50 protein-coding genes and 1 pseudogene (2 of these 51 only partly in view) are annotated in these 57258 nt (G+C 73.8%); 37 read left to right on the forward strand and 14 right to left on the reverse strand.

Translation table 11 applies throughout. From position 1 onward, the window contains the following. The 3 genes from ABEA77_RS11700 to ABEA77_RS11710 all read left to right on the forward strand — a co-directional run. A protein-coding gene (locus ABEA77_RS11700) for an ATP-binding cassette domain-containing protein (RefSeq protein WP_345645011.1) crosses the window boundary here: on the forward strand, positions 1-763 show its 3' portion. Its footprint begins 98 nt before the window's first position; the window shows 763 of its 861 coding nt (coding positions 99-861); its start codon lies off the left edge, out of view; it ends in the stop codon at positions 761-763. Between the two features lie 227 nt (positions 764-990). Beyond that, positions 991-2157 (forward strand): ROK family glucokinase, encoded by a 1167-nt coding sequence (locus ABEA77_RS11705; RefSeq protein WP_345645014.1) that lies wholly within the window; start codon positions 991-993, stop codon positions 2155-2157. Beyond that, a complete protein-coding gene (locus ABEA77_RS11710; RefSeq protein WP_345645017.1) occupies positions 2154-2741 on the forward strand; it encodes a hypothetical protein in 588 nt (195 codons plus the stop codon). The genes ABEA77_RS11705 and ABEA77_RS11710 overlap by 4 nt, the downstream gene beginning before the upstream one ends. Before the next feature lie 13 nt (positions 2742-2754). Here ABEA77_RS11710 and ABEA77_RS11715 read toward each other — a convergent pair whose 3' ends face one another. Beyond that, positions 2755-3405: a TetR/AcrR family transcriptional regulator gene (locus ABEA77_RS11715; protein WP_345645020.1), complete on the reverse strand. Its 651-nt coding sequence runs from the start codon at positions 3403-3405 to the stop codon at positions 2755-2757. A gap of 153 nt (positions 3406-3558) precedes the next feature. On the opposite strand from ABEA77_RS11715, the gene ABEA77_RS11720 reads away from it, so the two are divergent. The 16 genes from ABEA77_RS11720 (at position 3559) to hydA (ending at position 21397) form a co-directional block, all read left to right on the forward strand. Continuing rightward, complete coding sequence (locus ABEA77_RS11720) at positions 3559-4590, forward strand: medium chain dehydrogenase/reductase family protein (RefSeq protein ID WP_345645023.1); 1032 nt, start codon at positions 3559-3561, stop codon at positions 4588-4590. A gap of 758 nt (positions 4591-5348) precedes the next feature. After that, on the forward strand, positions 5349-6842 hold the full coding sequence (gene pcaC, locus ABEA77_RS11725) for a 4-carboxymuconolactone decarboxylase (RefSeq protein WP_425588262.1): 1494 nt from the start codon (positions 5349-5351) through the stop codon (positions 6840-6842). 107 nt (positions 6843-6949) lie between these two features. Continuing rightward, positions 6950-7582, forward strand: coding sequence for an MBL fold metallo-hydrolase (locus ABEA77_RS11730; protein WP_345645233.1), 633 nt, complete (start codon positions 6950-6952; stop codon positions 7580-7582). Positions 7583-7726: 144 nt separating this feature from the next. Next, a complete protein-coding gene (locus ABEA77_RS11735) occupies positions 7727-8506 on the forward strand; it encodes an exodeoxyribonuclease III (protein WP_345645029.1) in 780 nt (259 codons plus the stop codon). A 146-nt stretch (positions 8507-8652) separates the two neighbouring features. Continuing rightward, the gene (locus ABEA77_RS11740; RefSeq protein ID WP_345645032.1) at positions 8653-9360 is read left to right on the forward strand and encodes a GntR family transcriptional regulator; all 708 of its coding nucleotides are present in this window, start codon (positions 8653-8655) and stop codon (positions 9358-9360) included. 166 nt (positions 9361-9526) lie between these two features. Further along, positions 9527-10240 (forward strand): DUF969 domain-containing protein, encoded by a 714-nt coding sequence (locus ABEA77_RS11745; protein ID WP_345645035.1) that lies wholly within the window; start codon positions 9527-9529, stop codon positions 10238-10240. Further along, complete coding sequence (locus ABEA77_RS11750) at positions 10237-11205, forward strand: DUF979 domain-containing protein (protein WP_345645038.1); 969 nt, start codon at positions 10237-10239, stop codon at positions 11203-11205. The genes ABEA77_RS11745 and ABEA77_RS11750 overlap by 4 nt, the downstream gene beginning before the upstream one ends. A gap of 19 nt (positions 11206-11224) precedes the next feature. Further along, positions 11225-11866, forward strand: coding sequence for a pyroglutamyl-peptidase I (pcp, locus tag ABEA77_RS11755; protein WP_345645040.1), 642 nt, complete (start codon positions 11225-11227; stop codon positions 11864-11866). Continuing rightward, positions 11863-12921 (forward strand): DUF2891 family protein, encoded by a 1059-nt coding sequence (locus ABEA77_RS11760; protein ID WP_345645043.1) that lies wholly within the window; start codon positions 11863-11865, stop codon positions 12919-12921. The genes pcp and ABEA77_RS11760 overlap by 4 nt, the downstream gene beginning before the upstream one ends. Positions 12922-13038: 117 nt before the next feature. Continuing rightward, positions 13039-13479 (forward strand): DUF6278 family protein, encoded by a 441-nt coding sequence (locus ABEA77_RS11765; RefSeq protein WP_345645045.1) that lies wholly within the window; start codon positions 13039-13041, stop codon positions 13477-13479. Positions 13480-14133: 654 nt separating this feature from the next. Continuing rightward, on the forward strand, positions 14134-15948 hold the full coding sequence (gene ggt / locus ABEA77_RS11770; RefSeq protein ID WP_345645048.1) for a gamma-glutamyltransferase: 1815 nt from the start codon (positions 14134-14136) through the stop codon (positions 15946-15948). Between the two features lie 132 nt (positions 15949-16080). Then, a complete protein-coding gene (locus tag ABEA77_RS11775) occupies positions 16081-17283 on the forward strand; it encodes an alginate lyase family protein (RefSeq protein ID WP_345645051.1) in 1203 nt (400 codons plus the stop codon). Positions 17284-17303: 20 nt separating this feature from the next. Beyond that, complete coding sequence (locus ABEA77_RS11780; RefSeq protein WP_345645054.1) at positions 17304-17708, forward strand: PPOX class F420-dependent oxidoreductase; 405 nt, start codon at positions 17304-17306, stop codon at positions 17706-17708. Between the two features lie 93 nt (positions 17709-17801). After that, positions 17802-18674 carry a nitrilase-related carbon-nitrogen hydrolase gene (locus ABEA77_RS11785; RefSeq protein WP_345645056.1) on the forward strand — a complete coding sequence of 291 codons (873 nt, stop codon included), beginning with the start codon at positions 17802-17804 and terminating at the stop codon, positions 18672-18674. Beyond that, positions 18671-19954: an aspartate aminotransferase family protein gene (locus tag ABEA77_RS11790; protein WP_345645059.1), complete on the forward strand. Its 1284-nt coding sequence runs from the start codon at positions 18671-18673 to the stop codon at positions 19952-19954. The genes ABEA77_RS11785 and ABEA77_RS11790 overlap by 4 nt, the downstream gene beginning before the upstream one ends. A gap of 39 nt (positions 19955-19993) precedes the next feature. Then, on the forward strand, positions 19994-21397 hold the full coding sequence (gene hydA / locus ABEA77_RS11795) for a dihydropyrimidinase (RefSeq protein ID WP_345645062.1): 1404 nt from the start codon (positions 19994-19996) through the stop codon (positions 21395-21397). A gap of 30 nt (positions 21398-21427) precedes the next feature. Here hydA and ABEA77_RS11800 read toward each other — a convergent pair whose 3' ends face one another. Beyond that, positions 21428-22657 (reverse strand): beta-1,3-glucanase family protein, encoded by a 1230-nt coding sequence (locus ABEA77_RS11800; RefSeq protein WP_345645065.1) that lies wholly within the window; start codon positions 22655-22657, stop codon positions 21428-21430. Between the two features lie 224 nt (positions 22658-22881). Next, entirely contained in the window at positions 22882-23925 is a 1044-nt protein-coding gene (locus ABEA77_RS11805) for a LacI family DNA-binding transcriptional regulator (protein WP_345645068.1), read from the reverse strand. 278 nt (positions 23926-24203) lie between these two features. On the opposite strand from ABEA77_RS11805, the gene ABEA77_RS11810 reads away from it, so the two are divergent. From ABEA77_RS11810 to ABEA77_RS11850, 9 genes and pseudogenes are all read left to right on the forward strand, one after another. Next, positions 24204-25352, forward strand: coding sequence for a Gfo/Idh/MocA family protein (locus tag ABEA77_RS11810; protein WP_345645071.1), 1149 nt, complete (start codon positions 24204-24206; stop codon positions 25350-25352). Next, entirely contained in the window at positions 25349-26272 is a 924-nt protein-coding gene (locus ABEA77_RS11815; protein ID WP_345645074.1) for a DUF6807 domain-containing protein, read from the forward strand. The genes ABEA77_RS11810 and ABEA77_RS11815 overlap by 4 nt, the downstream gene beginning before the upstream one ends. After that, positions 26269-26994: a cupin domain-containing protein gene (locus ABEA77_RS11820; RefSeq protein ID WP_345645076.1), complete on the forward strand. Its 726-nt coding sequence runs from the start codon at positions 26269-26271 to the stop codon at positions 26992-26994. The genes ABEA77_RS11815 and ABEA77_RS11820 overlap by 4 nt, the downstream gene beginning before the upstream one ends. Positions 26995-27104: 110 nt before the next feature. Next, positions 27105-28445: an ABC transporter substrate-binding protein gene (locus ABEA77_RS11825; protein ID WP_345645079.1), complete on the forward strand. Its 1341-nt coding sequence runs from the start codon at positions 27105-27107 to the stop codon at positions 28443-28445. Further along, complete coding sequence (locus tag ABEA77_RS11830) at positions 28442-29410, forward strand: carbohydrate ABC transporter permease (RefSeq protein ID WP_345645082.1); 969 nt, start codon at positions 28442-28444, stop codon at positions 29408-29410. The genes ABEA77_RS11825 and ABEA77_RS11830 overlap by 4 nt, the downstream gene beginning before the upstream one ends. After that, entirely contained in the window at positions 29407-30243 is an 837-nt protein-coding gene (locus ABEA77_RS11835; protein WP_345645085.1) for a carbohydrate ABC transporter permease, read from the forward strand. Before ABEA77_RS11830 ends, ABEA77_RS11835 begins: the two co-directional genes overlap by 4 nt. Positions 30244-30246: 3 nt before the next feature. After that, complete coding sequence (locus ABEA77_RS11840; RefSeq protein ID WP_345645088.1) at positions 30247-30864, forward strand: hypothetical protein; 618 nt, start codon at positions 30247-30249, stop codon at positions 30862-30864. Between the two features lie 87 nt (positions 30865-30951). After that, positions 30952-32802, forward strand: coding sequence for a glycoside hydrolase family 2 protein (locus tag ABEA77_RS11845; RefSeq protein WP_345645091.1), 1851 nt, complete (start codon positions 30952-30954; stop codon positions 32800-32802). A 226-nt stretch (positions 32803-33028) separates the two neighbouring features. Then, a pseudogene (locus tag ABEA77_RS11850) lies at positions 33029-33238 on the forward strand (GNAT family N-acetyltransferase); the annotation flags it as partial. A gap of 138 nt (positions 33239-33376) precedes the next feature. Here the strand turns inward: ABEA77_RS11850 and ABEA77_RS11855 are convergent. The 5 genes from ABEA77_RS11855 to araB all read right to left on the reverse strand — a co-directional run bounded on the left by ABEA77_RS11855 (position 33377) and on the right by araB (position 39411). Next, positions 33377-33970, reverse strand: coding sequence for a class I SAM-dependent methyltransferase (locus ABEA77_RS11855; RefSeq protein WP_345645235.1), 594 nt, complete (start codon positions 33968-33970; stop codon positions 33377-33379). A 134-nt stretch (positions 33971-34104) separates the two neighbouring features. Then, a complete protein-coding gene (locus ABEA77_RS11860; RefSeq protein WP_345645094.1) occupies positions 34105-35151 on the reverse strand; it encodes a LacI family DNA-binding transcriptional regulator in 1047 nt (348 codons plus the stop codon). Positions 35152-35261: 110 nt separating this feature from the next. Next, positions 35262-35975: an L-ribulose-5-phosphate 4-epimerase AraD gene (gene araD / locus ABEA77_RS11865; protein WP_345645097.1), complete on the reverse strand. Its 714-nt coding sequence runs from the start codon at positions 35973-35975 to the stop codon at positions 35262-35264. 138 nt (positions 35976-36113) lie between these two features. Then, positions 36114-37622 carry an L-arabinose isomerase gene (gene araA, locus ABEA77_RS11870; RefSeq protein ID WP_345645100.1) on the reverse strand — a complete coding sequence of 503 codons (1509 nt, stop codon included), beginning with the start codon at positions 37620-37622 and terminating at the stop codon, positions 36114-36116. 76 nt (positions 37623-37698) lie between these two features. Beyond that, on the reverse strand, positions 37699-39411 hold the full coding sequence (gene araB, locus ABEA77_RS11875; protein ID WP_345645103.1) for a ribulokinase: 1713 nt from the start codon (positions 39409-39411) through the stop codon (positions 37699-37701). A 741-nt stretch (positions 39412-40152) separates the two neighbouring features. Here araB and ABEA77_RS11880 point away from each other — a divergent pair. Together ABEA77_RS11880 and ABEA77_RS11885 are read left to right on the forward strand one after the other, a co-directional pair. Next, positions 40153-41826, forward strand: coding sequence for a sodium:solute symporter family protein (locus tag ABEA77_RS11880; protein WP_425588264.1), 1674 nt, complete (start codon positions 40153-40155; stop codon positions 41824-41826). A gap of 54 nt (positions 41827-41880) precedes the next feature. Beyond that, entirely contained in the window at positions 41881-42177 is a 297-nt protein-coding gene (locus ABEA77_RS11885) for a hypothetical protein (RefSeq protein WP_345645109.1), read from the forward strand. A 53-nt stretch (positions 42178-42230) separates the two neighbouring features. Here the strand turns inward: ABEA77_RS11885 and ABEA77_RS11890 are convergent, their stop codons facing one another. Then, on the reverse strand, positions 42231-42443 hold the full coding sequence (locus ABEA77_RS11890; RefSeq protein WP_345645112.1) for a hypothetical protein: 213 nt from the start codon (positions 42441-42443) through the stop codon (positions 42231-42233). A gap of 209 nt (positions 42444-42652) precedes the next feature. On the opposite strand from ABEA77_RS11890, the gene ABEA77_RS11895 reads away from it, so the two are divergent. The 5 genes from ABEA77_RS11895 to ABEA77_RS11915 all read left to right on the forward strand — a co-directional run bounded on the left by ABEA77_RS11895 (position 42653) and on the right by ABEA77_RS11915 (position 47606). Then, positions 42653-43129, forward strand: a complete 477-nt coding sequence (locus ABEA77_RS11895) for a WYL domain-containing protein (RefSeq protein WP_345645113.1) — start codon at positions 42653-42655, stop codon at positions 43127-43129. A gap of 145 nt (positions 43130-43274) precedes the next feature. Beyond that, a complete protein-coding gene (locus tag ABEA77_RS11900; RefSeq protein ID WP_345645116.1) occupies positions 43275-44495 on the forward strand; it encodes a cytochrome P450 in 1221 nt (406 codons plus the stop codon). Positions 44496-44616: 121 nt separating this feature from the next. Further along, on the forward strand, positions 44617-44820 hold the full coding sequence (locus ABEA77_RS11905; protein ID WP_345645119.1) for a ferredoxin: 204 nt from the start codon (positions 44617-44619) through the stop codon (positions 44818-44820). Then, positions 44817-45995: an NAD(P)/FAD-dependent oxidoreductase gene (locus ABEA77_RS11910; protein ID WP_345645121.1), complete on the forward strand. Its 1179-nt coding sequence runs from the start codon at positions 44817-44819 to the stop codon at positions 45993-45995. The genes ABEA77_RS11905 and ABEA77_RS11910 overlap by 4 nt, the downstream gene beginning before the upstream one ends. Positions 45996-46103: 108 nt before the next feature. Continuing rightward, on the forward strand, positions 46104-47606 hold the full coding sequence (locus ABEA77_RS11915) for an MFS transporter (protein ID WP_345645124.1): 1503 nt from the start codon (positions 46104-46106) through the stop codon (positions 47604-47606). A gap of 26 nt (positions 47607-47632) precedes the next feature. On the opposite strand, the gene ABEA77_RS11920 is transcribed toward ABEA77_RS11915, so the two are convergent. The 3 genes from ABEA77_RS11920 to ABEA77_RS11930 all read right to left on the reverse strand — a co-directional run bounded on the left by ABEA77_RS11920 (position 47633) and on the right by ABEA77_RS11930 (position 53035). Continuing rightward, positions 47633-49627: a metallopeptidase domain-containing protein gene (locus ABEA77_RS11920; protein ID WP_345645127.1), complete on the reverse strand. Its 1995-nt coding sequence runs from the start codon at positions 49625-49627 to the stop codon at positions 47633-47635. 283 nt (positions 49628-49910) lie between these two features. Then, positions 49911-52346, reverse strand: a complete 2436-nt coding sequence (locus tag ABEA77_RS11925; RefSeq protein ID WP_345645130.1) for a DHA2 family efflux MFS transporter permease subunit — start codon at positions 52344-52346, stop codon at positions 49911-49913. Positions 52347-52438: 92 nt separating this feature from the next. After that, positions 52439-53035 (reverse strand): TetR/AcrR family transcriptional regulator, encoded by a 597-nt coding sequence (locus ABEA77_RS11930; protein ID WP_345645238.1) that lies wholly within the window; start codon positions 53033-53035, stop codon positions 52439-52441. A 386-nt stretch (positions 53036-53421) separates the two neighbouring features. Between ABEA77_RS11930 and ABEA77_RS11935 the strand changes: the two genes are divergently transcribed. Next, entirely contained in the window at positions 53422-54807 is a 1386-nt protein-coding gene (locus ABEA77_RS11935; protein ID WP_425588263.1) for a PP2C family protein-serine/threonine phosphatase, read from the forward strand. A 32-nt stretch (positions 54808-54839) separates the two neighbouring features. Here ABEA77_RS11935 and ABEA77_RS11940 read toward each other — a convergent pair whose 3' ends face one another. Both ABEA77_RS11940 and ABEA77_RS11945 read right to left on the reverse strand, forming a co-directional pair. After that, positions 54840-55871 carry a YhfZ family protein gene (locus tag ABEA77_RS11940; protein WP_345645133.1) on the reverse strand — a complete coding sequence of 344 codons (1032 nt, stop codon included), beginning with the start codon at positions 55869-55871 and terminating at the stop codon, positions 54840-54842. A 65-nt stretch (positions 55872-55936) separates the two neighbouring features. Then, the gene (locus ABEA77_RS11945) at positions 55937-56785 is read right to left on the reverse strand and encodes a class I fructose-bisphosphate aldolase (RefSeq protein WP_345645135.1); all 849 of its coding nucleotides are present in this window, start codon (positions 56783-56785) and stop codon (positions 55937-55939) included. Positions 56786-56920: 135 nt separating this feature from the next. On the opposite strand from ABEA77_RS11945, the gene ABEA77_RS11950 reads away from it, so the two are divergent. Beyond that, positions 56921-57258: the 5' portion of an FAD-binding oxidoreductase gene (locus ABEA77_RS11950; RefSeq protein WP_345645138.1), read on the forward strand. Its footprint extends 1060 nt past the window's final position; 338 of the gene's 1398 nt are visible here — the first part of the coding sequence; the start codon lies at positions 56921-56923; the stop codon falls past the right edge of the window.

Here is a 57258-nt window from a genome sequence, read left to right on the forward strand (position 1 = left end):
CGCGCTCGAAGGCGTCTCGCTGGAGGTCCACCCCGGCGAGATCACCTGCGTGCTCGGCGACAACGGCGCGGGCAAGTCCACCCTCATCAAGATCATCGCGGGGCTGCACCAGCACGACGGCGGGTCCCTGTTCGTCGAGGGCGAACCCACCGTGCTCGCCTCGCCGCGCGAGGCGCTCGACCGCGGCATCGCCACCGTCTACCAGGACCTCGCCGTCGTCGCGCTGATGCCCGTCTGGCGCAACTTCTTCCTCGGCTCCGAGCCCACCAGGGGCCGCGGGCCGCTGCGCAGGCTCGACGTCGGCCTGATGCGCGAGACCACCCGCGCCGAGCTGCTGCGCATGGGCATCGACCTGCGCGACGTGGACCAGCCCATCGGCACCCTCTCGGGCGGCGAGCGGCAGTGCGTCGCCATCGCGCGCGCCGTGTACTTCGGCGCCAAGGTCCTCGTGCTCGACGAGCCGACCGCGGCGCTCGGCGTCAAGCAGTCGGGCGTGGTGCTCAAGTACGTGGCCGCCGCTCGTGACCAGGGCCTCGGCGTGGTCCTGATCACCCACAACCCGCACCACGCCTACCTCGTCGGCGACCGCTTCGTGCTGCTCAAACGCGGCGCCATGGCGGGCAGCCACACCAAGGAGGAGATCGGCCTCGACGAGCTGATCCGGCAGATGGCGGGCGGCTCCGAGCTGGAGGAACTCAGCCACGAGCTGGAGCGCGCCCCCGTGCCCGGCACGCCGGGCGGCCCGCCGGCGGACGGCAGGTAAACGCCGCACACGCGGCCCCTACACGCCAGATGGCACAATCGCCGGTGGCGGGCGCCGTCCGCCGCGCTGCCCGCCACCGGGCAGGGCCCCGACCCCGCAGGGACGACACGACTCGTGCGAGCAACCAGGCCACGGCCCGGCCGCCGGCACCCCCACCACGCCACGCGCCGGAACGCGACCGCCCCGCCGCCCCCGGCCTCGATCTCGACGGCGGGGGGAGCGGCCCGGTGAGCACGTACCGCGACCTCGCCCACCGCTCCACCGCGAGGGCCACCGTGCTGCGCACGGTCGGCACCCGCGAGCGCCGCTCCCACCTCAGCGCCCCCCGCGTACCGACCGTCGGCATCGACATCGGCGGTACGAAGGTGATGGCCGGGGTCGTCGACGCGGACGGCACCATCCTTGAGCACCTGCGCACGGAGACCCCCGACAAGTCCAAGAGCCCCAAGGTCGTCGAGGACACCATCGTCGAGCTGGTACTCGACCTCTCCGACCGGCACGACGTGCACGCGGTGGGGATCGGCGCGGCGGGCTGGGTGGACGCCGACCGCTCCCGGGTGCTGTTCGCGCCGCACCTCGCCTGGCGCGACGAGCCGCTGCGCGACGCGCTCGCCGCCCGGCTCGCCGTCCCCGTCATGGTCGACAACGACGCCAACACGGCGGCCTGGGCCGAGTGGCGCTTCGGCGCCGGGCGCGGCGAGGACCACCTCGTCATGATCACCCTCGGCACGGGCATCGGCGGCGCCATCCTGGAGGACGGCCGCGTCAAGCGCGGCAAGTACGGGGTGGCGGGCGAGTTCGGCCATATGCAGGTCGTGCCGGGCGGGCACCGCTGCCCCTGCGGCAACCGCGGCTGCTGGGAGCAGTACAGCTCGGGCAACGCGCTGGTGCGGGAGGCCAGGGAGCTGGCCGCCGCGGACTCGCCCGTCGCGTACAACATCATCGAGCGCGTCAAGGGCAACGTCCACGAGATCACCGGACCGCTGATCACCGAGCTGGCCCGCGAGGGCGACGCGATGTGCATCGAGCTGTTCCAGGACATCGGGCAGTGGCTCGGCGTCGGCATCGCCAACCTCGCCGCCGCCCTCGACCCCTCCTGCTTCGCCATCGGCGGCGGCGTCAGCGCCGCGGACGACCTGCTCATCGGGCCCGCGCGGGACGCCTTCCGCCGGCAGCTCACCGGCCGCGGGTACCGGCCGGAGGCCCGTATCGTCAAGGCGCAGCTCGGCCCTGAGGCGGGCATGGTCGGCGCCGCCGACCTGGCGCGGCTGGTCGCGCGCCGCTTCCGGCGCGCCAACCGCCGCCGCGCCGAGCGGCACGAGCGCTACGAGCGGTACGCCCAGGCCATCAGGAGCACCCGCACGACCACCTCGGAGCAGGAACCGCCGTCATGACCCCGCCGTCCGAGCCCACCGCCGCGCCGCCCCTCCAAGGCGGCGGCAAGCCGCCGGAGGACCGCCGCCACCGCAACCGCAGGCGCTTGCTGACCCTCGTGGTGATCGTGCTGCTCGTCGGCGTGCCCGCTGGCTATCTGGCGATCGCCGCGGAGCAGAGCAGGGACAGCGGCCGCAAGAGCGAGGCGGAGGCCGCGGCGACCGGCCTCCAGCCGATAAGGCCCGCGGGGTTCCGCAAGCGGATCTACGACCTGCCGATCCCCGCGGGTGCCACGAAGGTGCGCTACTACGAGACGAACAACTGGAAGAACAGCCGCCTGTACACGCAGTTCGACGTGACCTCGGGCCGGCTCGACACCTTCCTCAACCAGATGGGCACCGACCGCGCGGCCCTGCGTCCCGGCGCGGTGACCATCTCGGCCCGGGACCAGAAGATCGCCAAGTGGGACTTCTCGGTCCCCGGCCACCTGTGGGCGGGGCTCGTGCTGAAGCAGAAGCCGCCCCTGCCCACCGTGGACGTCGTCGTGGACCTGTCGGACCCCGCGACGCCCCGCGTCTACGCGGTGTCGACGGCCAAGCCGTAGCCCCGGGGGGCCGTCAGCGGGCGGCGAGCGACCGCACCTCGGCGTCGTAGAGGACCGACGGGTCGAGGCCCATGCCGGTGAAGTGGCCGGCGAGTTCGAGCGACAGGACGCCGTGCAGCCGGGTCCAGCACAGCAGGGCGCGGCGCAGCCTGGCCGGCGGGTCCGCCGGGTCCTCGGCCCACGTCCTGTGCTGTGCGAGGTGCTCGTCGAGGCCGGCCGCCGCGGCGTCGGGCGCGTCCTCGGCGGCGCAGGCGGCCAGCAGCACGGACATGATCTCCGCGGCGATCAGGGTGGTGTCCTCGGGCGCGCGGTAGCCGGGTACGGGCGTGCCGTACACCAGGAAGTACCGGTGCGGGTCCGCCAAGGCCCAGTCCCGCAGGGCCCGTGCCAGCGCGGGCAGGTCCCCGCCGGCCGCCGCGCAGTCGTGGAAGGTGCCGGCGAGGCTGCGGTAGGCGTCCTTGACCAGCTCGGTGATGAGCGCGTCCCGGCTGGCGAAGTACCGGTAGAGGGCGGGCCCGCTCATGCCCATCCGCTTGGAGATGGCGTTGAGGGAGAGAGCGGAGGCCCCGGCCGTCGCGATCTGCTCTCGGGCGTGCTCCTTGATCTCCTCCCTGACCTGGGCGCGGTAGCGCTCCCGTGGGCTGCTCGTGTCCGCGGCGGCCACGTCCGCCTCCCTTCTCGATGCCTGCACCGTCCTGTTAGAAGGTATCACTGCTCTTCTTGACTCTCGCAGAGGCTGGACGTTATAACGTCTAACGAACGCGACAGCGTCCCGCCGCCCGGCCTCCGGCGCGGCACACCGAGAAGGAGGAGCGTCATGGAGAGCGAACGCCTGGTCGAGGTCGTCCTGCCGGGGATCGTGGAGCCGCAGGGCCTGGAAGTGCGCACCGCGACCGCGCCGGAGGCGGGTCCAGGGCAGCTGGTGCTCGCCATGGAGGCCAGCGGCGTCTCCTTCGCCGAGCAGCAGATGCGCCGCGGCCGCTACTTCGACCAGCCGCCCTTCCCGTTCGTGCCGGGCTACGACGCGGTGGGCCGCGTGCTCACCACGGGCCAGGGCGTCGACCCCTCCCTCGTCGGCCGCCGGGTCGCCGTCCTGCTCAAGGTCGGCGGCTGGGCCAGCCGCATCCGCGTCGACGCGGCCGACGCCGTGCCCGTGCCCGACGGGGTCGGCGCCGCGCAGGCGGAGGCCGTGGTGGTCAACGGCGTCACCGCCTGGCAGATGCTGCACCGCACGGCCCGGGTGCGCGCCGGGACGACCGTCCTGGTGCACGGCGCGAGCGGCGGGGTGGGCACGGTGCTCGTCCAGCTGGCCCGCGCGGCGGGCGTCCAGGTGATCGGCACGGCCTCGGCCCGCCACCACGACGCCCTGCGCGGGCTCGGGGTGCGGCCGGTCGACTACCGCGCGGGCGACGTGGCGGCCGAGGTCAGGAAGCTGGCGCCCGGCGGTGTGGACGCCGTCTTCGACCACATCGGCGGGCGCAGCGTCCTCGACTCCTGGCGCCTGCTCGCACCCGGCGGCACCCTCGTCTCCTACGGCAGCGCCTCCACCCGCGACGACACGGGCTCCAAGCAGTGGCCCGTGATGAAGATCCTCGCCCGCACCTCGCTCTGGAACGCCCTGCCCAACGGCCGCCGCGCCCACTTCTACAACATCTGGGCCGGCCGCTCCCTGCGCAGGGACCGCTTCCGTGCCCGCTTCCACGCCGACCTCACCCAGGTACTCGACGCCGTCGCGCGCGGCGAGGTCGTCCCCCGCATCGCCGCCAGGCTCCCCCTGGCCCGCGTCGCGGAGGCCCTCAGCCTGGCGGAGTCCGGCACCGTCGCGGGCAAGGTGGTCCTGACGCCCTGAGTCTCCCGCCGACTCGACCTGCAAGCAGAGAAGGTGAGGTGACGGGGCGTCGGCCGAGGCCCCCCGGGCGGGGCCGAGTGTCGCCGCGATGTGTGGTGCGTCTGGAGTCCAGGGCGATCCGTGGCCGCGTGTCCCAGGCGGCAGACACATCGCGTTCGGCGCCGGCCTGCCGCCGGCCGGACCGCTGGAGGCCGCGACCGGTCGCCCCGCGGGGCCGGTCCCCGCCCCCGCGGAGTACTTCGGCACGCCGACCGGCACGGACGGCTTCCTCGCCCGGTGCCACCGCACGGTCCCGTACTTCCGTACTTCCGGCCGCTCGCCGACCGCAGCGACCGGGTGCGGTACGAGGAGGTCGGCACGACCACGCGGCGCAACCCGCCCGTCCTGCCCACCGTCAGCCCGCCCGAGAACCCTGCCGGCCTCGACCGGCTCGTCGGCATCAACGCGGGGCTCTCCGACCCCAGGGGGCGGTCCGAGGCCGGGGCGTGCAGGCCCGCGCGGACGGCGCGTGGACACCGGGGCGCAAGATCTCCGCACACCTCGCACAGGTCCTCCCCGCCGCGGTCGCGGGCGCAGGACTGGCCTCGGTGCGAAAAGCCGGAGCTGCTAGGTTCGGCCCGGCCATGTGAGTTTTCGTGATGGATGAGAGGGTCAGCCGGGTGAGCGAGACACCACCGAACACCCTTCAGTACCGCGTCGACGGGCCCAAAGACGCTCCCGCCCTGGTCCTCGGGCCCTCCCTCGGCACGACCTGGCACATGTGGGACCGGCAGGTCCCGGAGCTGGCCAAGCAGTGGTGCGTGGTGCGCTTCGACCTGCCGGGGCACGGCGGAGCGCCCGCCGTGCCCGCCGCCTCCGTGCCCGACCTGGCGCAGCGCCTCGTGGACACGCTGGACGGCCTCGGCATCCAGCGCTTCGGCTACGCGGGCTGCGCCCTGGGCGCCGCGGTCGGCACCGAGCTCGCGCTGCGCAGGCCCGACCGCGTCGCGTCGCTCGCGCTGGTCGCAGCCTCGCCCCGGTTCGGCACCGCCGACGAGTTCCGCCAGCGCGGGGTGATCGTCCGGGCCAACGGCCTGGAACCCATGGCGCGCAGCGCGCCGGAGCGCTGGTTCACGCCCGCCTTCGCCGCCGCGCAGCCCGCCATCGTCGAGTGGGCGGTCCAGATGGTGCGTACCACGGACCCCGCCTGCTACATCGCGGCCTGTGAGGCGCTCGCGTCCTTCGACATCCGCGCCGAGCTCGGCCGGATCACCGTGCCGACGCTCGTACTGGTCGGGGCCGAGGACCAGGTCACCGGACCCGCCGAGGCGCGGACCCTGGTCGCGGGGATACCGGACGCACGCCTCGCGCTGGTCCCCGGCGCCTCCCACCTGGCGCCCGTCGAGCAGCCCGCCGCGGTCACGGACCTGCTCACGCACCACTTCTCCACCGCCTGGTACAACCCCTCGGACACCTCGACCGGCATCACGATCCTGCCGGAGCGGCTGCCCTCGGGCCCGCCCGCGGCGCCCCCGGCGGGGCCGTCCGCGGCGGCGGGCCAGGCGGCCCCTGCCGCCCAGGCGGCACCCTCCGCCCCGCTCGCCCCCTCCGCCCAGAAGACTCCGCTCGGACCCTCCGCCCCGGGGGCCCAGGCCGTCCCGCCGGCCCCGGGAGTCCAGGTGGCGCCTTCCGTCCCGGTGGTTCCCGGAGCCCCTGGGGTCCCCGGTGCCGCTGAGGTCCCCGGAACCCCCGAGCCACCCGCGGGCCCCTCGGTACCGCCTCCGGCGGCTCCCGTCGAGCCGGCCGCCGACGGGCCCCAGGACGCCGCAGCCGACGCGGGACCGGTACGCGCGGAGCCGACCGGCCCGGCCGCCGCCGGGCCCGCCGCGGCCCCCGACCGCTACGACGCGGGCATGCGGGTGCGCAGGGAGGTGCTCGGCGACGACCACGTGGACCGGTCGGCCGCCGCCACCGACGGCTTCACCGAGGACTTCCAGCAGTTCATCACCCGCTACGCCTGGGGCGAGATCTGGACGCGGGACGGCCTCGACCGCAGGACCCGCAGCGTGATCACGCTGACGGCACTCGTCGCGGGCCGCCACTTCGACGAGCTGACATTCCACACCAGGGCCGCCCTGCGCAACGGCCTCAGCCCCGACGAGATCAAGGAAGTGCTCCTCCAGACCGCGGTCTACTGCGGTGTCCCTGCGGCGAACACGGCCTTCCAGGTCGCGGGCGCGGTGATCCGGGAGGAGACCACGCCGCAGGAGTAGGACGATGGCTGCGGGCCCCCGCGGCCCCGCCCGCGCGGGGGGCCGCGCTCCGGCGCGGGCGCGGCGGACGCGACGGCAGAGGGTGGCGGCCGGTCGTGCGGCCGGTCGTGAGGTTCACCAAGCGCAAGCACGCGTGCGTACGGCGGGAGAAGGACGGGCGCACCCTCGTCCTCGACCCGGGCGGCTACAGCGAGGACGACGCCGCGGTCGGCGCCGACGCGATCCTCGTCACCCACGAGCACCCGGACCACTTCGACGAGGGGCGGCTGCGCGCGGGGCTCGGCGCCAACCCCGCCGCACTGCTGTGGGCGCCCCGCAGCGTCACGGACCGGGCCGCCGCGGCGTTCCCCGGCCGGGTGCACGCGGTCGGCCACGGCGACGCGTTCAGCGCGGCCGGCTTCGGCGTCCGGGTCCACGGCGAACTGCACGCGGTGATCCACCCCGACATCCGCCGGATCGCCAACTCCGGCTATCTGGTGGACGGGAGGGTCTTCCACCCGGGCGGCGTCCTCACCGTGCCGGGGACGCCGGTCGAGACGCTGATGGTGCCGGTGACGGCGCCGTGGAACCGGATCGCCGACGTGATCGACTACCTCCGCGAGGTGGCGCCAGGACGCGCGGTGGACGTGCACGGCGCGCTGCTGCGCGACCTCGCGCGGCCCACCTGCGACGGGCCGTTCGGAGCGCTCGGCGGGACCGGGCACCTGCGGCTGGCGTCCGGCGGCTCGCCGGAGATCTGACTGTACTGGGGCCTGCCGTGTGGATCATGCCGGGCTCGCGTGCCCCGGCACCTTCCCGGCCAGTGGCCGGGGCACCCTCCAGGCGCCGGCCCCCGCTCCCTGATCCAGGCGGAGGGCCCCAGACCGCCGATTACAGTGGTGGGCATGCGCATCGCCACGTGGAACGTCAACTCGGTCACTGCCCGGCTGCCGCGGCTGCTCGCCTGGCTGGAGAGCAGCGGCACGGACGTGCTCTGCCTCCAGGAGGCCAAGACCACCGAGGAGCAGTTCCCGGTGGCCGAGCTGAGCGCCGCGGGGTACGAGTGCGCCGTCCACGCCACCGGCAGGTGGAACGGGGTGGCGGTGCTCTCCCGCGCCGGCCTCGCCGACGTGGTGCGCGGCCTGCCCGGCGGCCCGGAGTACGAGGGCGTGGCGGAGCCCCGCGCCGTCAGCGCGACCTGCGGACCCGTCCGCGTCTGGTCGGTCTACGTGCCCAACGGCCGCGAGGTCGGCCACGACCACTACGCGTACAAGCTGCGGTGGCTCGCGGCGCTCAAGGACGCGGTCGCGGCCGACGCGGCGGCGGCCCGGCCCTTCGCCGTCCTCGGCGACTTCAACATCGCGCCCGCGGACGAGGACGTCTGGGACCGCTCGGCCTTCGACGGCGCCACCCATGTCACCGAGCCCGAGCGCGCCGCACTCGCCGGGCTGCGCGGGACGGGCCTGAGCGACGTGGTGCCCCGCCCGCTCAAGTACGACCACCCGTTCACGTACTGGGACTACCGGCAGCTCGGCTTCCCCAAGAACCGCGGCATGCGCATCGACCTCGTGTACGGGAACGCGGCGTTCGCCTCCGCGGTCAAGGACAGCTATGTGGATCGCGAGGAGCGCAAGGGCAAGGGCGCGTCGGACCACGCCCCGGTCGTGGTGGACCTCGACGTCTGAGGGGCCGTCCAGGGGCCGCGCGGCGTGGGGAATCCGGCCGTAACCTCCTCGAAACAATTGTTCAACGATCCTCCCTGGGGATAGTGTTTCGTTCCGGTAACCCGGCTGCAACGGGCCGACCTGTCCGCCCAGGGGGGAAGATCCGCATGAGCGCCGACCTCGGTCCCGGTCTGACCGGACTGCTCGCCGACCGCAGGCTGCTGAGCCGCAAGAGCACGGCGGAGCGGGTGGCCGCGATACTGCGCGAGCGCATCGCCCAGGGCTCCTTCCCGCCGGGCAGCCGCCTGTCGGAGGAGCGGATCGGGCAGGCGCTCGGCATCTCCCGCAACACGCTGCGCGAGGCGTTCCGCCTGCTCACCCACGAGCGGCTGCTGGTGCACCGGCTCAACAGGGGCACCTTCGTGCGGGTGCTCACGGCCGCCGACATCGCGGACATCTACCGGGTGCGCCAGGTGGTCGAGTGCGCGGCCGTACGGGCGCACGGCGCGCGTCCCGCACCGCTCGACGACGTCGAGGGCGCGGTCGAGGCGGGCCGCGCCGCCGCCGAGGCCGGCGACTGGGCCGCCTGCGGCACCGCGAACATCCACTTCCACCAGGCCGTCGCGGGGCTCGCGGGCAGCGAGCGGCTCGACGACCTGATGCGCGGCGTCCTCGCGGAACTGCGCCTGGCATTCCACATCATGGATGATCCGCGCCGCTTCCACGAGCCGTACCTCACCCGCAACCGCGAACTCCTCACCGCGCTCGCCTCCGGTGACGCGGACGGTGCCGAGCGCATGCTCGGTTTCTATCTGGAGGACTCCAGAAGGCAGTTGGCCGAGGCGTACCCCGAGCCCGCGGGCCTGCCGGACTGACGGCCGGCCCCCGCGGGGACCGGCGGGGGCCGTGCGGGCGCGAGGAGCGCGGAAAACCTGTGGTCCCTCTACCCTTGTCGGATCGTTCAACAATCATCTAGCCTCCGTGCACACCCCCCGGTCCGCGCCGCCGTCGCGCAACCCCTGTACGGAAGGCCGAGAGCACATGATCGTTCTGCTCGGTGTCCTCGTGGTGATCCTCGGATTCGCCACGAGGCGCAACCCTCTGCTGGTCGTCGGAGTCGCCGGGATCGTCACCGGAGTGCTCGGCAAGCTCTCTCCCGACGAGATCCTCAAGACGTTCGGCGAGAGCTTCGCCTCAAGCCGCTCCGTGACGATTTTCGCCATCACCCTGCCCGTCATCGGGCTGCTGGAGCGCAACGGCCTCCAGCAGCAGGCCCGTACGCTCATCGGGAAGCTCGGCAGCCTCACCACGGGCCGCTTCCTCACGCTCTACCTGCTGCTGCGCCAGCTGACCGCGGCGGTCGGCCTCCAGACCATCGGCGGGCCCGCGCAGAGCGTCCGGCCGATGATCGCGCCGATGGCCGAGGCGGCCGCCGAGCGCAAGAACGGCGGGCGCCCGCTGCCCCGCGCGATCCGCGACAAGGTCCGCTCGCACGCGGCGGGCGCGGACACGGTCGGCGTGTTCTTCGGGGAGGACATCTTCCTGGCCATCGGCTCCATCCTGCTGATCACCGGCCTGGTCGACGCCACGTACCACGCGCACCTGGAACCGCTCGACCTCGCGCTGTGGGCGATACCCAGCGCGATCTGCGCCTTCCTCGTCCACGGCGCCAGGCTGCTGCGCTTCGACCGCACGCTCGAACGCGAGCTGGTCGTCGCCAACGCCGAGCTCGACGTCGAGGAGTCGGCGAAATGATCAAGGCTGAATGGTTCTACTGGCTGGTCGGCGCCGTCTTCATCGTCATGGGCCTCCAGACGCTGACGGACCGCACCAACGCCAGACGCCTCACCTCGGGCACCTTCTGGACGCTCCTCGGCGTCACTTTCTTCTACAGCTCCTGGGTCGTCGACAAGACCCTCCCCTCCGAACCCCTCGGCGTCGCCGTCCTCGTGCTGATCTGCCTCGGCGGCTTCAACCTCGTCGGCAAGGGCACTCCGAAGACGACCGACGAGAAGCAGCGGACCGAACTCGCCAGGCGCTTCGGCAGCAAGCTGTTCGTCCCCGCCCTGACCATCCCGGTCGTCGCGGTGATCTGCGCCGTCGTGATCCCGAAGTTCCACTTCGGCGGCCACGTGGTCTTCGAGAAGGGCAACGAGACCATCCTCGGCCTCGGCGTCGGCTCGGTCGTCGCGCTGATCGTCGGCATGTGGGTGCTGCGCGAGCCCCGGATCTCCGTACCCGTCCACGCGGGCCGCGGCATGCTGGAGTCCATGGGCTGGGCCCTGCTGCTGCCGCAGCTGCTCGCGGTGCTCGGCGCCATCTTCCAGGCGGCGGGCGTGGGGACGCAGGTCGGCAAGGTCACCGAGAAGATCCTGCCGAACGGGCAGGTCCTCGCGGCCGTGGCCCTCTACTGCGTCGGCATGTTCGTCTTCACCGTGATCATGGGCAACGCGTTCGCCGCCTTCCCCGTGATGACGGCCGCCGTGGGCTGGCCCGTCCTCGTCGAGCACCTGCACGGCAACGCCGCGGCGGTCATGGCCGTCGGCATGCTCGCCGGGTTCTGCGGCACGCTCTGCACGCCGATGGCGGCCAACTTCAACCTCGTGCCGGCCGCCCTGCTCGAACTCAAGGACCAGTACGGGCCGATCAAGGTGCAGGCCCCGACCGCGATCGTGCTGCTCGTCTGCAACATCTTCATCATCTACTTCTTCGCGTTCTGACCGCTCGGACGGAGCACCCATGAAAGTCCTGATCACCGGCTTCGAACCGTTCGGCGGAGAGGGCGTGAACCCCTCGTGGTCCGCGGCGCGGCTGGTCGCCGAGGCCCGCCCCTGCGGGTTCGACACCACCGCGGTCCGCCTCAGCTGCGTCTACGGGAAGGCCATCGCGGAGTTGCGCGCCGCCGTCGCCGACACCGGCCCCGACCTGGTCCTGTGCGCGGGCCAGGCGGGCGGCAGGACCGGCCTCAGCGTCGAGCGCGTCGCCGTCAACGTGGACGACGCCCGCATCCCCGACAACGCGGGCAACCAGCCGGTGGACGAGCCGATCGTGCCCGGCGGCCCTGTCGCCTACCTCTCCTCCCTGCCGGTCAAGGCGTGCGTCGCGGCGGTGCGCGAGGCGGGTCTGCCCGCCTCGGTCTCCGGGACCGCGGGCAACTTCCTGTGCAACCACGTCTTCTACGGCCTCGCCCACCTCATCGCCACCGAGCGGCCGGGACTGCGCGGCGGCTTCGTGCACGTCCCGTACGCGCCCGAGCAGGTCGTCGGCAAGGCCGAACCGTCCATGTCCGTCCAGGACATCGCGCGCGGCCTCGCCGTGATCGTCGAGACCGCCGCACGTACCACCACGGACCTGGGGGTCCCGGAAGGAGCGACGCATTGACCGCCTCGCCCGAGGCCGCGGGCGCCGCCCCGCGCGCCGCGCTCGCCTCGTACGCCGACACGTTCGCGCGGCTCGCCGTCGCCAACGTCACCCGCGAGTACCCGAACTTCCCCGCGCACCTGCTCGCGGGCCCCGACGAGCCGGTCGCGCCCCGGGCGTACCACCCGGCCTTCTACGGGGCCTACGACTGGCACTCCGCGGTGCACATGCACTGGCTCGCGCTGCGCCTGCTGAACCGCTACCCGCTCGCGGCGGCCGAGGCCGCGGCGGTCACCGAGGCGCTGGACGCGCACCTCACCCCCGAGGCGCTGGCCGCGGAGGCCGCCTACCTCAGGGCGAACCCCTCCTTCGAGCGCCCCTACGGCTGGGCCTGGCTGCTGATGCTCACCGCCGAGAGCGCCGAGAGCGCCGACGGGCGCTGGTACGCCGCGCTCGCGCCGGCCGCCCGTGCTGTCGCCGACCTGGTGCTTGCCTGGCTGCCCAAGGCCCGTTACCCGGTGCGGCACGGCGTGCACGGCAACAGCGCCTTCGCCCTCGGCCTGGTGCTCGACAGCGCGGACCGCGCCGGAGTGCCCCACCTGGTCGAACCGGTCCGCGCGAAGCTGCGGGAGTGGTTCGAGGGCGACCACGGCGGCGCGCTGCGCTGGGAGCCGTCAGGGCAGGACTTCCTCTCGCCGCTGCTGACGGAGGCGGACGCGATGCGCCGGGTCGCCGCGCCCGGCGAGTTCGCTGCCTGGACGGCGCGCCTGCTGCCCGAGCTGACGGCGGCGGCCGAGTCGGGGGAGCGGCTGCTCCTCGCGCCGCCGGAGGTCACCGACCCGGCCGACGGCCAGATCGGCCATCTGCACGGCCTCTGCTTCAGCCGGGCCGCCGCCCTCTACGCCCTGGCGGACGCGTTGGGCGACGCGCGCTCCGGGCTGCTGCGCGACACGGCTGACGCCCATCTGGCGGCGGGGCTCTCCGCGCTCGGCTCTGGCGACTTCACCACGGACCACTGGCTCGCGACCTTCGCCGTTCTCGCCCTGGAGGCGTCCGGGGCGCAGGCCGCGGCCTGACGGCGGAACCGGGGGGCCCGGCCGGGCCCCCCGGACGGTCGCACAGCCGTCTCACAGTCCGGAACCCGCCCAGCGCGTCCTGTGGTGCGGCCCCTGTCCGGGTGGCACGCTGGCGGTATGAATATTCCCTTTCTGGACACATGGCGCAACAGGCGGCGCGACGAGGACGACGTGTCGTCGCCGGCCGCCGCCGCCCGTGAACAGGAGGGGATCACCGAGCTGCTCTCCGAGTGCGAACTGCTGCGGGTGCGTGCGATGCGCCTCGGCCTGCGGCTCGACGACTCGGTCGACTCGCTCTCCGCGCTCGACCAGCTGCCCCCGCTGTGGCGCGAGGACCCGGAGGAGCTGCCGTGGCTCGGCAACGACGCGGGCCTCTACCTCGGCTCGGTGATCGTCCGTACGGTCCCGGGCGCGCGGTGGCACATCTGGCCCACCGGGCAGCCCGTGGTGCGGCTCGCGTCGGGCCGCGAGGTGCAGGTCGTGGAGTCCGGCATCGAGTGGGCGGTCGGTGGCGCCCCCGAACTCGCCCAGGTCTACGCGGAGGCCGCGGAGGCATGACATCCCGAATGGGCGAACTGTCGAGAACTGGCAGTAAATAACGCTTATGCCGGATTTATGCGTGTCGTCCTCGAAGTCCCTTGGGTGCGTGGATAGTTTGCGCTGACCTCGACAGAGCCGAGAATGGGGTAGGGCAGCGTATGGCCGTCGAACCGTTGATCGAGCCGCATCCGCGCAGAGCAGGACCTCCGGGCTCGATCTCGACTAGGGTCTCTCGTCTGGGACGGGCCGGATCCGCGAGCGTGGTCCGGTGCCCGGGGAGCGTTCCCGGGGCACGGGAGCCCGGCGCGATCCGGACGAGCGGTCCCGGGGCGGGTGCTTCGCCCCTGCCGGGACCGGCGGCCGAGGGCAGCGCCCCGGCCGCACCAGGGACGCTGCTGCGAGGCGCGCGGTAGCTCAGGGGCAGCGGCCCGGTCCTGACGGCAGCCGGAGATCACTTCTCTGTTCAGGGGAGAAGGTCAGCTGCGGGACGGCCGGGTGGTGCTCGGCGTGGAGCGGGCCCCCACCGCGTACGTGCGCGGCGGGGGCCCGCTCTCTTTCCCCCTCCCCGGCGTTTCCCGGTGCCCCCTGCCCCGGAGTGACGTGTTCCTGACGAGAAGTGGGACCGCGGGCTACGCTTCCCGGACCGATCACCCACCGGGTACGGAGGTACGGATGCGCCGCTCCACCGCACGCAATGTCTCGGTCCTCGCCGTGGCCGCCGCCCTGCTCACCGCGGGCGCCGCCGCGCCGCCGTCCGCACGCGACGCCCCGCGCGCGCCCGCCAAGACCCCGGTCGCCACCGGCTACGGGGGAGCGGTGGCCAGCGTGGACGCGGACGCCTCTGCGGCCGGCCTCCAGGTCCTCAAGTCGGGCGGGAACGCCGTGGACGCCGCCGTCGCGACCGCCGCCGCGCTCGGCGTCACCGAGCCCTACTCGGCCGGCATCGGCGGGGGCGGCTACTTCGTCTACTACGACGCGAGGACCCGCACGGTCCACACCGTGGACGGCCGGGAGACGGCGCCCGCCTCCGCCGACTCCTCACTCTTCCTCGACGAGAACGGCAAGCCGCTGCCGTTCGACGACGCCGTCACGAGCGGCCGCAGCGTCGGCGCGCCCGGCACCGCCGCCACCTGGGACAGCGCCCTGCGCGCCTGGGGCAGCAGGCCACTGGGGCAGGTCCTGAGGCCCGCCGAACACCTCGCCAAGGACGGCTTCACCGTCGACGACACCTTCAGGTCGCAGACCGCGTCCAACGCGGCGCGCTTCGCAGACTTCCCCGACACGGCGAAGCTGTTCCTGCCGGGCGGCCGCCCGCCCGCCGTGGGATCCACCCTGAAGAACCCCGATCTGGCCCGCACCTACGAGAAGTTGGGGCGCCAGGGCATCGGACTGCTCTACCACGGGGACCTCGGCAAGGACATCGTGCGCACCGTGCGCACCCCGCCCGTCAGGCCCGGCAGCACACGCGTCGTGCGCCCCGGCGACCTCACCACCCGCGACCTCGCCGGCTACCGCACGGTCTTCCGCAAGCCCACCGAGGTCTCCTACCGGGGGCTCGACGTGTACGGGATGGCGCCGTCCTCCTCCGGCGGCACCACCGTCGGCGAGGCGCTGAACATCCTGGAGAACACCGACCTCAAGCACGCCTCGCAGACGCAGTACCTGCACCACTACATCGAGGCCGGCAGGATCGCCTTCGCCGACCGCGGCCGCTGGGTCGCCGACCCGGCGTACGAGGACGTGCCGACCGGCGCCCTGCTCTCCCAGCGGTTCGCCGACTCCCGCGCCTGCCTGATCAGCGCCGGCCACGCGCTCACCAGCCCCCTCGCCGCCGGCGACCCGCGCCACCCGGTCCCCTGCGCCGACAGCGGGAAGGCCGCGCCCACCACGTACGAGGGACAGAACACCACGCACCTCACCGTCGCCGACCGGTGGGGCGACGTCGTCGCCTACACCCTCACCATCGAGCAGACCGGCGGCAGCGCGATGACCGTGCCGGGCCGCGGCTTCCTGCTCAACAACGAGCTGACGGACTTCTCCTTCACGCCCGCCGACCCGGCCGTGCCCGACCCGAACCTGCCGGGACCCGGCAAGCGACCGCGCTCCTCGATCTCGCCGACCGTCGTCCTCGACCGGCAGCACCGGCCGGTCTTCGCGATCGGCTCGCCCGGCGGCGCCAGCATCATCACCACGGTCCTCCAGACCCTGGTCAACCACGTGGACCGGGGCATGCCGCTGGTCGACGCGATCGCCGCGCCCCGCGCGAGCCAGCGCAACGCGGCCGCCACGGAACTGGAACCCGCCCTCTACGACAGCCCGTTGAGGGCGAAACTCGAAGCGCTCGGCCAGAAGTTCACCGAGGTGGACGAGATCGGCGCGGCCACCGGCGTCGAGCGCCTGCCCGACGGCCGCTGGCAGGCCGCGGCCGAGAAGGTCCGCAGGGGCGGCGGCTCCGCGATGGTCGTCCACCCGGCGGGCCCGCAGTAGGACGCGCGGGGCGCCCACGACCCGCGGGGGCGCCCCGCCTGCCCGCCGCCGCCCCGGCGACCGCCCGCGCCCGCGTCACCCCTGCGGGGCGCCCGGATTGCGGGGCGGCGCCGCCGGGGACACCGTGGCTGCGTGCCCCTACGCAAAGTGATCGCCGGTGTCGCCGCGCTGTGCGCGCTCGCCCTGCTGCCCGCCTGCGCGGGCCCGTCCCCGCACGCGGCGTCCGCGCCCGGCGGCGACCCCGTACGCTTCCGGCACCCCGGCGTCGTGGTCGGCGCCGGCCAGCTGGCGACCGTGCGCACGGAGGTGCGGGCCCACCGGGAGCCCTGGGCCTCCGCCTTCCGGCAGATGAGCGCGAGCAGGTACGCGGCGGCCGACTACACGCCCCACCCCTCGGCGACCGTCGCCTGCCAGTCCAACCACGGCACGCCCGCCTGCGTCTTCGAACGGGACGACGCCGTCGCCGCGTACACCCAGGCGCTGCTGTGGTCCGTGACCGGGCAGCCCGCCCACGCCCGCAAGGCCGTGCAGATCATGGACGCCTGGTCCGCCGTCGTCAAACGCCACACGCTCAGCGACGCGGACCTCCAGAGCGCCTGGACGGGATCCTCCTGGGTCAGGGCCGCGGAGCTGGTGCACGCCACCTACCCGCAGTGGCGCGAGCCCGCCGTCATGCGGTTCAAGTGGATGCTGCGCAAGGCGTACCTGCCCGACCTCGTCGCCAAGGTGCCCGACTACAACGGCAACTGGGAACTCGCCATGACGGACGCCGAGATGGGCATGGCGGTCTTCCTGGAGGACCACCGGATGTTCGCGCACGCCGTCTCCCGCTTCCGGGCCCGCGTCCCCGCCTACTTCTACCTGTCCTCCGACGGCAGGCTGCCCAAGCCGCCGCCCGGCGGCACCGAGCGCACCCCGGCGCGGCTCGCCTCCTACTGGTTCGGCCAGCGCACCTACGCCGACGGGCTCGGCCAGGAGACCTGCCGCAACTTCATGCACATCGGCTACTCGCTCGCCGCGACCGCGCACATCGCGGAGACCGCCTGGCACCAGGGCGTCGACCTCTACGGCGAGCAGGCGGAACGGCTGCGCGCCGCCCTGGAGTTCCACGCCCGCTACCAGCTCGGCGCCCGCCCGCCCTCCTGGCTGTGCGGCGGCAAGGTGACCCGCACGATGGGGCCCGACCTGGAGGTCGCCTACAACCACCTCCACGGCAGGCTGCACCTCTCCATGCCGCAGACCGCGCGCCTGGTGAGGAAGGACCGGCCCGCGGGCACGGACGGCCTCTTCGTGTCCTGGGAGACGCTCACCCACGCGGACAACCCGGGCGCCTGACAAGGCGTAGCCTTCCGCCCGTGACCAGCCTCGACCGACGCACCCTCGACGCCCTCGCCCGCAGCCGCTACGTCAGCCTGACCACGTACCGCGAGGACGGCCTCGGCATCGACACGCCGGTGTGGCACGCGGTGGACCACCGCACCCTCTACGTCCTGACCCGCGCCGACTCCTGGAAGGTCCGGCGCATCCGCCGCACCCCGCGCGCCGTCGTCACCGTGTGCACGGTCCGCGGCCGGATCGAGCAGGGCGCCGTACGGGCCGAGGGCACCGCGCGCCTGCTGCCGGAAGCGGACGAACTCGACCATGTGCGCGGGCTGCTCGCCGGCAAGTACGGCTGGCAGTACCGCGTCACCGACCTGTCGGCCCGGCTCACCGGCGGACGCAGGCGGCACCCGATGACGGGCATCGCCGTCGCGCTGTGAAGCGGCCCCTGCCGCATTCGGGTGAGGGTGCTCTTGCCCCGGTTCGTGCCGGGGCTTACGTTCGACGGGTCAGCTGATCCGAAGGAGCAGCCCGTGACCGACCCCTCCGAAGCCCCCGGGACCCGGTCCCGCACGGTGCGCGCCGCCCTCGTCCAGGCGACCTGGACGGGGGAGACCGAGTCGATGATCGCGAAGCACGAGGAGCACGCCCGCGAGGCGGCCCGGCAGGGCGCGCGGATCCTGGGCTTCCAGGAGGTGTTCAACGCCCCCTACTTCTGCCAGGTGCAGGAGCCCGAGCACTACCGCTGGGCCGAGCCGGTCCCCGACGGGCCCACCGTCACCCGGATGCGCGAACTCGCCCGCGAGACCGGGATGGTGCTCGTCGTGCCGGTCTTCGAGGCCGAGGGCCCCGGCTTCTTCTACAACACCGCGGCCGTGATCGACGCGGACGGCTCGTACCTCGGCAAGTACCGCAAGCACCACATCCCGCAGCTGCCCGGCTTCTGGGAGAAGTACTACTTCAGGCCCGGCAACGCGGGCTGGCCGGTCTTCGACACCGCGGCCGGCCGGGTCGGCGTGTACATCTGCTACGACCGCCACTTCCCGGAGGGCTGGCGCCAACTCGGCCTGAACGGCGCCGAGATCGTCTACAACCCGTCCGCCACCTCGCGGGGCCTCTCCGCGCACCTCTGGCAGCTCGAACAGCCGGCGGCGGCCGTCGCCAACGCGTACTTCGTCGCCGCGATCAACCGGGTGGGCCGCGAGGAGTACGGCGACGACGACTTCTACGGCACCAGCTACTTCGCCGACCCGCGGGGCCGGTTCGTCGGCGCCACCGCGAGCGACAAGGAGGAGGAACTCCTCGTGCGGGACCTGGACCTCTCCCTCATCGACGAGGTGCGGCGGCAGTGGGCGTTCTACCGCGACCGCAGGCCCGACGCCTACGAGGGGCTGGCCACGCCATGACCGAGCCGCTGCACGACCGCCACCGCGCCGTACTGCCCGACTGGCTCAGCCTCTACTACGACGAGCCCCTCGAACTCACCCACGGGGAGGGCCGCCACGTCTGGGACGCCGAGGGCAGGCGCTACCTCGACTTCTTCGGCGGCATCCTCACCACCATGACCGCGCACGCGCTGCCCGAGGTCACCAAGGCCGTCAGCGAGCAGGCCGCGCGGATCATCCATTCCTCGACGCTCTACCTCAACCGCCCGATGGTGGAACTCGCGGAGCGCATCGCCGCCCTGTCCTGCATCCCCGACGCGCGCGTCTTCTTCACCACGTCGGGCACCGAGGCCAACGACACCGCGCTGCTGCTCGCCACGGCGTACCGGGGCTCGAACCAGATCCTCGCGATGCGCAACAGCTACCACGGCCGCTCCTTCTCCACGGTCTCCGTCACCGGAAACAAGAGCTGGTCGCCGACGAGCCAGTCGCCGCTCCAGACGGCCTACGTGCACGGGGCGGTGCGCAGCCGCGGCCCCTTCGCGCACCTCGGCGACGCGGAGTTCACCGCCGCGTGCGTCGCCGACCTCAGGGACCTCCTCGGCCACGGCAGGACGCCCGCCGCGCTGATCGCGGAACCCGTCCAGGGCGTCGGCGGCTTCACCATGCCGCCCGACGGCCTCTACGCCGCCTTCCGCGCGGTGCTCGCCGAACACGGCACCCTGTGGATCAGCGACGAGGTGCAGACCGGCTGGGGCCGCACAGGCGACCACTTCTGGGGCTGGCAGGCGCACGCGGAGAACGGCCCGCCGGACATCGTCACCTTCGCCAAGGGCATCGGCAACGGCATGTCCGTCGGCGGTGTGATCGCCCGCGCCGAGATCATGAACTGCATCGACACCAACTCCATCTCCACCTTCGGCGGCAGCCCCGTCACCATGGCGGCCGGCCTCGCCAACCTGGCCTACCTCCTCGAACACGACCTCCAGGGCAACGCCCGCCGCGTCGGCGGCCTGCTCATCGAGCGGCTGCGCGCCACCGCCGCGCAGGTCGACTCCGTGCGCGAGGTGCGCGGCCGCGGCCTGATGGCCGGCGTCGAACTCGTCAGGCCCGGCACCGACGAGGCGTCGCCCGAGCGGGCCGCCGCCGTGCTGGAAGCGGCCCGCGAGGACGGCCTCCTGATCGGCAAGGGCGGCGGGCACGACACGAGCGTGCTGCGGATCGCCCCGCCGATGACCCTGACGGTGGCCGAGGCCGAGGAGGGCGCCGCCGTACTCGACCGCGCGCTGCGCACCGTCTGACACCGCCGTACCGCGCCTACCGAAGGGCGAGCGCCGCCAATGACCACCCGTACCCTCGTCCGCGGCGGCCTCGTCGTCACCGCCGCGGACGAGACCCGCGCAGACGTGTTGATCGAGGACGGCAGGATCGCCGCGCTCGCCGCCCACGACACGGACACCGCCAGGGGCTGGAGCGCGGGCACCGTCATCGACGCCACCGGCCGCTACGTCCTCCCCGGCGGCGTGGACGCGCACACCCACATGGAGATGCCGTTCGGCGGCACCTACGCCTCCGACACCTTCGAGACCGGCACCCGCGCCGCGGCCTGGGGCGGCACCACGACCATCGTCGACTTCGCCATCCAGTCGCGCGGGCAGACCCTGCGCCAGGGGCTCGACGCGTGGTTCGCCAAGGCCGACGGCAGGTGCGCGGTGGACTACGGCTTCCACATGATCCTCTCCGACGTGAATGAGCACTCGCTCGCGGAGATGGACCTGCTCGTCCAGGAGGGCGTCACGTCCTTCAAGCTGTTCATGGCCTACCCGGGTGTCTTCTACAGCGACGACGGCCGCATCCTGCGCGCGATGCAGCGCGCCGCGGGCAACGGCGGCCTGGTGATGACGCACGCCGAGAACGGCATCGCCATCGACGTCCTCGTGCAGCAGGCCCTCGCGGAGGGCCGTACCGACCCGCGCGCCCACGGCGAGGTGCGCAGGGCGCTGCTGGAAGCGGAGGCCACCCACCGCGCGATCCAGCTCGCCCGGGTCGCGGGCGCCCCGCTCTACGTGGTGCACGTGTCGGCGCAGGAGGCGCTGGCGGAGATCGCCGCGGCCCGCGACCTGGGTCTTCCGGTCCACGCCGAGACCTGCCCGCAGTACCTGTTCCTGTCCACGGACAACCTCGCGGAGCCGGACTTCGAGGGCGCCAAGTACGTCTGCTCCACGCCGCTGCGCCCCCGCGAGCACCAGGAGGCGCTCTGGCGCGGGCTGCGGACCGACGACCTCCAGGTCGTCTCCACCGACCACTGCCCGTTCTGCTTCGCGGGCCAGAAGGACCTGGGCCGCGGCGACTTCTCGAAGATCCCCAACGGGATGCCCGGCGTCGAGAACCGCATGGACCTGCTGCACCAGGGCGTGGTCGAGGGCCGCATCACCCGCCGCCGCTGGATCGACCTGGCCTGCGCCGCGCCCGCGCGGATGTTCGGCCTCTACCCGAAGAAGGGCACCCTCGCGCCCGGTTCCGACGCCGACCTCGTCGTCTACGACCCGCACGCCGAGCAGGTCATCTCCGCCGCCACCCACCACATGAACGTCGACTACTCGGCGTACGAGGGCCGGCGGGTGACGGGCCGCGTCGAGACGGTGCTGTCCCGCGGCGTGCCGGTGATCGAGAACGGCGCCTATGTGGGGCGTGCGGGCCACGGCGGCTACCTGCCGCGGGGGACCGGCCAGTACGCGCACTGAGCGCGGTCCCCCGCGGCGCGGGCCGCGGGGTCAGCCGCCGAGCGTGACCGTCCAGGACGTGGGCGCACCGTCCTGGATATGGCCGTCGACAGGCGCCGCGCCGGTGGGGCCGACGTCGTCGTACGGGAAGGCGTAGCCGATGTCCGCGTGCTCGTGCACGAGCCGCGCGTAGTGGTTGGTCACGGACTCGGTGTAGTACTGGTCGGGCTTGACCCCGTCTGGCTGGTTGCCGCCGCCGGAGACCAGCAGGCTGCTGCGGTTGATCGCGGCGGCGAGCCGGGCCGCGACGGCGCCGCGGGCGTCCGAGCCGGAGTTGTACAGCGGGCCGCTCGCGCAGCCGAAGATGTCGACGGCGCTCGGCTTGGTGAACGGCACCCCGTTCGTCTCAAGGCCGTCGAACACCAGCGTGTCGCCGGAGACCCGGCCGGTGTAACTGCCGATGCTGCCCTGTCCGTTCACGGTCAGGTCGGTCGACTGGTAGTGGCTCCACACCGAGTCCAGGTACGCGTCCCAGTAGCCGCCGAAGTCGACGGGGGAGTGGGAGGGCGCGAGGACCCGCAGCACGGCGCCCGAGGAGTCGGTGGCGACGAGCTGGTCCCAGGGGGCGCCGTCCGCCGCGTGCTGGTCGCGCAGGCCGTCGGCGATGGCACCGAGCGCCCCGGCGGGCAGCGGGCTCACCGACTGGTCGCCCGCGCTGCCCGAACTCGCCATCGACACCGGAAGCCCGACCATGTCGACATAGCTGATGTTCGCATACAGGTTGGCGCTGTTGTACGTGAACTCGCAGAACGTCCAGTTGGTCTGCCAGTTGGCGTCGTCGGCGACCAGGGCGGGCTGCACGAGGCCGGGCACGCCGCCGTCGCCGCCCGGCGGGTTGACGAAGAACTGGAGCTTCTTGCCGACGGAGAACCACACGCGCCCACCGGTGACGTAGTCACCGAGGGTCAGCTGGGTGGCCGCGGAGTCCGAGCCGCCCAGCGTGATCGCGTAGTCCTGCACCGGGGTCTGCACGGCTGACGGGCTCGGCAGCCGCTGGAAGGCGCCGCCCGAGTCGACGAACCCGGGCCAGCCCGAGTCGTCGGAGCCGCTGACGTACGCGTAAACGGTGTCGCTGCCCGAGTTGTTGCGCAGCGAGAGCGGCAGCGAGGCACCGGCGGCGGACGCGCGCTGCGTCAGCATCCGCGGGGCGAGCGGCGAGGCGAGGGCTGCCGCGGCTCCGGTCGCACCGGCGGTGGCGAGAAATGAACGTCGTGAGAGCAACGTGTTCCTCCTCCGAGGAGGCCGAGACGGGTGGGGGGAGGCTTCCGCGGAGTGGTGGGGTGCGCGGAAGTTCCGAACACTATTGGTCTAGGCCTGGCGTCGCGTCAAGGGCGGGATGCTTCATGCCTGATCAAGGGCCTGCCTCTCGTGCACTTCCGGAGGGTGCAGGACGACCCCGGATGGCTGAGGCGCCGGGCGGGGGCCGCGCGCCGTCGCCCGGCGCCTCACGGCGCCGGCGGCACGCTCCCGCCGAGCGTGGACTCGCGCGCCTGGAGCCAGTGCGGGGCCACGTGCACCTCGAAGGGCAGGGGCGAGTCGGAGCGGATGCGGGCCGCGAGGCACTTCACGGCCAGGGACGCGATGCCGGTCAGATCGGGGACCACGGTGGTGAGGGACGGCGTGCCGTACAGCGCCTCCTGGGAGCCGTCGACACCGGCGAGGGCGATGTCGCCCGGCATGCCGAGCCCCGCCTCGTGCACGGCGCGCCGGGCGCCGACCGCGAGCATGTCGCTGAAGCAGAACACCGCGTCGGGCCGTGCCGCCGGGGGGAGTTCGAGCAGGGAGCGCATCGCGAGCAGGCCGTTGCGGCGGTCGAACTCCTTGACGCGGGGCGCGAGCCGCGGATCGAAGGGCAGGCCCGCCGCGTGCAGCGCCTGCTGGAAGCCTTCGAGCCGCTGCCGGCTGGTGGCCGACGCCTTCTGGTCCACCCCCACCGCCGCGATCCGGGTGCGGCCGAGGCCCGCCAGGTGCGCGGTGGCCTCGCGCGCCGCGGCGACGTTGTCGATGAGCACGTGGTCGGCGACCACGTGCTCCGACTCGAAGCTGCGCTCGCCCAGCAGCACGAGCGGGAACTCGTCCGCGACCGGGGCGAGTTCCGCGGGGGTGACATGGAGGGGCGAGAGGATCACGCCGTCGAGCAGCGACGCGCCGACGCCGGTGGCGAGCCGCAGCTCCTCCGCCGGGTCCCCGAGCGTCTCCTCGATCAGCACGGTCAGGCCGAGCGCCGTGGCCTCCGTCCGCACGTGGTGGGCCAGGTCGGCGAAGTACGGCGTGGTGAGCTCGGGGACGGCGAGCGCGATCAGGCCGCTGCGCCCCGTGCGCAGCCGCCGCGCCGACGGGTTGGGCCGGTAGCCGAGTTCGTGCACGGCGCGCATCACCCGCTCCCGCGTGGCGGGAGAGACCCTGGGGGCATCGCGTACAACGTTGGACACGGTCTTGATCGACACCCCCGCGCGCTCTGCCACGTCCTTCAGCGTCACTGCTGCCACCGCACGGCCCCCTTGCTTGACATCCCTGGATTATGCACACAGGCGGCAGATTCTGTCAGTCGGGGCTCCGGATCGCATCCGGTTCCGCGTTTACCGCCGAACCGTATTCGCGCCGAAGGGTTGACCGCGTGGATACCCGGTGGTTACAACGTTGGAACCGATGGCGAGTGGTTGCTGTCGGACAGGGCGGCGATGCCCGTGCCCCCAGGACGGGGGGCGCCGGCCAGGCGCGGTGCGCCGCCGCAGTACCCACCCGTCCGCCTCACGAGAGGGACCGCATGTCTCGGCATCGTTCGAACGCCCCGCTGCGCACGGCCGTGGTCGGCACCGGGAGCATCGCGCGCTCCAGCCACCTGCCCGCCCTGCGGACGCTGGCCGCTGAGGGGCGCACGGAGGTCGTGGCCGCGGTCGACGTGGACGAGCGCGCGGTACGCGCCTTCGCCGGCGAGTTCGGCATCCCGCACGCCTCCACCGACCTCGACGCGGCGCTCGCCGACGTGCGCCCCGACCTCGTGGTGCTCTGCACACCGCCCGCCGTGCACCGGGAGCAGTCCGCCGCCGCGCTGCGGGCAGGGGCCTGGGTGTGGTGCGAGAAGCCGCCGTGCCCCTCGCTCGCCGACTACGACGCCGTACAGGCGGCGGAGAAGGGCGGCGAGGGCGACCCCTACGCCTCCATCGTCTTCCAGCACCGCTTCGGCTCGGGCGCCCGGCACGTGCGGCGGCTGCTCGCCGAGGGCGCGCTCGGCCGGCCGCTCGTGGCCCACTGCCAGACCACCTGGTACCGGGACGCCGCCTACTACGCCGTGCCGTGGCGCGGACGCTGGGCGGCCGAGGGCGGCGGCCCCGCCATGGGCCACGGCATCCACCAGACGGACCTGCTGCTCGACCTGATGGGCCCGTGGAGCGAGGTGCGCGGCATGGCCGCGAGGCTGGTGCACGACGTGGAGACCGAGGACGTCTCCACCGCGCAGGTGCGCTTCGCGGACGGCGCGCTCGCCACCGTCGTCAACAGCGTCCTCAGCCCCGACGAGATCAGCCGCATCCGCATCGACTGCGAGCGCGCCACCGTCGAGGTCACCCACCTCTACGGCTACCGCAACGCGGACTGGCGCATCACACCCGCCCCCGGCGTCCCGGAGGAGACCGCGGCGCGCTGGCGCGACTTCGGCCCGGACGAGCCCAGCTCGCACCTCGCCCAACTGCGCGCCCTCGTCGGGGACATCGAGGCCGGGCGGCGTCACCCCACCAGCGGGCAGGGCGGCCGGCGCACCCTCGAATTCATCACCGCCCTGTACAAGTCCGCGTTCACCGGCGCCGCCGTGCGCGCCGGCGACATCGCACCGGGCGACCCCTACTACACCGAACTGCACGGCGGCGCCCCGGGCTGGGCCCCGGCCGGCTCCCCGAAGGAGGAGGACCGCGCATGACCCTGGCACTGACCCACGCCCACGGCGACCGGATCACCGTGGCCCACGAGGCGACGGGCACCGAGCTGTTCGCCTACGTGTACCGCCCCGAGGCCGCGTGGGAGGCACCCAAGCCGTACCTGCACCCGCTGCGCACCCTGTCGGGCGCCGTCGTCACCGACTACCGGCCCAACGACCACCGCTGGCACAAGGGGCTGCAACTGACCGCCTCCCACCTGTCAGGACAGAACCTGTGGGGCGGCAACACCTACGTGCACGGCGAGGGCTACCTCCCCCTGCCGGAGAAGGTCGGCTCGATGGCGCACACCGCCTTCGACGAGGTACGCGCCGAGGGCGACCGCGCCGTCATCGCCGAGCGCCTGACCTGGCACCCCCACGACGGGGAGCTGTGGGCCGAGGAGGAGCGCCGCGTCGAGGTCTCGGACATCGACGCGGACGCCAGGAGCTGGTCGCAGACCTGGAGTTCGACCGTCACCAACCGGCGGAGCGAACCGCTGCGCCTCGGCAGCCCCACCACCCACGGCCGCCCGGCCGCCGGCTACACCGGCCTCTTCTGGCGCGGGCCGCGCGCCTTCCGCGACGGGCGGGTCTTCAGCGCGGAGGCCGACGGCGGCGACCTGATGGGCAGCCAGGCCGACTGGCTCGCCTACACCGGCGAGCACGACGGACGCGACGGCCACGCCACCCTCGTCTTCGAGCACGACCCGGCCAACGACCACACCGGCGCCGGCGGCACCCACCCGGCCCACTGGTTCGTGCGCAGCGACCCGTTCGCCGCCGTCGCCCCGTCCTGGGCGTTCCACGAGGAACTCGTCCTCGCCCCCGGCGACACGCTCGCCCGGCGCTACCGCGTCACCTTCGCTGACGGCGCGTGGGACCGCGACCGGGTCGCAGCCCACCTGCGGGGGCTCCCGTGGTGAGCGGCGCGTACGACGGCTTCCCCGGCGCGGTGGGCGTCTCCAGGCTGCGGGTCTACGACTGGCCCACGGCGGACGGCGAGTCCGGGGGCGGCACCCCGCACCTCCACCTCACCTGCACCGAGGGGTACGTGGTGACGGCCGGTACCGGCACGGTGCAGACCCTCACCACCTCGGGCTACCGGGAGACGCCGCTCGAAGCGGGCACCGTCGCCTGGTTCACGCCAGGCACCATCCACCGCCTGACCAACCACGGCGGCCTCGAAATCACCGTCGTGATGCAGAACAGCGGGCTGCCCGAGGCCGGCGACGCGGTGCTCACCCTGCCGCAGCACCTCCTCGCCGACCCCGGGACATACGCCGAGGCGGTACGCATCCCCGCGGACGTGCCGGAGGCGGACCAGGCGGACGTCGCGCGGGCCCGCAGGGACCTGGCGACCGGCCGCTTCCTCGAACTGCGCGAGGCCACCGAGCGCGGCGACCCGGGGCCGCTCGCCGCCTTCCAGCAGGCCGCCGCCGCCCTGGTGCGCCCCCGGCTCGACGCGTGGGAGCGGCGCTGGCGCGCGGGCGCCAGCGCGGCGGCCGAAACGACGGGCGCCCAACTCGGCGCCCTGCGCCGGCAGGACGCCCGCCATCTGACCGCCGCCCGGGTCGGCGCGACCGGGCCCGCGGCCCGCGGCCGCTTCGGCATGTGCGGCCGCCTCGACGTCTACCCGGGGATCTGACCGGCGCGCCCCTCCCGCCGCGGCCCCGCACCGGGCCGGGCGGCGGGCCCGGCCCCGCACCGCCCGCCCCGTGCCCACTCGTTTCCTCCTCGTACCCCCGGAAGGCACCCATGCCCGAGCCCAGAAGCGGCGGGCACCGACCCCCGAGCCGCCGCGCCGTCCTGGCCACGGCCGCCGTCGGTCTCGGTACCGCCCTGACCACCGCGCTCTCCTCCTGCTCCACCGCGAGCGGAGGGACGTCCGGCGGCGTCACCCTCACCTTCGCCTGGTGGGGCAACGACGACCGCGCCGCCCGCACGCAGCAGGCCGTGCGCCTCTTCGAGAAGGAGCACCCCGGCATCACCGTCCGCACGTCCAACGCGGACTTCGCCTCCTACCTGCAGAAGCTGGCCACCCAGGCGGCCGGCGGCGGCATGCCCGACGTGGCGCAGCTCGACTACCGCCAGATCTCCCAGTACGCGGGCGGCGGCGCCCTGCTGCCGCTCGACGACGCCATCGGCGACGGCACGCTCCGCACCGCCGAGATGGACGGGGTCTTCCTGCGCACGGGCACCTTCGGGGGCAGGCAGTACGCCGTGCCCATGGGCCGCGGCATCACCGGCTTCGCCTACGACACCGCCGTCTACCGCAAGGCCGGTCTCCCCGCCCCGCCACCGCCCAGCTGGACCTGGGACGACTGGGCCGAGGCCAACAGGAGGATCGCCGGGATGCGGCTGCGGTCCCCCGACGGGCGCACCGTCAGGGGCGCCAACGACTGCGGACCCAACGAGGACGTCTTCGAGGACTGGCTGCGCAGCCGCGGCGGACGGCTCTACGCGAGCCAGACCAGGCTGGGCTTCACCGCGGACGACCTCACCGAGTTCTGGACGTTCTTCGACCGGCTGCGCAGGCAGGGCGCCGTGGCCGCCGCCCGCGACACGGCCCAGGCGACCTCCACCGAGACCTCGCCCCTCGGCCGCGGCCTCGCGGCCGCCGACTACACCTGGGACGCGCCGTTCCCCGGGTACACGGCGCTGCTCGGCGACACGGTCCACTTCGCGCCCGTCCCGACCGCAGGCGGCCACGCCGGCCAGTACTTCAAACCCTCGATGCTGGTGGGCATCGGCGCGCACACCGCCCACCCGAAGGAGGCGGCCAGGCTCGTCGACTTCCTCCTCAACGACCGGCGGGCGGGCGACCTCCTCGGCTTCACCCGCTCCACACCGCCCAACCGGGCCGTCGCCGCCCGCGTCGCCACCACCCTCAAGGGCGCGGAGCGGGAGATCTACGACTACGCCGAGACCATGGAGACGTACGGTCTCGCCGCCCCGCCGAGCGCGCCGCCGCGCGGCGACGTCGCCGTCCAGTCCGCCTTCACCCGCGCGTACCAGCGGGTGATGTTCCAACTCGCCACGCCCCGGCAGGCGGCGCACGAACTCATCGACGAGGCCAACCGGGAGCTGAGGTCATGAGCACGGTACCGACCAGGGCGCCCGCGCGCGCCCACCACCCCACGGGGCAGCCGCCGCGCGCCGGGCGCCGCCGCGGGAAGCGCGAAAGGCACTGGCCCGCCTACGTGTTCCTCTCCCCGTGGATGATCGGCGCGGTCGTGCTGACCCTGGTGCCGATGGCCGTCTCCCTGTACCTCTCCTTCACGGACTACAACCTCTTCGACCCGCCCCGCTGGGTCGGCCTGCGCAACTACACCGAGATGCTCACCGAGGACCCGCGCTACTGGCGGTCCGTCGGCACCACCCTGCTGTACGTCGTCATCGCCGTCCCCCTCAAACTGGCGCTCGCGCTGGGCGCCGCGATGCTGCTGAAGAACCTCGGCCGCGGCCGGGCCTTCTACCGCTCCGCGTTCTACGCGCCCTCGCTGCTCGGCGCGAGCATGTCCATCGCCCTGGTGTGGCGCGCGCTGTTCAACGACGGCGGCTCCGTCTCGCACGTCCTGGACACCGTCGGCATCCACACCGGCGGCTGGGTCGGCAACCCGCATCTCGCGGTGTACGCCGTCGTCCTGCTGACCGCCTGGCAGTTCGGGGCGCCCATGGTCATCTTCCTGGCGGGCCTGCAGCAGATCCCGTCCGACCTCTACGAGGCCGCGGCGCTTGACGGCGCGGGCCGGTGGCGGCAGTTCGCCTCCGTCACGGTGCCGATGCTCTCGCCGGTGGTCTTCTTCAACCTGGTGCTCGAAACCATCCAGTCCTTCCAGGTGTTCACCCCCGCCTTCGCCATCAGCGGCGGCGACGGCGGCCCCGCGGACTCGACGATGTTCTACACGCTGTACCTCTACGAACGCGGCTTCACCGCCTCGCACATGGGCTATGCCGCGGCGATGGCCTGGCTGCTGCTCATCGCGATCGGCGCGGTCACCCTGATCCTGTTCAAGACGTCCCGCTCCTGGGTCTTCTACGCGGACGAGGAGGGACGATGAACCCCGCCGTCAAGCGATGGCTGCCGCACACCGTCGCAGTCGTGGCCCTGCTGCTCCTGCTCTACCCCCTGGCCTGGCTGCTCGCCACGTCGCTCAAACCGGCCGACGAGGTCGTCACCAGCCTCAACCTGTGGCCCAGCCACCTGGAGTGGTCCAACTACACAACCGCGCTCGACGGCGTGTCCGGCATCTCCGTCACCCGGCTGCTCGGCAACACCCTGCTGATCGCGGTGGGCGCGGTCGTCGGCAACGTGCTGTCCTGCTCGCTGGCCGCCTACGCCTTCGCCAGGCTGCGCTTCCGCATGCGCAAGCCGATGTTCGGCTTCATGGTGGCGACGCTGATGCTGCCGCACCACGTCGTGCTGATCCCGCAGTACATCATCTTCAACCGGCTCGGCATGGTGGACACCTACTGGCCGCTGATCCTGCCGAAGTTCCTCGCCACCGAGGCGTTCTTCGTCTTCCTCATCGTCCAGTTCATGCGCAACCTGCCGCGCGAACTGGAGGAGTCGGCGAGGATCGACGGCTGCGGTGCGTTCCGCACGTACTGGGCCGTCACCCTGCCGCTGAGCAGGCCCGCGCTGATCACCACGGCGATCTTCACCTTCATCTGGACGTGGAACGACTTCTTCACGCAGATGATCTACCTCTTCGCGCCGGAGAAGTTCACCATCACCCTCGCACTGCGCAGCTTCGTCGACCAGTCGAGCACCTCCGCGTACGGACCGATGTTCGCGATGTCGGTCATCTCCGTGCTGCCGATCGTGCTGTTCTTCTTCGTCTTCCAGCGCTACCTGGTGCAGGGCATGGCCACCTCAGGACTGAAGGGCTGACCGATGTCCCAGGCACCCACCACCCTGCCCCCCGGCGAGCGCGCGGAACCCGGAGAGGTCTTCGGGAGCGGCTTCACCCTCTTCGCCGACATGCTGCTCGTCGGCCTGCTCACCAGCCTCGCGTGCCTGCCGGTCGTGACGGCGCCCGCGGCGTTCGCCGCCGCGTCCGCGACACTGCGCGGGACCGCGGAGAGCGGCGTGCCCGTGCGGGCCGCCGGGTACGCGACGCACCTGCGCGCGCACCTGTCGGCCAGGTCGCTCGCGGGCGGCCTGGCGCCGCCCGCGCTCGCCGTGCTCCTGCTGGCCGACGTGAGCCTCCTGGACAGCCCCCTGCCGGGGGCGCGCCTCATGGCCCCCGTGCTCGTCCTGCTCGTCCTGGGCGCCGCCGTCGTGGCGCTGCGCACCACCGCGCTCGAAGACCCGCACCGGCTGTCCCCGCGCGAGGGCCTGCTGCGCGTGGCCGCCGACCCGCGCGGCTCCCTGCTCCTCGCGGGCGGTGCCCTGCTGGCCGGGCTGCTCGCCTGGTCGATCCCGCTGCTCGCCCCGCTCCTGCCCGGGCCCCTGGCCTTCGCGGCGACGGTGGTCGAGATGCGCTTCGCGGCCCGCCGCGCGACCGCCTGAACCGGCGCGGGTCCGGCCCCGCGCCCGTCCTGCCCCTCCACTCGCACCCCCGCACGCACCCGTGTACGACACTTCCGGAGTTCCCGCATGCCGCTGTCCTTCAGCCACGTCGATGTCGCCGGCCACCCGAGGCCGCAGTTGGTACGGGAGGTGGACTGGCACGACCTGAGCGGGTCGTGGGACTTCGCCTACGACGACGCGGACCGGGGCCGCGACGAGCGGTGGATGGCCCCGGTGGCGCGGGCCGAGGACCCGTTCACCCGGACGATCGAGGTGCCCTTCCCACCCGAGTCGCCCGCTTCCGGCATCCACGACACGGGCTTCCACCCCGTCCTGTGGTACCGGCGCGCCCTCGACGTCAGCCGGCCGGGGCCGGGGCGGCGGCTGCTGGCGCACTTCGGGGCGGTGGACTACCGGGCCGAGGTCTGGCTCAACGGGCAGCATCTCGCCTCCCACGAGGGCGGCCACACCGGATTCACCTGCGACCTGACCCCGGCCCTGGCCGAGGAGGGGCCGCAGGTGCTGGTGGTGCGCGCCGAGGACCAGCCCAAAGACGCGTCCCAGCCCCGCGGCAAACAGGACTGGCGCCCGGAGCCCCACACCATCTGGTACCACCGCACCTCGGGCATCTGGCAGCCCGTCTGGCTCGAAACCGTGCCGGAACAGCACCTCACCCGCCTGCACTGGACCCCCCAGGTCGCCCACGCCCGGGTCCAGTGCGTCCTCCAGCTGGGGCGCTGGCCGGAGCGCCCCCTGCACGCCACCGTCCACCTGCGCCTGGGCGAACGCACGCTGGCCCACCAGCGCGTCCGCGTCGAGGAGCAGCAGACGGCGTTCGACATCGCCGTGCCCGCCCTGCGCCACGGCCAGGACCTGGGCGACCTGCTGTGGAGCCCCGACGATCCGCACCTGGTCGACGCGACCGTCACCCTCACCGACCCCGGGCCGGAGGACGGCCCCGGGCGTGACGACGGCCCCGGGCGTGAGGACACCGTGGTCGACGAGGTGGGCTCGTATCTCGGACTGCGGGAGGTGGGCTGGAGCGACGGGATCTTCCTCCTCAACCACAAGCCCTGCTTCCTGCGCATGGCCCTCCAGCAGGGCTACTGGCCCGAGTCCCATCTCGCCGCCACCCACGAGGACCTGCGCAGGGACGCCGAACTCGCCAAGCGGCTCGGATTGAACGGGCTGCGCATCCACCAGAAGATAGAAGACCCCCGCTTCCTGTACTGGGCGGACCGCTACGGGCTGATGCTGTGGGAGGAGATGCCCTCCGCCTACGCCTTCACCACCCCCACCGTCGAGCGCGTCACCGCCGAATGGACCCGGGCCCTGCTGCGCGACGCCGGCCACCCCTCGATCGTCGCCTGGGTCCCCGTCAACGAGTCCTGGTCCGTGCCCAACCCCTCTCTCGTCCCCGCCCAGCGCCACTTCATGGACGCCCTCTACCACCTGACCAAGGCCCTCGACCCCTCGCGCCCCGCCGTCTCCAACGACGGCTGGGAGATCTCGGGCTCCGACATCTGGGGCGTCCACGACTACACGCAGCACGCCCCCACCCTCACCCAGCGCTACCACCATCCCGCCCTGCGCCAGGGTGAGTTCACCACCCCCTGGCCCGGGGCCAGACGGCTCACCCTGGACGGCGCCCGCCACCAGGGCCAGCCCGTCGTCCTCAGCGAGTTCGGCGGCGCCACGCTCGAACCCCCGCAGGGCGAGAGTGTCTTCGGCTACGACACCCTCACCACCACCGAGGCCTTCACTGAGCGCCTCACCGCCCTGGTCACCGCCGCCACCCGCTCCCATCTCGCCGGATACTGCTACACCCAGTTCACCGACACCCTCCAGGAGACCAACGGCCTCCTCACCCCCGACCGCACCCCCAAGATCCCCCTCGACCGGCTCCACGCCATCCTCACCCAGCCCCACACCGAATAGGGCACCCCTGCCCGCGCGCAGGGCCGGGGTGCCTCACCGGGCGGGGCGCGCTCCGGCCGGCGCCCGGGGCCGGGAACGGCGACGGCGGCGCCGTCGGCGAGCAGCGGCAGCAGGCGCCCGCCACCACGCGCCGCGGGGTGAAGCGCACCCGGCGCCCGGTGCGGCCGTCGTCCCCCGGCGTGCCGGGCGCCACCCACTCGACCTGGTCGAGGCGCCGGACGGGACGATGGCGGCCTCGACGATCATCCGGCTCGACGCGCCCACCAGGACCGCCGAGTGCGAACCCGTGGGCACACCCCCCGGTCACCGCCGCCGCGGCGTGGCCAGAGCCATGCCGCTGCACGGCATGCACGTGGCCCGCCGCGCCGGCGCCCGCCGCATGACGGTCGCCTGCCTGGGCGCACCGGGGCGCCCCGGCGCGCGCGCCCTCCACCACAGCACCGGCTTCCGCGAACACACCCGCGACGCACCGCTCATCAGGTCCGCGGCGGCGCCCGCGGTCGCGCGTGCGGGTGTGGAGGGCCAAGGACGGCCCCGTATCCCTGATCAGGGTCGGGCCGCTGAGCGGGGGGCGTCAGATGGGGGGTTTGCGGAGGAGGAGGTGGCCGCGGCGGAAGCGTTCGCCCGGGGCGGGTTCGCGGAGCATGCGGGCGGTTTCTGTGAGACCGGACGCGCGGGCCAGGGCGGCGAGGCCGTCGAGGGGCCAGCGGTAGGCCGTGGTCACCTTGTGGTCGAAGGGGGTGACCGGGTCGCCCTCCGACTCGAAGAAGGCGAGCAGGAGATGGCCGCCGGGCGCCAGGACGCGGGAGAACTCGGCGAAGTACGGGGGCAGTTTCCGCGGCGGTGTGTGGATGACCGAGTACCAGGACAGGACGCCGGAGAGCCCGGCGTCGGGCAGGTCGAGCGCGGCCATGGAGCCGACGTCGAACCGCAGGTCCGGGTGGGCGGCGCGGGCGCGGGCGATGAGTGCCGGCGACAGGTCGACGCCGAAGGCGTCAAGGCCGAGGTCGCGCAGGTGTGCGGTCATCTGCCCTGGCCCGCAGCCGAGTTCGGCGACGGGGCCCGCGGGGCCCGACCGTGCAAGCTCGGCGAACGCGGCGAGCACCGCCCGGTCGAGCGGCAGGCCGTCGAGCGCGTCGCGGACGAAGTCGGCGTAGACGGCGGCCATGGCGTCGTAGGCGTCGGCCGTCGCGGTGAGGTACGAGTCGGGCGAGGAGGGGAGCGTCACGGTCGAGGACGTTAGACGGCCTTCCGCCGCGGTGGCGACCGGCCTTTCGGCCGTCCGTGGCGCGTTCTGCCGCGTCAGGCTGGGGTGGTGCTGCCGCGGACGATGAGGCGGGGTTCGATGACCACCTGCGCGGCGCCCCGCGGGCCGGCCGACTCGATGCGGTCGACCAGGAGGCGGATGCTGGCCTCGCCGACCGCCGTGAAGTCCTGGCGGACGGTGGTCAGCGGCGGGGTGAGGAACTCGGCCTCGGGGATGTCGTCGAACCCCGCGATGGCGACCTGCCCCGGCACCGCGATGCCCGCCTCGCGGAACGCCCGCAGCACGCCCACCGCCATCTGGTCGTTGCCCACGAAGACGGCCGAGAGCCCGGCGCCGCCCGCGAGGGCCCGGCCCGCCAGCTCCTGGCCGGCGCGGTAGCCGGAGAGCGGCGTCCAGTCGCCCTCGATCACGGGCGGCACCCGGGCGCCCGCCTCTTCGAGGGTGCGCCGCCAGCCGCGCAGTCTGGCCCCGGCCTCCAGCCAGTTCTGCGGGCCGGCCACATGCCACACGGTGCGGTGCCCGGCCGCGAGCAGGTGCGAGGTGACCATCCGGCCGCCCAGTTCCTGGTCCACACAGACGCCGGGGATCGGCAGGTCGTGGCCGCCCTCGACGGTCACCACGGGGAACGGCGGGTCGAGCGACTCCAGGGCGGCGACGGTCTCGCCCTGCGGCACCATCACCACCACGCCCTCCACCCCCCAGTCGCCGAGCCCCTCCACCGCGTCGGCGAGCGCGTCCGCGTCGAAGCGCCGCAGGGTGACCGCCGACACCAGATACCCCTCGGCCATGGCGGCCTCCTGGAGGCCGACGAGCGTGCTGGCGGGCCCGTACAGCGTGGGGTTGCACGCCACCACGCCCACCGTGCGGGTCCGCCGTGTCACCAGCGCGCGCGCCGACGGGTTGCGCCGGTAGCCCAGCTCCTCGATCGCCCTGCGCACCTGGGCGCGTGTCGCGGGGCGCACGTTCGGATGGTCGCCGAGGACCCGGGAGACCGTCTGGTGCGAGACGCCGGCGAGCCGTGCCACGTCCGCCATGGTGGGGGCTCTGCGAGGCGTCGCGGTGTCTTCGGGGGGCCGTGCCATGCGGTACCGATCCAGAGGGGGCGAGGGTGTCAAATCGGCACATCTTATTGCTCACTTGGAGAGGCGTCAAAGCTCCCGCTCGGGCGCGCGGTGGCGGCTGCGGCGGCCGCTCAGGCGTTGCCGTAGTACGCGCCGGGGCCGTGCTTGCGGGTGTAGTGGCGCGCCACCAGGTGCGGGGGAGGAGGTGCGGCGGGGCCCCCGAGGCGCAGGGTGTGCAGCGCCATCTCGGCGACCGCTTCGAGCACCACCGCGTTCTCCAGCGATGCCGTCGCGGTGGGCCCCCAGGTGAACGGGCCGTGGTGGGCGACGAGCGCGCCGGGCACGGCCGCCGCGCGCTCACCATCGCCGCCCAGCAGGTCCACCACGACCTGGCCGGTGTGGTATTCGTAGTCGCGCGCACACTGCTCGGGCGTGAGGTCGTCGGTCACGGGGACGGGCCCGTTGAAGGTGTCCGCGTGCGTCGTGCCGAGCACCGGGATCGGCGCGCGGGCCTGCGCGAAGGCGACCGCGTACGCCGAGTGGGTGTGCGTCACCCCGCCGAGCGCGGGGAAGGCCCGGTAGAGGCAGCGGTGGGTCTCGGTGTCCGTGGAGGGCCTCAGGTCCCCGTCCACCACGCGCCCGTCGTCCAGCGCCACCGTGACGAGATGCTCCTCCCGCAGCTCCGCGTAGGGCACACCGGACGGTTTGATCACGAACACCCCCGCGTCCCGGTCGACGCCGCTGGCATTGCCCCAGGTCAGCGTGGCGAGACCGGAGGCGGGGATGCGCAGGTTCGCCGCCAGCACCTCGCGGCGCAGGGCGGTGAGTGAGGGCCTGGTCGTCATGGCGGGTCGCTGTCTCCGTCTCCTCGGCGCGCGGCCGTTCCTGTCCGGGCGGGTGGGATGGCATACGAAGGGCGGGCGGGTGGTACGGGCGGCTGACGGGGGCGCGTGCGGGCGGGCGAGCGGGGCCGGACGCGGGCGTCACAGGCCCCCGGCGAGGCGGTGGTACGCCTGGTTCCACCGCAGCTCCTGCCGGAGGCGGCGGGCGGTGGTGCCCGCGTCGATCAGCACCAGCTCGGTGCGGAGCATCTCGGCGAGGTCGTCCAGCTCCTCCGCGCCGAGCGCAGTGCTCAGCACGGTGTGGTGGGGCCCGCCGGCGGTGAGCCACGACTCGGCGGACGTCCGCAGGTCGGGGCGGGGCCGCCACACCGCGCGCGCCACGGGCAGCCGGGGCAGCGGCTCGGGCGGCGGCACGACGTCGATCTCGTCGGCGACCAGCCGGAAGCGGTCCCCGAGGTCGGTGAGCCCCACCACCACACCGGGCCCCGGGGCCGCGTCGAACACCAGGCGCACGGGGTCCTCGCGCCCGCCGATGGACAGCGGGTGGACCTCGCAGGACGGCACGCCGGCCGCGATGCTCGGGCAAACCTCCAGCATGTGCGCGCCGAGGATCAGCGAACGCTCCGCGTCGAGGTGGTACGTGTAGTCCTCCATGAAGGACGTGCCGCCCGGCAGCCCGTGCGCGGCGGCCTTGAGTGCGCGCAGCAGCACGGCGGTCTTCCAGTCGCCCTCCGCGCCGAAGCCGTATCCGTCGGCCATCAGCCGCTGGACGGCGATGCCCGGCAGCTGCCGCAGCCCGCCCAGATCCTGGAAGTTGGTGGTGAACGCGCCGAACCCGCCGTCCAGCAGGAAGGCTCGCAGGCCCAGTTCGATCCGCGCGGCGTACCGCAGCGAGGCGTGGCGGCCGCCGCCAGGCCGCAGGGCGGGCGCGAGGCGGTACGCCGCCGCGTACTCGGCGACCAGGCCGTCCACCTCGGCGTCGGACGCCGCGTCGACCAGCGGCACCAGGTCGTTCACGCCGTAGGTGTTGACGGACGCGCCGAACCGCAGCTCCGCCTCGACCGTGTCGCCCTCGGTGACGGCCACGTCCCGCATGGTGTCGCCGAAGCGCGCCACCCGCAGGCGGGCCAGCTCGGCGCGGCCTGCCGCGGCCCGCGCCCAGGACGCGACCCGGCGCACGGTGTCCTGGTCGCCCGCGTACCCCGCCACGGTCTTGCGGGCCGTGCCGAGCCGCGTCTGGGCGAAGCCGAACTCCCGGTCGCCGTGGGCGGCCTGGTTCAGGTTCATGAAGTCCATGTCGATGGTGGACCACGGCAGGTCCGCGTGCGCCTGGGTGTGCAGGTGCAGCAGCGGCTTGCGCAGCGCGTCGAGACCGGCGATCCACATCTTGGCCGGGGAGAAGGTGTGCATCCACGCGATCACGCCGATGCAGCGGTCGTCCGCGCCTGCGTCGAGGCAGATCCGGCGGATGGCGTCGGCGCCGGTGAGCACCGGTTTCCACACCAGCCGAGCCGGCAGGTCCAGCTGTGCGGCGAGCAGGTCCGCGACACCGCGCGACTGCTCGGCGACCTGGCGCAGGACGCCGTCGCCGTACAGGTGCTGGCTCCCGGTGAGGAACCAGATCTCACCAGGGGCGGGCTCGGCTGCCATCGGAGTCTCCTCTCCCCGGGGCTGTTCCCGGGGGCTGCGGTGTGTGGTGGTGGGGTGCAGGGCGCCGGGGCCAGGCTCAACCGGCGTACGGGACACCGGCGGAGCGCGCCGCGTCCCTGATCGCGCGCAGGCGGTGCAGCTGCCGGTCGGGACCCGTGCCGAAGTGGTCGTGCAGGAGCCGGTATTCGGCGAACAGGGCGTCGTAGGCGTCGGCGCGCGCCGGGTCGGGGCGGTGCACGGCCCGCTCGACGCGGCCCATCGCCCGCGCCGCGGCGCGCACATCGGGGTGGGAGCCCGCCGCGACGGCCGCGTGGATCGCCGAGCCGAGGGCCGGTGCCTGGTCGGAGGAGGCGACGGAGACGGGCCTGCGGAGCACGTCCGCGTAGATCCCGAGCAACAGCGCGTTCTTCTTCAGCCCGCCCGCGACGATGAACTCGGTGACGGGGACGCCCGCACGCCCCAGTGCCTCCACGATCACCCGCGTACCGAAGGCCGTGGACTCCAGGAGCGCCCGGTACACGTCCTCGGGCGCGGTGGCGGTCGTCAGGCCCGCGATCACCCCCGACAGGCGGTGGTCGACGAGCACCGACCGGTTGCCGCTGAGCCAGTCGAGCGCCACGAGGCCGTGGGCGCCGACCGGTTGGCGTGCCGCCTTCTCGGTGAGCAGGGTGTGTGCGTCGAGGCCGCGCCGCGCGGCCTCCGCGCGGTAGGCGTCCGGCAGGCCCGTCGAGGTCCACCAGGCGAAGATGTCGCCGACCGCGCTCTGCCCGGCCTCGTACCCCCAGGCGCCGGGCACGATCCCGCCGTCCACCACACCGCACATGCCGGGCACCTCGGCGAGTACGTCGCTGTTCAGCACGTGGCAGGTCGACGTGCCCATGATGGCGAGCAGGCGCCCGCCCGCGACGGCGCCGGAGGCCGACGCGCTCACGTGCGCGTCCACGTTGCCCGCCGCCACCGGGATGCCGGCGGGCAGCCCGGTCCACGCCGCCGCCCCGGCCGTCAGGGTGCCGACCGCGCTGCCGGGCGGGGACAGCGGGTGGTCGAGGCGGGTGCGCGGGAAGTCGGCGAACCGCGGGTCCAGCGCGGCGAGGTACGCCTCGTCCGGGTAACCGCCGTCCTGGTGGATGCCCTTGTAGCCGGCGGCGCAGGCGTTGCGGGACTCGTGCCCCGTCAGCTGCCACACGATCCAGTCGGCGGCCTCGATCCACCGCTCGCAGGCGGCCCAGGTCGCCGGGTCCTCCTCAAGCACCTGGAGCGCCTTGGCGTACTGCCACTCGGCCGAGATCCGCCCGCCGTAGCGGCCGAGCCACGGCTCCCCGCGCTCACGGGCCAGGCCGGTGATCCGGTCGGCCTGGCCCTGCGCGGCATGGTGTTTCCACAACTTGGGCCAGGCGTGCGGGTGGTCGCCCCGCCCCGCGAGGCACAGCGGGGTGCCGTCCCGGCGTACCGGCAGGACCGTGCACGAGGTGAAGTCGGTGCCCACGCCGATGACGTCCCGCGGGGCGACACCGGACGCCGCGAGCGCCTCGGGCACCGCGTGACGCAGCACGTCCCGCCAGTCCTCGGGGTGCTGGAGGGCCCAGTCGGGCGGCAGTTCGGCGCCCGTACTCGGCAGCGTCCCGTCGATGACACCGTGCCGGTATACGTGGACGGCCTCACCCAGCTCCTCGCCGTCGCGCACCCGGACCACCACGGCCCGCCCGGAGAGCGTGCCGAAGTCGATGCCGACCGTGCAGGGTTCGGCGGGCGGGGCGGGTTCGGCGCGGGGGCCGGGGGGAGCGGTCACGTCGGTTCCTCACCTGGTGCGGGGGGTACGTACCGGGCCGCGGGCCCGTACGGAGGCGCCGTGCGGCCCCGAGGCGGCGGCGCGGCGGTCCTCTGATTGTTAGCGATAACAAAAGTGGTGCGCAAGGGTCCTCGGCTCGCCGTCCCGCGACGGTTCGGGGTGTCCGCGGGAGCGTCCGGCTGCCCGGGAGGCCGGACGGCCCACGCCGCTCCCCGCGGTCCCGCGCCCCGGACCCGCGTCCGACTGGGCGCGGCGACTGGATTCCCCCGTAACCAAGCTTCAAAGTAAGCGGGTTGAGGGGTCCATTGAAAACATCCGACGCGGCCGTCCCGAGGGGGGTGCGGCCGTCGAGCGCGCCTCCCTGCACCGCGGACGCCAGGCGCGCGGATGCACGGTGGCGACCCTTGACCCTCCGGAATGTTGCCGCTAACAATATGGGCGGCGACGGCGCCGGGCCCGTGGGAACACCCCGCGGTCGACGGCCGCCGGAGCGGGGCCGGCCGGGGCCCCGCGACGCCGTCCACCGGGGCACGCCCGCACGCTCCGGGGTGGGCCCCGCCCTCCCCGCCGAGGCCGGGCGGGACGCGGCCCGCACCCCGCCCCGCGCCGGGGCCGTCTCCCTGCCGGCACGGGCAGGGGAGCGCCGCGGGCCGCCCGGCGGGCGCGCCCGGGGGAGCCGGCAGACCGGAGAACACACCGCCCCCGGGAAGGAAACCCGTGCCCACCTCGCCCCCCGACCTGCTGCTCGCCGCACAGCCCGCGCTGCGGATCGACGCCCACCCGATCGACTACGCGCTGGTGGCGGTGTACTTCGCCCTGGTGCTCGGAATCGGCTTCATCGCCCGGCGCTCCGTCTCCACCAGCCTTGACTTCCTGCTCTCCGGCCGCTCCCTGCCCGCGTGGGTGACCGGGCTCGCGTTCATGTCCGCCAACCTCGGCGCCACCGAACTGCTCGGCCAGACCGCCAACGGCGCCCAGTACGGCATCCAGACCGTGCACTACTACTGGATCGGCGCCATCCCCGCGATGGTCTTCCTCGGCCTGGTGATGATGCCGTTCTACTACGGCTCCAAGGTGCGCAGCGTCCCGGAGTTCCTGCGCCGCCGGTTCAACCCGGCGACCCAGCGCATCCAGGCCGTCCTGTTCGCCGTGGCCTCCGTCCTCCTCGCCGGGGTCAACCTGTACGCGATGGCCATCGTGGTCAACGCGCTGCTCGGCTGGCCCACCTGGGTGGCCGTGGTGGTCGCGGGCGCGGTGGTCCTCTCGTACACCTTCCTCGGCGGGCTCTCCGCGGCCATCTACAACGAGGTACTCCAGTTCTTCGTCATCGTCGCCGCGATGGTGCCGCTGACCCTGGTCGGCCTCCACCGCGTCGGCGGCTGGCACGGCCTGACCGCGAAGCTCTCCGGGCAGCCGCACGGGCAGGCCGACCTGTCGCCCTTCCCCGGGCACGAACTCACCGGCATCCACAGCGGTGTGGGCAGCGCGTTCGGTGTGGTGCTCGGGCTCGGGTTCATCACGTCGTTCGGCTACTGGACCACCAACTTCACCGAGGTGCAGCGCGCGTTCTCCGCCAAGAGCGCGTCGGCCGCCCAGCGCACCCCGCTGATCGCTGCCTTCCCGAAGACCCTCATCGCGTTCGTCATCGTCGTCCCCGGCATGATCGCGGCCGTGCTGGTGCCGCAGATCGCCCACCTGCGCCAGGGACTGCCGTCCGGTGCCCAGTACAACGACGTGGTCCCGCTGCTGCTCCAGGAGCTGCTGCCCAACGGCTTCCTCGGAGTCGCGCTCGCCGGTCTGCTCGCCTCGTTCATGGCGGGCATGGCCGCCAACGTGTCGTCCTTCAACACCGTCTTCACGTACGACATCTGGCAGGACTGGGTGAAGCCGGGGAAGCCTGACGCGTACTACCTGAGGGTGGGGCGGCTGGTCACGGTCGCCGGTACGGCGCTCGCGGTCGGCACGGCCTTCATCGCGGCGGGCTTCGGCAACATCATGGACTACATCCAGACGCTGTTCTCCTTCTTCAACGTCCCCCTCTTCGCCGTGTTCATCCTCGGCATGTTCTGGAAACGGATGACCGGTACGGCGGGCTGGTCCGCGCTGGTCGCCGGCACGGTGGGCGCGGTGGCGGTCTTCGTGCTCAACCGGACGGGGATCGTGCACTTCTCCGGCCAGGGTTCCAGCTACGTCGGCGGCGGCGTGGGCTTCGTGCTCGCGATCCTGGTCGCGGTGGCGGTCTCGCTGGTGACCGCGCCCAAACCGGACGCCGAACTCGTGGGCCTGGTACGGAGCGTGACGCCGAGGGCGGCGCGCACGGTGGAGCGCGAACCCGGCTGGTACCGCTCGCCCGCGGTGCTCTCGGTCGGCGTGCTCGCCCTAACCGCCGCCTGCTACGTCGCCTTCAGCGTCTGACCCACCCGCCCGCACGCGGGCCCCGCACCGGGGCCCGCCCCGAAAGGGGAACCCATGTCACAGCCCGTCCGCCCGGAGGACTCCCGGCTGAGCTTCTGGCTCGACCTGCGGACCTGCATCGCCGTGCTGTTCGTCATCTACGGCGCCGTCTGCCTGGTCTGGGGGCTCGCCTTCACCGACGCGGCGGAACTCGGCAAGAGCGGCGGCATCCGCCTCAACCTGTGGACCGGCATCGGCATGCTGGCCGTCGGCGCCGCGTTCGCCGTGTGGGCCGCGCTCAGGCCCGTACGCGCCGACGAGCGGGGCCGCCGGCCCGCCGCACCGGCCCCCGGGGACGAGCCGCCGGCCTGACGGTCCGCGCGGGGCCGGAGCCGGGTCGGCGAGGCCGCGGCGCCGCTCCCGCGTCACGGCGGCAGGGGCAGGAAGGCGGCCCGTTCGCCCGCGACACCGTTGACGAGCAGCTGGATCGCGTGCGGGCCCGGGTGGTAGCGCCGGGTCGTCAGCGGCCTGAACGAGTGCTCGCGCTCGACGCGGAACCCCTGCCCCGGGTCGAGGGCGAGGGTGGTGAGCTTGAAGGTCTTCGCGCTCTGGCGGCCGTCCGCCCTGTGGTGGTGCACGGTGTAGTCGACGACCAGCCGGGCGGGGAGCGTCCCGGTGTTGCAACAGGGTCGCGGTGAGCCGCACGGATCCGGAGAACGGTACCTCGGCCGGGTCGAGCACCGGCCCCTGGACGGCCACGGACGCCGGGTGGAAGCCGAGCAGCGCCAGCGCCTCCGGATGGCCCCGCTTGACGAGGGTGCGCAGGCCGTGGCGTACCAGCGCGGGAGTGTGGCCCGCCGGGGACGGCGCGGCGGACCGGCGCGCGGCGGCGCCGACCGCCGGCTCCGGGTGGTCGCGGCCGAGGTCGCCCAGGTGGTTCGCGACCGAGCGGCGCACCTTCAGGGCCGACCGGGTCGCGGAGGCGCGGCCCACCGGCGAGACCGTACGCATCGACGACCCGCCGGACGCGGCGGGGCTGGTCGCCACCATGCTGACCAGCCACTACCCGGTGTACGGGACGGTGGTGCTGCCGGTGCCGCTCCCGGAGGCCAGGCGGCTCGTCCCGCCGGGGGCGGGCGTCCACGAGAGCGTCGGCGCCGACGCCACCCGGGTCACCGTGGGCGGCCGGGACCTGGACGAACTCGCCACCCGCCTGCTGGCCCTCGCCGTGCCGCTCACCGGAGTCGAGCCGGGGGAGCTGCGCGCCGTGCTGCGAGCCCGGCTGCGCTCCCAGCTGGACGCGCTGGGGCCCGAGGACGCGTAACCAGGCCCCGCGGCCGAGAGTTCGGGGCCGGGGGCGACGGAGGGCCGAGTTTAAGTCAGTCGATTGACTTATCGAGGATTCTGCGATCCACTGATCGCGCCCGCAGGGCCGGGCGACCACCCCCCCACGGATCCGAGGAGCAGCCATGAGCGACGCGCGCGGCACGCGGCCCCCCGACTACCCCATCTCCGCCCCCGAGCCGCTTGAACCGCCTGCGGAATGGGCCCGGTTGCGGCAGGGCTGCCCGGTCGCCCCGGTGACCTTCCCGAGCGGCGACCCCGCGGTGCTGCTGACCCGGTACGAGGACGTCAAGACGGCGCTGACCGATCCGCGCCTCAGCCGCGAGGGCCTGGCGCGGCCCGACGCCGCGCGCATCACGGCGGGGGAGGCCGAGGGCATCTTCAGCAGCCCGATGGCGAAGGCCCTCAACGACGAGGGCCACGCGCGCTGGCGCCGCATGATCGGCAGGTGGTTCACCGCCAAACGGATGTCCGCGCTGAAACCCCGCATGGAGGAGATGGCCGACCGGCTCGTCGACGGGATGGTCGAGCACGGCGCCCCCGCCGACCTGGTGAGCATGCTGGCGTTCCCGCTGCCGGTCTACGTCATCTGCACGATGCTCGGCGTGCCGGAGAGCGACCGCGACCGCTTCAAGGCCTGGTCGGACACCTTCCTCAACATGACCAAGTACACCCGCGAGGAGACCGAGGCGGCACACCGGGACTTCGCCGCCTACATGTCCGACCTCGTCGCCCGCAAGCGCGAGGCCCCCGGGGACGACCTGCTCAGCAGGCTGATGGACGGCGCGGACACCGAGGGCAGGCCCATGTCGGAGGCCGGCCTCGTCGCCACCGGGCAGGCCCTGTTGCTCGCCGGGCACGAGACGACGGCCGGCTTCATCTCCATGATGGCCGCACACCTGCTCGCCGAACGCGACCGTTGGGAGCGGCTGTCGGCCGACCGCTCGCTGATCCGCCCCGCGGTGGAGGAGGTGCTGCGCTACGACCCCAACGGCAGCGGTTTCGGCATGCTGCGCTACGCCCACGAGGACATCGAACTGTCCGGGGGCCGGGTGGAGCGCGGCACGACGGTGGTGTGCAGCATGGCCGCGGCCCACCGGGACGAACGCGCCTGGGACGCCCCGGACGTGCTGGACATCGGCCGCAGCCCCAACCCCCACCTGGCGTTCGGCGCAGGACCCCACTCCTGCCTCGGCCAGCCGCTGGCCCGCACCGAACTCCAGGCCGTGCTCGGTGTGCTGCTGCGCCGCCTGCCGGGGCTACGGCTCGCCGTCGACGTCGGCGAACTGCGGCGCCAGGAAGGCATGCTGACCACCCCGCTGCGCGAATTGCCGGTGGCGTGGTGAGCGCGGGCACGCGACCTGGCGGGGGTGCCCCCGCGTTCGGGTCCGCCGGGCCGCCGGCCGTCCGGGCAGCCCACGGCACGACCGTCACAGCGCACCGCGCGGAGCGGACAGGAGAGGACTCATGAAGATCACCGTCGACGAGGAGAAGTGCTGCGGAGCGGGGCAGTGTGTGCTGATCGCTCCCGAGGTGTTCGACCAGCGCGACGAGGACGGCATCGTCGTCCTGCTCGACGCCGAGCCGGCCGAGGAGCACCACGCGGCGGTCCGCGAGTCCGCGGGCGTCTGCCCCGCCGCCGCCATCCACCTCGGTGGCGAGGACGCATGAACACCCCGGAGGACGTGCTCGTCGTCGGTGCCGGCGCCGCCGGGCTCGCCGTCGTGGAGGCCCTGCGCCGGAAGGGCTACGCCGGGAGGATCACCCTGCTCGGCGCGGAGGCCGGCGCGCCGTACGACCGGCCGCCGCTGTCCAAGCAGGTCCTGGCCGGGACCTGGGACCCCGGGCGGACGCTGCTGCGCACCAAGGAGACGCTCGACGCCCTGGACGCCGCATTCGCCCTGGGGGAGCGCGCGGTGGCGTTCGACGCCGCGAGCCGCACCGTACGCACCGAGCTCGACCGCGAGTTGAGCGCCGAGGCCGTGGTGCTCGCCACGGGCCTGCACGCCCGCAGGCCTCCCGGACCGAGCGGCGTCGGCGCGGTGCACGTGCTGCGCGACATCGAGGATGCCGTGCGGCTGCGCGCCGAACTGCCCTCCGCGCGGCGCGTCGTGGTCGTCGGGGACGGGGTGCTCGGCGCGGAGATCGCCGCCACGGTCCGGCCCGCGGCCCGTGAGGTGACCCTCGCGGGCCCGCAAGAGGCCCCTATGTGCGCGCAGTTGGGGCCCACGGTGGCGCGGTGGCTCGCGGCGCTCCACACCGCGCACGGGGTGCGGCTGCGCCCGCACACCAGGGCCGAGGGCCTGGAGAGCGCGGAGGGCCGTGTCACCGGCGTACGGACGGCGGACGGCGAACTGCTGCCCGCGGACCTCGTCGTGGCCGCCATGGGCAGCGTTCCTGCCACCGCGTGGCTTGCGGGCAGCGGGCTCACGCTCCAGGACGGCGTGGTGTGCGACGCCCGCTGCCGTGCGGCCGAGGGTGTCTACGCCGCGGGGGACCTGGCGCGCTTCCACCACAGGGCGCTCGGCAGGATGCTGCGCCTCGAGAACCGCACCAACGCCACCGAGCAGGCCATGGCGGTCGCGGCGAACATCCTCGGCGAAGACCGCTCCTACACGCCCGTGCCCTACTTCTGGACCGACCAGCTGGGCGCCAGGATCCAGCTGTACGGCCTGCCGGGGCCCGACGCCGCCGTGCAGGTCGTCGAAGGCGCCCCGGAGGAGGGCCGGTTCGTCGCGCGCTACGACGACGGCAAGGGCCCCGCAGCCGTCCTCGGCTGGAACATGCCCCGTCAGGCCCGCCTCCACCGCCCCCTCCTCCTCGACCGCTACACCGCCCGCGACTGACCCGTGGGCCCGTCGGACGGACCACCACCCGACCGGCCGGCCCGCGCGCCGCTCGCTCCTCCTGCGTACCGACAACGTCCGCACCCCCGCCACCGCACAGGGACCGTCATGACCACCCCAAGACCCGTTGCCCGCCCCGGCAGAAGCGTCGCCGTTCTCGCGGCGGCCGGCATCGTCGCCGCGCTGATGCAGACGCTCGTGATCCCCCTCATCGGGGCCCTGCCCGCCCTGCTGCACACCACCGCTTCCAACGCCTCCTGGGCCGTCACCGCGACGCTGCTCGCGGGCGCGGTCACCACGCCCGTGACCGGCCGGCTCGGGGACCTGCTCGGCAAGCGGCGCGTGCTGCTCGCCTGCTGCGTGCCCCTGGTGGCGGGCTCCGTGGTCTGCGCGCTCGCCACGTCGCTCGCGACCATGGTCGCGGGCCGCGCCCTCCAGGGCATGGGGATGGGCATCGTCGCGCTCGGCATCAGCGCCCTGCGCGACCTCATGCCGCCGGAGCGGCTCGGCTCCTCGATCGCGCTGATCAGCTCCTCGCTCGGCATCGGCGGTGCCCTCGGCCTGCCGTTCGCCGCCGCGATCGCGGAGCACGCCGACTGGCGCATCCTGTTCTGGGTCTCCGCCGCGCTCAGTGCCCTCGTCGCGCTCCTGATCGCCCTGGTCGTCCCCGCCACGCCGGCGCGCGGGCGCGGCGGCTTCGACGTCCCCGGCGCCCTCGGGCTCGGGGCGGGCCTCGTCTGCCTGCTGCTCGCCGTCTCGAAGGGCGCCGACTGGGGCTGGGGCAGCGCGACGACGCTGGCCCTGCTGGTCGCCGCGCCCGTGGTCCTGCTCGCCTGGGGCTGGTGGGAACTGCGCATCCCCGCGCCCCTGGTCGACCTGCGGGTCACCGCGCGGCCTCGCGTCCTGGTCACCAACGCGGCCTCCGTCGTGGTCGCCTTCGCCATGTACGCGGCCTCGCTGATCGTGCCCCAACTGCTCCAGCTGCCCAGGGAGACCGGTTACGGACTGGGCCAGTCCATGCAGGCCGCAGGCCTGTGGATGGCCCCCTCCGGCCTGATGATGATGGCGGTCTCACCGCTCGGCGCGAAGCTGTCCGCGGCCCGCTCCCCGAAGACGACCCTCGCGGTGGGCAGTCTCGTCATCGCCCTCGGCTACGGCTCGTCGACCGTGCTGATGGGGTCCGCCTGGGGCCTGCTCGTCGTCACCTGCGTCTGCAACACGGGGGTCGCCCTCGCCTACGGCGCCATGCCCGCCCTCATCATGAGCGGCGTCCCCCGGTCCGAGACCGCGTCGGCGAACAGCTTCAACACCCTCCTGCGCTCCGTGGGCACCTCCGTGGCCGCGGCAGTCGTCGGCATCGTCCTCGCCCGGATGACCGTAGGGACGGGCGCGGGCACGGTGCCGAGCGAGAGCGGCTTCCGCACCGGTCTGCTGCTCGGCTGCGGCGTCGCGCTCGCCGCGGCGGCGATCGCCACCGCCATCCCGTATCGCGTGGCCGCCGGACCGGCCGGGGAGGGCGAGGGCGGAGCCCCCGTCCACGACGAAGGCCCCAGGGACCACCGCTCGCCTCGCGCACCCGGAGCCCGCCCCCTTCCGCAGGAGGACGCCTGAGGAGCGCGCCCGCCGCCCCCTCCGGTTCAGCGGCGCACGGTGCACGTCGCGCGGGCCGTCCTGTGCGGGTCGCTCTCCGAACGCGCGGTCAGGGTGACCTGCCCGGTGCGCGCCGCACCGCGGTCCGCCGCCACGGCGACGTCCACGGTGGTGCGGCCCCCGGCCTGCGCCGTGGCGAGCGCGCTGGGCAGCTCCGCACGCCAGCCGCGGCCCCGGGCCGCCGCCGTCAGGCGGTAGACGTCGGCGTTCTGGTAGGAGGCCGCCCTGCCCTGCGCGCCACTCGGCCCGTGGCCGGTGTTGGCGAGGCCGAAGGTGCAGACCGCGCCCTTGCCTCCGGCGTCGCCGCCGGCCGCGCCGCCGGTCAGCGCCACGCCCCTGGCCTGCGGTCCCGAGCCGTCGAGCGAGCGCACCGCCACGGTGTACGAGAGCTCGCCCGCCGCCGTCTTCTTCAGCCCGATCACGGAGAACTGGAGCCCGTTGGCCTTGTCGGTGTACTCGTACGCGCTGCCCGAGCGGGTGCCCGCGTGGAACAGCCCGTCGTTGAGCTGGCGGTAGTCGCCGATCGAACGCATCACCTTCGTGCCGTCGGGACGGGTGAAGTCCACCTTGTGGATGTCCTGCGGGTTGGCGTCGATCATCCAGCTGAAGCAGAGGTACCCGCAGCTGTCGCCCTCGTCGTCGAAGGGCTTGTTCTTGGTGAGCATCACCCCGTGGTCGGGGGTGAAGGAGTCCGCGCCGATCCGCTGCACCGTCTCGACGGTGTAGTCCGTGAAGCCCGGGCCCGGGCACAGCGGGTCCTTGTCGACGTCGCAGGCCGGCGTCCTGTCCTCGCCCAGGTCGACACGGACGCCCTGGATAGCGTCCTTCTCCACCTTCGCCGACCTGGCGCGTACGTCGAAGACCGCGAGCCCGTGGTCGGCGAGTGACCGCGGCGAGAGCGTCAGCAGCTGGTCGTCGTCGATGAAGCCGAGCTTCGTCTTGGTGCGCACGGTCTGCCCCGCGGGCATGGAGGCCCCCTCGGTCGCGGGCACTTCCCATCTGTTGTGCGGCCCGCCGGGCCCGTTGAAGGACCCGCGGTCCAGCACGTCGAAGGGCCCGGTGCCCGCGCGGTGGTACGGCTCGGCGTACGGATTGTTGTTGTTGTCGCCGATGCCGAAGGTGTGGGTGATCTCGTGGGTGATCGTGCCCGAGCTCTCGCCCTGCCGGATACCGGAGTCGCCCCACAGCTGCGATCCGGCGAGCCAGGACGTGAAGCCGGTGTAGCGGCTGCGCACGGCGTTCGGCAGGGACGGGTCGGGCGGTCCCCACGCGTCGGGCACGTCGTCCGGTGTCCGGAACTTCATCTCGCCGAACTCCTGCCAGACGGAGGTCTCGTCGTAGCCGGCGTAGATCCGCATCACCCGGTCGAAGGACTTCGCCTGCTCGGCGCCGACCTCCTTCTCCCACACCGGGTCGATGTCCTGCTCGATGCTGCCGTCGCAGGTGTGCCCGTTCGGGCACCCCGTGCCTTGCTGTCCGATGTCGTTGAGCCCGTACTCGTACGACGGCCGCGGCGCCTCGTACGGCCCGAAGGGCACGAACTCGACGCCGATGCGGCCGTTCGTCTGCTCCATCCAGTACTCGTTGACGGTGTGGCCGTGATTGAGGGCGCTGGGCTTGTTGTAGAAGTCCGCGTAGAACTGCGCGATGTCCCCGCGCCCCACGGGGTCGATCCGCGGATTGCCGAACGGATCGCTTTGTTTCGGCAGGGTCATGACAAACGGTTGCTGGGGGAAGTCGATTGCCACGAGCGCGATCCGCAGTTTCTTCCGGGTCGGCTTCACGGCCGGATCGGCCCAGTCGGTGCCCGGCGCCTTCCGGTAGTCGCTCCAGGTCATGTCCTGCTGGTCTTCGGGGTGCTGCGGGTCGACGGGGGCGAACGGGCCGCCGGTGCGCGCCGCCGCGGGCGCGGGGCCCGCCGGGCCACCGGGCGAGGCGACGGCGTTGCCCACGACGAGCGCCGCGAGGGCGGCGGTCACCACCGCCAGCGTCCTTGTCCCGCGGGTGTTCCTGATGCTCCGGCCGATCGGGCGTGACCTCACGTGGCACTGCCTCCCGCGTGTCGACGTTCCGTAAGTCGAACGGTCGGAGCGTAAGGCCGTCCTACCGAGCTGTCAACGGTCCGCATGGGGCGGGCGTTTATCAGAAATGCGACCGTAACCGGAGCGTCCGAGGACCCCGTTCCGTTCCGTAAAGCGAACCTGGGTTTACGGTCCCACGCGAGGGCCCCGGCGGCGCAGGCGCGCCGCCGGGGCCCTCGGCGCCTCAGCCGCGAAGGTCCCCGCGGCCGGCCGGGGCGGCCGGGTCCTCGTGGCCCAGGTCGATGTCGACCTCGGCGCGGCCGCTGTCGGCCACCGAGAAGGGCACGGCCCGGGGCGGGTAGCTGCTGGCCACGACGGTGTAGTCACCGGTGGACAGGCCGGTGAAGTCGTACCCGCCCGCCTCGTCGGTGAGCTGGCGCTTGAGCACGTTCCCCGCCGGGTCCATCAGCGTGACCAGGGTGTCCGCGAGGGCCGCGCCCTCGCCGTTGCGCACGGTGCCGCGCAGCCGGGCCGCGGGGTGCAGGTCCACGTCGTACGTCGTGGGCCCGCCGTCCGGCAGCTCGACGGCCAGGGCGCAGGGCCTGTGGCCCTCGGCGTTGACGGCAAGCGTGTAGAAGCCGGCCGGCAGGTCCGGCAGGTCGTAGGCCCCGGAGTCCGTCGTGGTGGACGTGCCGACGACGTCGCCGCGCTCGTCCGCCACCACCACGAGGGCGCCCGCGACGGGGCCGAGGGCGGAGCGCACCGTGCCGGTGAGACCGCCCGACGCGGTGAGCGACAGGTCGGCGGCGAGGTTCGTCTCGCCCACCGTGACGGTGACCGCGTGCGGTTGCAGGCCCGCGGCCGAACCGATCACCACGTACGTGCCGGGGCCCGGGTGGGTGAGCGCGTAGCGGCCGTTGTGGTCCGTGGCGGACCTGGCCACCTGCTGACCGGCCACGTCGATCAGGGTGACCGAGGCGCTCCGCACCGGCCGGCCCGACCCGTCGCGCACCTGCCCGAGCACACCGGGCAGCCGATCCTCGGCGGGCGCCGTGCCCCTGGCGTGGTGCGCCGGGGTGTGGGGGAGGCCCGCCTCGTCGGCCTGCCCCGGCACGAGGCCCTCCGCCGTGTCCTTCGGGGCCCCGGCCGCCGCGGGGGCCGGCTCCGGTGCTGCGGGGGCGAGCGCGGACGGCCTGCCCCTGCGGTAGAGGAGCACCGAGACGAGCAGGCCCCCGGCGAAGAACGCCGCCGCCCACCAGTAGGCGCGCGCGTAGCTGTGCAGGGCGGCCTGCACGGCGAGGCCCGGCTGGCCGATGTGGCCCTTGGCGTAGGTGCTCGCGGCGGTGGCCGCGATCGTGTTGAACAGCGCGGTGCCGATCGAACCGCCCACCTGCTGCATGGTGTTCACGGTCGCCGACGCGACACCCTGGTCCCGCGGCTGCACCCCGAGGGTCGCCAGGCTCATCGCGGGCGGCATCACCAGGCCGAGGCCGAGACCCAGCAGGAGCAATCCGGGCAGGACGTGCGCAGGGTAGGTGCTGTCCAGGTCGAGCGCGGTGAGGTAGGCGAGGCCCGCGCCCGCGAGGCCCATGCCGACGGGGACGACCGGCTTCGGACCGATCCGCGGGATCAGCAGATTGGTCGCGAGCTGCGCGGTGAGCATCAGCATCCCGACCATCGGCAGGAAGCCGAGACCGGTCTGGACCGGTGTGTAGTGCAGCGTCTGCTGGAGGTAGTACGTGAGGAACAGGAAGACGCCGAACATCCCGGCGCCCGAGATGAACACACTGATGTACGAGGCGGCGCGGTTGCGGTCGGCGAGCACCCGCAGCGGCAGGAGCGGGTGCGTGGCGCGCCGCTCCCACAGGGTGAACAGCACGAGCAGCACACCGCCCGCGGCCAGGAACACCCAGCACATCCAGTTGCTCCAGTCGTGGGTCTCGGCGTTGGCGAAGCCGAACACCACCCCGAACAGACCGGAGGCGACGAGCAGGGTGCCCAGCAGGTCCAGCTTCGGCCGCTGCGCGGGGGCCGCACCGCGCACGAAGATCGCCGCGCCGATCACGGCGAACACCGCGATGGCGTCGTTGACGTACAGCGTCCAGCGCCAGTCGAGGTGCTCGGTGAGCACACCGCCGAGCAGCAGCCCTATGGCACCGCCGGAACCGGCGATCGCACCGAAGACGCCGAACGCCCTCGACCGCTCCTTCGGGTCGACGAACGTCGTGGTCAGCAGCGACATGGCGGACGGCGCGAGGACCGCGCCGAACAGCCCCTGGAGCGCGCGGGCCACGACCAGCATGGTGAAACCGTTCGCCGCGCCGCCGAGCGCGGACGCGGCGGCGAAGCCGACCAGGCCGATCAGGAACGTCCTGCGGCGGCCCATCAGGTCCGCGAGGCGCCCCCCGAGCAGCAGCAGGCTGCCGAAGGCCAGCGAGTAGGCGGTGATGACCCACTGCCGGCCGTCGTTGGAGAAGCCCAGGTCCTGCTGGGCGGACGGCAGGGCGATGTTCACGATGGTCGCGTCGAGCACGACCATCAGCTGGGCGAGCCCTATGACGGCCAGCGCCCACCAGCGCCGCGGCGGGTGGCGGCGGGTCTCGTCGTCCGCCGCCCCTCCGGTGGTGGGGGCGCGGGAAGGGGTGGCGTCAACGGGTCCGTCGACGGCGGAGACTGACACGCCGGGGTCCTCCAGGTCTTTCAAGGGATGAGCGACGCCTCCGCCGGCGCCCGCGGGCGTTGCGGTGGGACGGCGCCTGGTCGACTCGTGGTTCAGCGCCGAGTCAGGGCGGGGAGTACGACGGCGTCGACGTACTGCCGCAGGTAGTCGGGGTCCGGTTCCCTGAGGTCGATGAGCGACCTCGCCATCACACCGCCGATCAGGAGGTGCGGCAGGTAGGCGCGGGCCGGACAGTCGGGGGCGACCTCGCCGCGCGCCGCGGCCCGGTCGACCATGCGGTGCAGTGCCTCGTGGTCCTGGCGCAGGGTCTCGCCGAAGGCCGCGGCGAGTTCGGGGTTCCTGGCCACGGCGGGAACCACGGCCCGCATCAGGGCGGTGTCCTTCTTGGCCTCTCCGATGCGCCTTGCCAGCTCGTGGAGATCGCCGGCGAGGCTGCCGGTGTCGAGGCCCTCGAAGTCGAAGGGCCTGTTGTGGCGCAGGGAGGCGGCGACGAGCTGCGGCTTGCCGCACCACTTGCGGTAGAGCGTGGCCTTGCTGCACCGCGTGGTGAGGGCCACGGCGTCCATCGTCAGCGCCTCGTACCCCACCTCGCGCAGCAGGGCGAGGACGCCCTCGTGGATCTCGGCCTCGCGCTCCACGGAGATCCGGCTCCGCCTCCGGCGCGGGCAGGGGCCGCCGCCACCGTCCATGCGGCCGTTTCGGTCCTCGGGCCGGTATGCCTCCGGCGCGGTCATGGCCACCGCCACCCCCTCTCCCGCACCGACACGCGCGGCCGGCTCCCTCGGCGGACACGCTAGCGAAACTGTTGCGTACCGATAAGACCGTAGGGCCTGCTCGGGTGAAACGCAAGCGATTCCCCCTCGCACAGGGTTGCGAGGCGGAGGCGGCCATGGTACGGGCCGGGCGCTGCCCGCCCGCGGCGGCCCGCGCGGACCCGGCGTTGCGCCGATCGGATGGCGCGGGGCGGCGCGCGGCTGTGCACTGGGAAGAGGGCGGGAGCGCGGGCTGGGATGGCGGCGGCGGCCCCCGCCGGCGGGGCTGTACCGGGCGCGTACGGCGGAAGCGAGGCAGGCACATGGCGGACGACCGGCAGGAGCCGCGGGGCCATGGTGCCCCCGACCCGGACGCCCACCCGGGCGAGGTGGCGTACATGTCGCTGCTCGACCTGCCGCTCAGCTCCGACCTGGAGCGCATCGGCGAGCAACTGCACGCCCTCGCCCGCGCCCAGGGAACGCTCAAGGAACTGCTCCAGGCCGTGGTCGACATCACCGGCGAGCTGGAGCTGCCCGTGGTGCTGCGCCGCATCGTCCGCACGGCGATGGACCTGGTCGGGGCGCGCTACGGGGCGATGGGCGTGCTCGACGAGGAGGGCAGCTTCCTCGCCGAGTTCATCCCTCTCGGGCTCGCCGCGAAGGAGCTCGCCGACCTGGACGGCACGGAGCTGCCGCGCGGGCGCGGACTGCTCGGCCACCTCATCCGCCACCCGGAGCCGCTGCGCGTCAAGGACATCGCCCGCCACCCGGAGTCCGCGGGCTTCCCGCCGGGCCACCCGGCCATGCGGACCCTGCTCGGCGTCGCGATCAGCGTGCGCGGACGCGTCTACGGCAACCTCTACCTCTCGGAGCGCAAGGACGGGCAGCCCTTCGACCAGCACGACGAGGCGGTCGTCAGGGCGCTCGCAGGCACCGCGGGCGTGGCGATCGAGAACGCCCGCCTCTACGAGCGGGTGCGGGCCGGCGCCGAGCAGTTCCAGCACCTGCTGCTGCCCAGGCTGCCCGACCTGAGCCCCTTCGCCGCCGGGGCCGCCTACCGGCCCGCGAGCCGCCCGGCCGCCGTGGGCGGCGACTGGTACGACGCGATGCTGCTGTCCGACGGCTCCTGCGTGGCCGTGATCGGCGACGTCGTCGGGCACGACCTGCGCGCTGCCGCCGACATGTCGCAGATCCGCAACATGCTCCGCGCCCTCTCCTTCGACCGGGAGGTCCCGCCCGGCACCTCACTCGCGCGGCTCGACCGCATCCTGCACACCCTGGGCGACGGGCCTGTCGCCACCGCGCTGCTCGCCCGCGTCGAACCGGCGGGCGACGCCTGGCGGCTGCACTGGTCGAGCGCGGGGCACCCGCCGCCGCTGCTCCTGCTGCCCGACGGCACGGCGCAGTACCTGGACGGCGAGCCAGGGGTACCCCTCGGGGTCTTCCGCGATTTGCCGCGCCCCGACCACACCAGGCCCGTGCCGGTGGGCAGCACGGTCGTCCTGTACACCGACGGCCTGGTGGAGGTGCCCGGCCAGTCGCTCGACCGGGGGCTCGACGCGCTCGCGGTCGTCGCCTCCCAGTACGCGGGGCGGCCGCCCGAGGAACTGTGCAGGGCGCTGTCGGGGCACCATCCGAGCGACGGCCACGACGACATGGCCGTGATCGCTTTGCGCACACCGGAGCGTACGGGCCGCGGCTCCGCCTGAAGCGCGCGGAGACGGCCCGAGGACCCGGCGCCTCAGTCGGCGGGCTGGTCGAGACGCACCCGCAACGGCCCCTCCACCGGGGGCAGTTCCGTCGCCGTCGCGGTGTCGGGCAGCGGGTCGAGCGCCCCCTGCGCCACGGCGCGCTCCAGCAGGACACCGGGGATGTTGTCCGCGGCGGCGACGAGCACGGCGGGGGAGACGGCGTCGGCGAGGGCGAGCGCGCCGGGCGCGCTGAGCGGGGCGACGACGAGGCCCGCCGCGTCCAGCGGGATGAGGGAGTCGACGGTGTGCCACACGCCCGTGTCGATCTCGCCGAGGAGTACCGCGCGGGGCACATGGGTGAAGTCGGTCTCCACGTACCGCACCGTGCCCGGTGGGAACTGGGCGTGCGTCAGGCGCCGGTGGTCGTCGGAGCGCGGGTCGATGCCCACCCGCAGAGCGCCGTCCCCGCCGCCGGACCCGGGTCCTTCCCCCCTGCTGACGACGACGAGGCTGCCGGGCGCGTAGTAGCTGCCCTTGCCCAGGGCGAGCGCCCGGTGCCCCGGGCTGCCGTCGCCGGGCCAGGCGGCGGTCTGGTCTCCGCCCCCCGGGGTGGGCAGCAGGTCGGCGGCGGCGCCCGCGGACATCAGCGTGATGTCGGCGCGGCCCTCGCCGAGGGCCCCCAGTCGGGGCTCGGCGCCGCGCAGGGTGCCGACCGTGGTCAGCGCCCCGAGGCGGGCGAACGACCGCGCCACCGCCACCGCGACGCGCAGCGGCTCGGGCGGCGCGCTCGGCGGCAGCAGCAGGTGCACCGGGGGCATCCGGGCCGCCGCCCACAGCAGGGGAGTGTCGGCCGCGGTGACGAACGTGCCCTGGTGCCCTCGGGCCGTCAGCGCGAGCGCGCCCTCGGACCGCAGCCTGCGCAGCGCCTTCTGGACGGTGCCCGAGCCGACGCCGAGCACCGCCTGGTAGTGGGTGGTGGTCGGGAGCCGGCCGCCGACCCCGAGCCGCAGCGCGTCCCGTGCGATGGCCTCCACCGGATCGCCGGTGCCTGCCTGGTCGGTCGTGGAGGTCGTCGCTGCCATCGGTCACGCGGTGCTTTCGGGGTCCGGATGCGTACAGGGGTCCTGCGGCCGGCCGTGAGCGCCCGTCAGGCGAGCGCCCGCTCGGCCTCGTCGGCGGACACCCCATCATGGACGATCGCCGAGAGGCCGGACAACACGTCCTCGGGGCGGTCGGCCCGGAAGACGCGGCGGCCGAACATCACGCCGCCCGCCCCCGCGCCGACCGCGTCGGCCGCGAGGCCGAACGTCCCGCGCCTGTCCTCGCCGCCCTTGCCGCCGGCCAGCAGGATCGGCACGTAGCAGCTCTCCGCGACCTCGGCGAACGCCTCGGGCGAGCCCGGCCACAGCGCCTTCACCAGGTCGGCGCCGATGTCCGCCGAGATCCGGCAGTACATGCTCATCACGCGCGCGGACAGCGCGTCCGGGTCGTCGCCCTCAAGCGCGGAGCGCGGCTCGATGATCAGCCCGAGGCCGAGGCGCTCGCAGTCGCGCGCGATGCGGGCGTTGCGCTCGATCTCGGCGCGTTCGAGGCGGGTGTCGCGCTGGCCGACGTACAGATACGTCATGACCGCGTCCACGCCCGCGGCGGCGACCGGCTCCAGGTCCGCGAGCTGCGCGAGCACACCCTCGGCGCGGCCGTCGGAGCCCGGCGTGTAGACGCCCCGCGCGTGGTTCTTCCAGTCCAGATGGAGGACGAGCCCCGGTCGGTCGCGGCCGGTGAACGTGTCCTCCACCAGCGGGACCATCCCGGGCGTGACCATGATGCCGTCGGCGCCGCGCAGCCTGCCGAAGACCGCGCGGATCTCGTCCCTGGTCCGCAGACCGGCCGGTGGACCGCCCGTCACGCCGTGCGAGGTCGCCACGACCACCGCGCGCCCGCTCTCAGGGCGCACCAGGCGTCCGAGCCGGATCTTCTTGCCGGTCCGTGCATCCACGATGAGAACTCCAATATGCAGCTTGCAGAGAATTGCATTTTGAGCCTAGGATCCCGGCAGGCGGCTGTCAATCGAGCCGCACCGGCCGGGCCGGCACGTCCACCGGCCACGAACCACGACCCCGGGAGCCCCCCCATGGCCGACCTCGCCGCCGCCCTCTCCGAGCTGTCGGAGGCGCTCGGCCCCGACGCCGTACGCACCGACGGCGAAGCCCTCGACCGCTCCAGCCACGACTCCTGGCCCCTGTCGGCCAAACTCGACCGGCTCGGCAGCCACCGCCACCGCGCCGACGCCGTGGTCGGCGTCGCCGACGAGCGGGGGATCCGCGCGGTCCTGTCCGCGGCGGCGCGCCACGACGTGCCCGTCACCGTCCGCGCCCTCGCGTCCTCCGTGACCGGCCAGCCGCTGCCCGTGCGCGGCGGCATCGTCCTCGACCTGTCCGCGCTGCCCGACGCGTACGAGGTCGACGCCGA

Origin of the sequence: Streptomyces tremellae, assembly GCF_039540215.1 — a bacterium.
GTDB lineage: Bacteria > Actinomycetota > Actinomycetes > Streptomycetales > Streptomycetaceae > Streptomyces > Streptomyces tremellae.

Excerpts from the sequence above, each read along its gene's own strand:
- ABEA77_RS11830 (WP_345645082.1), top strand. The coding sequence starts at position 28,442 with ATGAGCACGGTACCGACCAGGGCGCCCGCGCGCGCCCACCACCCCACG.
- ABEA77_RS11840 (WP_345645088.1), top strand. The coding sequence starts at position 30,247 with ATGTCCCAGGCACCCACCACCCTGCCCCCCGGCGAGCGCGCGGAACCC.
- hydA (WP_345645062.1), top strand. The coding sequence starts at position 19,994 with ATGACCACCCGTACCCTCGTCCGCGGCGGCCTCGTCGTCACCGCCGCG.
- ABEA77_RS11915 (WP_345645124.1), top strand. The coding sequence starts at position 46,104 with ATGACCACCCCAAGACCCGTTGCCCGCCCCGGCAGAAGCGTCGCCGTT.
- ABEA77_RS11745 (WP_345645035.1), top strand. The coding sequence starts at position 9,527 with ATGATCGTTCTGCTCGGTGTCCTCGTGGTGATCCTCGGATTCGCCACG.
- ABEA77_RS11855 (WP_345645235.1), bottom strand. The coding sequence starts at position 33,970 with ATGGCCGCCGTCTACGCCGACTTCGTCCGCGACGCGCTCGACGGCCTG.
- ABEA77_RS11720 (WP_345645023.1), top strand. The coding sequence starts at position 3,559 with ATGGAGAGCGAACGCCTGGTCGAGGTCGTCCTGCCGGGGATCGTGGAG.
- ggt (WP_345645048.1), top strand. The coding sequence starts at position 14,134 with ATGCGCCGCTCCACCGCACGCAATGTCTCGGTCCTCGCCGTGGCCGCC.
- pcp (WP_345645040.1), top strand. The coding sequence starts at position 11,225 with ATGAAAGTCCTGATCACCGGCTTCGAACCGTTCGGCGGAGAGGGCGTG.
- ABEA77_RS11740 (WP_345645032.1), top strand. The coding sequence starts at position 8,653 with ATGAGCGCCGACCTCGGTCCCGGTCTGACCGGACTGCTCGCCGACCGC.
- ABEA77_RS11935 (WP_425588263.1), top strand. The coding sequence starts at position 53,422 with ATGGCGGACGACCGGCAGGAGCCGCGGGGCCATGGTGCCCCCGACCCG.
- pcaC (WP_425588262.1), top strand. The coding sequence starts at position 5,349 with ATGTGGGACCGGCAGGTCCCGGAGCTGGCCAAGCAGTGGTGCGTGGTG.
- ABEA77_RS11790 (WP_345645059.1), top strand. The coding sequence starts at position 18,671 with ATGACCGAGCCGCTGCACGACCGCCACCGCGCCGTACTGCCCGACTGG.
- ABEA77_RS11710 (WP_345645017.1), top strand. The coding sequence starts at position 2,154 with ATGACCCCGCCGTCCGAGCCCACCGCCGCGCCGCCCCTCCAAGGCGGC.
- araA (WP_345645100.1), bottom strand. The coding sequence starts at position 37,622 with ATGGCAGCCGAGCCCGCCCCTGGTGAGATCTGGTTCCTCACCGGGAGC.
- ABEA77_RS11835 (WP_345645085.1), top strand. The coding sequence starts at position 29,407 with ATGAACCCCGCCGTCAAGCGATGGCTGCCGCACACCGTCGCAGTCGTG.
- ABEA77_RS11825 (WP_345645079.1), top strand. The coding sequence starts at position 27,105 with ATGCCCGAGCCCAGAAGCGGCGGGCACCGACCCCCGAGCCGCCGCGCC.
- ABEA77_RS11765 (WP_345645045.1), top strand. The coding sequence starts at position 13,039 with ATGAATATTCCCTTTCTGGACACATGGCGCAACAGGCGGCGCGACGAG.
- ABEA77_RS11735 (WP_345645029.1), top strand. The coding sequence starts at position 7,727 with ATGCGCATCGCCACGTGGAACGTCAACTCGGTCACTGCCCGGCTGCCG.
- ABEA77_RS11910 (WP_345645121.1), top strand. The coding sequence starts at position 44,817 with ATGAACACCCCGGAGGACGTGCTCGTCGTCGGTGCCGGCGCCGCCGGG.
- ABEA77_RS11930 (WP_345645238.1), bottom strand. The coding sequence starts at position 53,035 with ATGGACGGTGGCGGCGGCCCCTGCCCGCGCCGGAGGCGGAGCCGGATC.
- ABEA77_RS11900 (WP_345645116.1), top strand. The coding sequence starts at position 43,275 with ATGAGCGACGCGCGCGGCACGCGGCCCCCCGACTACCCCATCTCCGCC.
- ABEA77_RS11860 (WP_345645094.1), bottom strand. The coding sequence starts at position 35,151 with ATGGCACGGCCCCCCGAAGACACCGCGACGCCTCGCAGAGCCCCCACC.
- araD (WP_345645097.1), bottom strand. The coding sequence starts at position 35,975 with ATGACGACCAGGCCCTCACTCACCGCCCTGCGCCGCGAGGTGCTGGCG.
- ABEA77_RS11750 (WP_345645038.1), top strand. The coding sequence starts at position 10,237 with ATGATCAAGGCTGAATGGTTCTACTGGCTGGTCGGCGCCGTCTTCATC.
- ABEA77_RS11815 (WP_345645074.1), top strand. The coding sequence starts at position 25,349 with ATGACCCTGGCACTGACCCACGCCCACGGCGACCGGATCACCGTGGCC.
- ABEA77_RS11845 (WP_345645091.1), top strand. The coding sequence starts at position 30,952 with ATGCCGCTGTCCTTCAGCCACGTCGATGTCGCCGGCCACCCGAGGCCG.
- ABEA77_RS11810 (WP_345645071.1), top strand. The coding sequence starts at position 24,204 with ATGTCTCGGCATCGTTCGAACGCCCCGCTGCGCACGGCCGTGGTCGGC.
- ABEA77_RS11885 (WP_345645109.1), top strand. The coding sequence starts at position 41,881 with ATGTCACAGCCCGTCCGCCCGGAGGACTCCCGGCTGAGCTTCTGGCTC.
- ABEA77_RS11940 (WP_345645133.1), bottom strand. The coding sequence starts at position 55,871 with ATGGCAGCGACGACCTCCACGACCGACCAGGCAGGCACCGGCGATCCG.
- ABEA77_RS11905 (WP_345645119.1), top strand. The coding sequence starts at position 44,617 with ATGAAGATCACCGTCGACGAGGAGAAGTGCTGCGGAGCGGGGCAGTGT.